Source organism: Rhizobium sp. Root1204, assembly GCF_001424965.1.
Taxonomy (GTDB): domain Bacteria; phylum Pseudomonadota; class Alphaproteobacteria; order Rhizobiales; family Rhizobiaceae; genus Pararhizobium.
On record NZ_LMCZ01000042.1, the window covers coordinates 1 to 56,049 of the forward strand.

A 56,049-nucleotide genomic window follows, 5' to 3' on the forward strand; every position below is an offset into this window, starting at 1 on the left:
AGCCCGAAGCGTTCCCGCCTGAAACCCCAAATCCGCACCAAACTTTCGTAAGAAACTTCAGAGCGAGTTCGTCGGTCGCCAGCAGCGCCGCCGCCCTCGTTGGTGAGCGGTTTATAGTCCCAGACATCCTTCACAGTCAACAGGGTTTTTGAAAAAAATGACAGTTTTTTGACAAAAGCCTGCGCCGTAAGGCTTTGCTGCGTTGCGGCAATCGGGATAACCCTTTGTATAGGCCGGAAAACACATTCTCGCCCTCACTTCTTCACAATTGGCGCTCTAATCAGCGCTTCGCAACTGCGTCTTGAGGCTTCTTCTCTATAGGGAAGCCTTGCACTCTATAGGCACCTTATGGAGTGATGGCCGTTCTGTTTGACTTGAAGGCGTGAAAGATGCACATCTTCGCACAACATACCCGGACCATAATAAGAAACGGCGCGTAACCAGGGACCCCGCTCGATTGGCATGATCACGGACAAGACCATGATACGGTCGCTCGGCAACGAGCCGCCGATCCTTGCAGATGGACGCAAGGCTCCCGACCGGCGCGAGATTTCCCTGCGCTGGCTTTCGGGCACGTTTCTCACCGGCATTACATCCAGCCTCTTGATGGGCGTCGCATTGTTCGCAGCCCTTGACGGGCGCCAGCAACTGGCCATCCCTGCCGAAGCCTATGCCGCCATGGATCCGTCCGTCCGTGGCTCGCAGCCGACCGCAGCCGCCAAGCGCGGCGACCGTATCTTGAGCCCCAGCATCGTTGCCAAGCCATCCGACCGCACCATCATGGAAGTCTCGACCATGACCCATGATGGCGAAAAGGAAGTGGTTCGCCGCCAGCCGTTCGCGCATGTGAAGATGACGCTTGCCGCCAACCACCAGCCGGCGGAAAAATATCCCTCCTTCGATCCGCTGGCCATTTTTTCCAGCGACGATGCGGATGCGCCACCACCGGTCAGCCGGACCGGCACGCTCTATGGCTCCGATGTCGAATCCGAAGTGGCGCTGAAGACGGTGGATTTTCCGCTGAAGGGCTCGACGCTGAAATTCGCGCCCTCGATGTCGATGGACGAGGTCGAGGAGAATGTCCGCACCAATGGTTCGGTGCTGACCGACGGCAATACCCAGCTGGCCTCGTTGTTCTACATCGATCCGCGCCGCTTTGCCTCTGACGCTTCCGATCTCGACCTGATCCAGGGCCTGTCGGCCAGGGTGGTCGAGGAAAACATGACCGTCTCCGCGTTTGAGACGATCACCGACCAGACGACCGAATATGCCGACGACGTCATTCCGGTGCGCCGGGCAACGCCGATCGCCACCGTTCTGATCAATGCCGGTTATGGCAAAGCCCAGGCCGAGGATCTCGCCGGCTATCTGCGGCCAGCCCTCGACGCAACCGATCTGCAGGAAGGCGACGTCCTGCGCATCGGCATCATCCAGAAAGGTGAGAACGACGAGGCCAAGGTCGTGCGTGCCACCGTTTACACACGCGGCGCCCATGTCTTTACCATGGCGCTCGACGACAAGGGCAATTTCGTCAAGGCTTACGAACCGCCGCAACTGGCAGCCGTTGCCAGCGCCTTTGACGATAATGGAACCCCGGTCATAACCTCCGGCCACGACCTGCCGCGCGTCTATGATGGTGTCTACCGCGCCGCCCTCTCCTACGGCATGAATTCGACGATGATCGCCCAGATCATCAAGCTTCTGGCCAGCAATGTCGATTTCCAGGCGCAGCTGAAGCCGACCGACCGTCTTGAAGCCTTCTTCTCCGTCGCCGACAGCAGCGGCAAGGCAACCGACGATTCAGAACTGCTCTACGTCAACGCCAAATTCGGCGACGCCGAGACGCGCTTCTACCGGTTCCAGGATCCGGACGACAATTCGATCGACTATTACAACGAACAGGGCAAGAGCATCCGCCAGTTCCTGCTGCGCAATCCCGTTCCGAACGGCACGTTCCGTTCCGGTTTCGGCATGCGCCGCCATCCGATCCTCGGCTTTTCGCGCATGCATACCGGTGTCGACTGGGCGGCTCCGCGCGGCACGCCGATCATCGCGGCCGGTAACGGTGTCGTTGAAAAGGCTGGCTGGGATTCCGGCGGTTATGGCAATCAGACGCTGATCCGCCACGCCAATGGTTATGTCTCGTCCTACAATCACCAGAGCGCAATCTCCAAGAATGTCACTGCCGGTTCGAAGGTCGTTCAGGGCCAGGTGATCGGCTGGGTCGGCACCACCGGCCTGTCGACCGGGCCGCACCTGCACTATGAGCTGATCGTCAACGGCAACCGCGTCGACCCTTTGCGCATCCGCCTGCCCGGCGGCAAGTCGCTCGACGGCAAGGCGCTCGCCCAGTTCGACAAGGAACGCGGACGCATCGACGAATTGCTGGCCAAGGACAATGGCAGCGCCGAAGTGGCAGCCGCACAGTAGCGCGGTTTTGCCCGCTGTGGCCCCGGGTGCCCTCATCTTCCGGTGGCCGCATTTCATGCTGTGCAGCCCTGGATACCGTTTTTATACAGAACACTGTTTGGTATGGAGTTCGCAGCCGGGAGATGATGCGGTGTCATCAAGCAAGGAGGCTGCGGGTCTCCCGGAAAAGACGTTGACGGCACAACAGACGCCGGCAATCTGCAACCCGGCTCCAAGCACTTCCCACCAAAGCGGCCAACGGCCTTCGAATGCAAAGCCGTAGGCAAGACCGAAGACCGTTTCGGCGGCAATGAGCTGGGCCGCAAGAGCAAGAGGCAGACGCCGGGAAGCGACGACCCAGCACCAGGTCGCAAGCCAGGACCCGGCCAACCCCATCACCAACGCCCACCCCATGAAGCGATACAGATCGTGTTCCTGGAATGCATCCATCTGCGTCAGCGACGACAGGGGGAGCAGGAAAAGACTTGCCGCAGCAGCGCCGATCCCCTGCAGCCCCGTCCATTTGAGGCCGTCAGGCGCGTCAGCGGAACGCATGACGGCCGCGTTCACCAATCCATAGACAACCCATATCACCAGCGCGGCGATACTCGCCAGGATACCGCGTTGAAGTGATTGCGTATCGGCAGCATCGATCCGCCCAAGTGCTGCGACATTCACAATCGCGACGCCGGCCCCGGTCAGCAGCAAAGGCAAGGCAAGAGCCGCCCACGGCGCGGTGCGATCACGCGCATTGCCGATAACAGCAAGAAGCACAGGCATGGCGCCGATGATAACGGGAGGGATGGCGGCGCCCGCCAACTGAACGGCAAACGCGGCACAAATGAAATAGCCGGTATAACCGGCGCCGCCGAGAAGCAGACCCGTGAGCAACCGCCGTGGTGCAATACCGGTCGGCCGGAACCGCCTGCCGATCATCAGCAGGGCGCAGGCCAGCCCGAAAATCCCGTAGCGGGCGACGGTCAAGTCCCATGCGGTGAACGGTTCGACAGCGCGGGGCGCAACAAATGTGAGGCCCCACAACGCGCATGTGGCAAGGCCGGCCAGGATTCCGAACAGCATTTTTCATCCCTTTTTCAAAGGATGATCATTCAACATCATTCGCTTGTTTTATATGGAAAAGACGCGGTAAATCTCCTATTCTGCCTTCCATGAAGAAAGCAAAATCAGACATCGGCGTTCAATTCGGAAAGTCCTCATTGGACGATACGGACGCGCGGATTTTGACGGAACTCGATTCCAACGCACGGCTCTCCATGAGTGAACTGGCCCGCGCCGTCGGCATGTCGCAACCGAGCGTATCGGAGCGGGTGCGCAAACTGCAGGCGGCCGGGACCATCCGCGGCTTTACGATCGACGTCGATACGCGGGCAATCGGCTACCCGATACGGGCCATGGTGAAAATCAGACCGCTTCCGGGCAAGCTGCACCTTGTCGAGCGGCTGATTCAGGAGCAGCCGGGATTTATCGAATGCGACAAGATCACCGGTGACGATCCTTTCCTCGCCCGTCTGGTCGTCAATTCGATCGAACAGATGGACGATGTTCTTGAAAGCCTGTCCGAACACGCCGTCACCAGCACAGCCGTCATCAAGGGAACGTCGGTCAAACGGCGCTTGCCACGGCTGTAGCAAGCACAAAGCAGGACCACCTGCTCCATTGATACCAGCGATAACCGTCCAACACGCGATTTCGCCTCAAACCTGGCCAGCAGGCCATGCCTCCTCCGTCACTTCCGGTACAAAATCATCCCGCCATGGTAAAGCACCCCGTCGATGAAATCACCGTCGGCAGTAAAGCCGGTATCGTCCCAATAGTCGATATGATCGCCTGTGACGCTATAGCGCCCCTGATAGGCGCTTTTCCGATGTCCCCGCGCCTCGTCATAGCGGCCGTTCGCCAGCAATTCGTGCCGGACATGGCCATCGCGGGTGACCCACAAGCCGACATAGGGGTGGGGCCTTTCCATTGTAGTCATCGTGTCCCCTGCGAAGGTTGCGCTTGCAAGCGCTGCGAAAAGAAAAATCGTCAGAACGGCGCGGTTCATCAGTGCGCCGCCCGTGTTGGCCTGACGACAATCTCGTTGACGTCGACATCATCAGGCTGCTCGATGGCGAAGCGCACGGCCCGGCCGATCGCATCCGGCTGCAGCGCGATGGCGCGGTACGTCTTCATGGCGTCGGCCGCCGCTGGGTCGGTGATCGTTCCGGCCAGTTCGCTTTCCACCACACCCGGATGGATGCAGGTAACGCGGATATCGTCCCGCTCCTGCCGCAACCCGTCGGAGATCGCCCGAACCGCAAATTTGGTGGCGCAATAGACTGCAGCTGTTGGAACCACGCTGAGCGCACCGATCGAAGCGATGTTGATCACATGGCCTGACCCGCGCTGGGTCATTTCGGGCAGCACCGCCGCGATCCCGTAAAGCACGCCCTTGATGTTGACATCGACCATCCGCTCCCATTCGTCCACCTTCATCGAGGCCATCAGGGATAGCGGCATGACACCCGCATTGTTGACGATGACGTCGACGCGGCCAAAGGCCTGCCGCGCTGCATCGGCAAAGGCCGCCACATCGGCGCGATCTGTCACATCGAGGCGGCGCGTTTCCACCTCCCCTCCTCCCGCACGGATTTCTTCGGCAAGTGCATTGAGACGATCCTCCCGGCGGGCGCCGAGCATCAATTTGAAACCGGCGCCGCCCAACGCGCGGGCGATGCCGGCACCGATGCCGCTGGAGGCGCCGGTAATCAGAACAACCTTGTCAGACATGTGATGATCCTTCCTGTTCTAGCCTGATTGCTTGCCAGAAAGGTAACGCTCCATCATTGTCGCGATAAGATATCGATACGTGACTTCACTGGACAGAAAATCTAACCAATGCAGCTGGACCTAAATGCACTCTCAGTCTTTGCCCTTGTTGCGCAGGAACGGAATTTCCGGGCGGCGGCAGACCGCATGGGGGTCACCCGCTCCGCCGTCAGCCAGACGATATCGCGGCTGGAGGAAACGCTCGGCATCCTGCTCGTACGCCGCACGACGCGCAGCGTCAGCCTGACGGAGGAAGGCCAGCGGCTCTATGACGATATCGCCCCCGCCATTGCCGATGTCGGCGCAGCCCTGTCGGCGGCTGCCGATATCCGGGGTCGCCCCCGGGGCCAGTTGCGGCTGGCCGTCTCCTCGATCGCCGAAAAATTCCTGTCCGGCGCGCTATTGACGGCGTTTGCCGATGCCAATCCCGATGTGCGGATCGATATCACTGTGACGGACGAAGAGTTCGATATCGTTGCCGAAGGCTATGACGCAGGCGTGCGTCTTGGCGAAGTGATTGCGCAGGACATGATCGCGGTTCCGGTGTCCGGTCCGCAGCGGCAGCTTGCAGTCTGCGCGCCCGCCTATCTGCAGCACTGCAACCCGCCGCATCATCCGCGCGATCTTGGCCATCACCGGTGCATCGGCTGGCGTCCGGCCCCGGCCGTCGCGCCCTACCGTTGGGAATTCACGGAGGATGGCCGGGATTTCAGCGTCGCGGTCGAGCCCGAGTTCACCACCAACGACATGGGGTTGATGATCCGGCTCGCCTGCGCCGGCGCCGGCATCACTTTCGGCATGGAGGACAGCTTTCGCCCGCTGATCGACCGCGGCCTGCTCGTGCCTTTGTTGGAAGACTACAGCCAGCCATTCGCGGGCTTCTATCTCTATTACCCCAATCGCCGCAACCTGACACCGAGGCTTCGAGCGCTGCTGGACATGGTCCATCGCATGAAATGACGATACAAAAAAACCTCCCCGGGCTTACCCAGGGAGGTTTTCACTATTGTCGGAAGGGCCTTACGCCGCAGCCTGTTCGCCGCCGCGCAGCTTGAAGTTCAGGCGATCCGAGCCGGCGAAGGCCTTGATCGTCGAACCGTCCGGGAAATTGCCCTGGAGGATCTGCTCGGCGAGCGGGTCCTGGACATATTTCTGCACGGCCCGCTTCAGCGGACGTGCGCCATAGGCCGGATCGTAGCCCTTGTCGGCGAGGAAGGCACGGGCCTCGTCGTCGAGTTCCAGCGTGATCTTGCGGTCGGCGAGCAACTGACGCAGGCGCGAAAGCTGGATATCGACGATCGCGCCCATTTCGCCGCGCTTCAGGCGGTGGAACAGGATGATCTCGTCGACGCGGTTGAGGAATTCGGGGCGGAAATGCCCGCGCACCACATCCATCACCTGATCGCGCACCGTGTCGCTGTCATCGTTCTCACCAAGCCCGACGAGATATTCCGCCCCGAGATTGGAGGTCATGATGATCATCGTGTTGCGGAAATCGACGGTGCGGCCCTGACCATCGGTCAGGCGGCCGTCATCGAGAACCTGTAACAGCACGTTGAAGACATCCGGATGTGCCTTTTCGATCTCGTCGAACAGCACCACCTGGTAGGGCTTGCGCCTTACCGCTTCGGTCAGCGCGCCGCCTTCCTCGTAACCGACATAGCCCGGAGGGGCACCGATCAGCCGCGACACGGAATGTTTCTCCATGTACTCGGACATATCCATGCGCACCAGCGCCGTTTCGTCGTCAAACAGGAAGCGCGCCAAAGCCTTGGTCAGTTCCGTCTTGCCGACGCCGGTAGGCCCCAGGAAAATGAACGAACCGATCGGACGGTTTGGATCCTGCAGACCTGCCCGCGAACGGCGAACCGCGCGCGAAACGGCCTGAACCGCATCACCCTGGCCAACCACCCATTGCGACAGCTCGTCTTCCATGCGCAACAGCTTGTCGCGCTGGCCTTCGAGCATCTTTTCCACTGGAATACCGGTCCAGCGGGAAACGACATGGGCGATATTGTCGGGCGTCACGACCTCCTGAACCATCGGATCAAGCGCCGACGAATCCTGGCTTTCGGAAACCTCCAGCTCCTTTTCGAGCTTCGGGATCACCCCATAGGCAAGCTCGCCAGCGCGCTGGAACTCACCCTTGCGCTGGGCTGCCGCCAGTTCGTTGCGGGCCTCTTCCAGCTGCTTCTTCAGATCGGCAGCCAGACCGAGCTTCGATTTTTCCGCCTGCCAGCGCGCCGTCAGCGCATCGGCCTGCTCCTCGAGCCCGGTAAGGTCCAGTTCCAGCTTTTCCAGCCGGTCCTTCGAGGCACGGTCGGTTTCCTTTTTCAAGGCCTCGCGCTCGATCTTCAGCTGCATGATGCGGCGGTCGAGTTCGTCCAGTTCTTCCGGCTTCGAATCCACCTGCATGCGCAGCCGCGATGCGGCTTCGTCCATCAGGTCGATCGCCTTGTCGGGTAAGAACCGGTCGGTGATGTAGCGGTTGGACAGTGTCGCAGCCGCAACCAGCGCCGAATCCGAGATCCGCACCTTGTGATGCTGTTCGTACTTTTCCTTCAATCCGCGCAGGATCGAGATCGTGTCCTCGACATTCGGCTCGTTGACCATGACCGGCTGGAACCGGCGGGCAAGAGCTGCGTCCTTTTCCACATGCTTGCGGTATTCATCAAGCGTGGTGGCGCCGACGCAATGCAGTTCGCCGCGCGCAAGCGCAGGCTTCAAGAGGTTGGACGCATCCATGGCTCCATCCGCCTTGCCGGCACCCACCAGCGTGTGCATCTCATCGATGAACAGGATGATCTCGCCGGCTTCCGCCTGGACTTCGGAGAGAATGGCCTTCAGCCGCTCTTCGAATTCGCCACGGAACTTCGCACCAGCGATCAAGGCGCCCATGTCGAGCGCCATCAGCTTCTTGTCCTTCAGGCTTTCCGGCACGTCGCCATTGACGATACGCGCAGCCAGGCCCTCGGCGATCGCCGTCTTGCCGACGCCGGGTTCACCGATCAGGACCGGGTTGTTCTTGGTGCGGCGCGACAGGACCTGGATGGTGCGGCGAATTTCATCGTCGCGGCCAATCACCGGGTCGAGCTTGCCGTCACGGGCATCGGCCGTCAGGTCGCGCGCATATTTCTTCAAGGCGTCGAAACCCGCTTCGGCATTGGCGCCATCAGCGGTGCGGCCCTTGCGGATTTCGTTGATCACCTGATTGAGCTTGGATGCCGTCAGCCCAGCCTTCGACAGGATGCCGGACGTGGCAGCCGAGGTCTCGATGATCAGCGCCTGCAGCAGCCGCTCGACGGTAACAAAGCTGTCGCCCGCCTTCTTGGCGGCCTCTTCGGCCGTGGTGAAAACCTTGGCAAGCGGCTGCGAAAGCGAGATCGAGCCGTTGCCGCCAGACACTTTCGGCAGCTTGGCAATCGCACTGTCATTGGCAAGTTTTGCGTCCTTGGCACTGCCGCCAGCCCGCTCGATCAACGATGCCGCCATGCCCTGGTCGTCATCGAGCAGGACCTTCAGCACGTGTTCGGGAACGAATTGCGGATGGCCCTGGGCCAGCGCATAGGTCTGAGCCGATTGCAGAAAACCGCGCACGCGCTCTGAGTATTTTTCAATATTCATATGTCTACCTCCGGTAATCGGTCAGCCCACATTTGGCACTGCCGACGGTTGGAATGAGGCTCCCTGAAAAGGCAAGCCCGTGCCGGCCGCACCCTGCATTGCACAGGACCGGCCGTCTGGAGTGAATATGGGGCCGGGATTTTCGAAATTAAAGAGCAGGAAACGTCATGGTTGCCGATTTCATCGCAGGCTTTGTAAATTCGCCGTTCGCGCCCAGTTTTCGACGCTGTCGATCATGATACGCACATGATCGGGGTTGTCGGCAAGCTCTGCCAGCTCGGACAGACGATGCGCCGCCGTCAAAATGTCCACCCGTCGCCGGTCGATCGCCCGGCCGGTCAGAACCTCGTACGATGCGATGATGCGTTCAGTCAGATCCGGCGAAACGAAGCGCGCATAGATGAATTCCTGATGCACCGGCGCAAAACCGGAATCGGCAAAGTCATACATGCCGGTCAATCGCTGGCTTGGGTGGTCGAAGGCCATGTTCCAGCCGTGGCCATCGGAAAAGCCATAGGTTCTGCCGTAAGGATCAGGCCGCAACTGTTCGAACGCATCAATCGCCGCTGCCGCCTTTTGGCGGATATCCCCAGCAAGCATCGGCAGCGCCCTCTCCCGCATCGCGCTCACCGGCTGCCATTGTGCAACAAGCCCTGCCCCGGCGGCCTGCATCGTCGCCTGATCCAGCCGGTGAAGCTCTGCATAAAACCGCCCGAGCCTCTCACCCAGCTCTTGCCGCGCCGCCTCCGGGAGCCGATCGTAATCGGCGGTAATGAGATGCACGCCCTTGAGTTTTTCATGCACGGAAAACAGCGGCGGCCCCTGCTCGATGCGCAGATCGGGCACCGGCATTGCGATCCGCGGCCGGATGACTGCCAGAAGCCGCGCCTCGCGCAGCAGCGCCGTTTCAGCAACCGCATGGCGGGGAAACTTGAAGATCAGCCGGTCATCCACATCGACCGCGATCGAATCCCACCCCGCAGTCGCCAGCTCGAACCGCGACGTGGCAAGCTCCGGAAATCTGGCGATGATAATGCTGCGAAAAGTGGTGGTATCAGATGCATCCATGGCTCATATATAGCGGTTGCAACGACCACAAAAAACCCTCCAGAAGACGAAACCCTCGCGGTGCTCACCGGCGAGGGTTTCCTGCTGACAAATGCTAGAACCGCTTACTGGAAGAAACGGACATTCACCCTCCCGTCATCCTCGCCCTTGTGGCGGGGATCCAGCGACCCGGCGTCCACCGGGTCAAAAGACCAGCCAGTCCAATGACTTGAGCTGACTGGATTCCTGTTATGAGGACGAGAATGGCTGAGGTTTGAGTTACCCCTTCATTAGACTGCAGCCCTTTTGTCCTCAAAAACCGCTCCAAACTCCTTCATCCGGTCAACGTAGTAGCCGGGCTCGATCAGCACTTCCGGCAGATAGAGACCAGCCTTCGGAGCATCCCCGCCCGAAAGGCCCAGAAGCCGTTCTACGCCGAGCGCAACTCCCAACGCCGTCAGCGGCGCCTGTCCCTGCGGATGGACGATTTCGTGCCGGTCCAGCCGCAGCTTGCCGTCCGTCCCCTGCCCCTCGATCTCAATGGTAATTTCCGTCGAAAACGCCTCGCCACGGCGGCGGCTGGCGGAAACGCTATAGGCAAGATCAAGCCGGATCGCCTTGGCATCGGTGCGGGCGGCAAGCGCCATGATGTCGAACGGCGAATAGGCCTGCGCGTCCAGCTCAACACCATCGACACTGACATAACGCGCCTTGGCTTCCTCACCACTCACCCAGTGCATCTTGCCATCCTTGACGGTCAGCGCCGCCGGGGCAGCGCCGGTGATGCGGTTATAGTCCGTCAGCGCCGCCGGTCCGCCCATGTCCTGCTCATCGAGCAGAACGCCGATGCGAACAGCGTCGATCCGTTGAAAATCCTTGGCAAAGGCGAGGACCGGGAAGATCGCCGCACCCGCCAGCCAATGGCTCGCGAGCAGGACCGGCGCCCGGTCCGGCGCATGAACATATTGCGCAACCTCTGGGCCGATTTCGAACGTGCCGCTGGAAATGCTGATATAGGGAATCTTGTGATGCTGCGCATAGCGCATGGAAGACAGCCTGTCGTCCTTGACGAACACCGCGACTGCGCTGAACGCCTCGCCGCCCGAAAGACCCAGATCGGCGCGGTCGAGATCGACCCTGATGCCCGTCGCACCGCCAATCTCGCGGGCAACGGCCTGTGCCTTGGCAAGGTCGCGCCCGCCGATGGCAAGCGGCAGGCTGGGATGCAGTTTGCGAATGGTCCTTGCCGTCCAGCTGCCGACGACGCCGGAGCCGCCGATGATCAGGACTGGGTTTAATGTGCTCGACATGATCTTATCTCCTGAAACATGGAGACATTGGCATATTGCCAATGTTACCAATAGTAAGTTACTACTGGTAGGTAATTTGAAATAGACCGTTTTCAAGAGGCAGACCGCCCGATTGCAACGAAATAAGGAAGGTGGCGATGGCAAAGCCCGAAATGCGCAAACTCCCCAAGCCGGAGCGGCGCACACAGCTCCTCGACACGGCAAGGAACATCCTGCGTGAATGCGGCGCCGATGCCCTGACGCTCGGGCATCTGGCGGAGCGCGCAGGCGTCAGCAAGCCGATCGCCTACGAACATTTCGGCACGCGCGAAGGCCTGCTGATCGCCCTCTCGGAAGAAGTCGAAGCGCGCCATATCGGAAAGCTGAAGGCAGGCCTCGAAAAGGCGGCCCCCGCCCTGCCGGCAATTGCCGGGATCATCAGCGCCGCCTATATCGGCTGCGCGGTGGAAAGCGGGCCGGAATGGCTGGCCATGTCCGGCGCGTTGCGCGGCAATGCGCAGATGGATGCTGTCCAGCAGGCACTGGCCGACGATTATGCCGTCCTCATCGCCGCTTCTCTTGCCCGTTTCTCATCGCTATCTGCAGAGGACCTGAGACTACGCTGCGCCGCCCTTGCCGGGGCTGCCGAAGTCATCGCCCGCGAACTCATCCGCGGCCGGCTCGATGAAACGGCGGCAACGGCCCATCTGGCCGCATTGATCGTCCACGGTATCACCGCCTGACCAGCGGCTGCACGGCCAAGCTTCCTAACCATTCGCCTCCTGCTTCAGCCCCATGGCCAGCACCGTTGCCGCCGGCACATTCACCCAGGTGGCGGCATCCACCGCCCCGGCTTTGTCCAGCCAGCGCCCGGCGATCTGGTATCCCAGCGTGTAGCCGAACCGGCAGGGCTGAGAAGCCGTACCAAAGAACCACACGGCATGGTCATAGTTCGTAGACGCAAGGTCTTCTGCGCTGGGAAGAGCCGCCTGCAGCACCTCTGGCGCGACGGCACATTCCCAAGGCTCCGGCGGCGTGCCCATGAGACGGCGGACAAACTGCCCGGCCAGCCCCTCGGTGACCAGCGCTTCGCCCAGCGTATGCCCATACCCTGGCCCCGCCATGCGCAGGCAATGATGCACCTCGTGAATGATCTGCCTGTTCAGCGCTCCATCCTTGAGGCTGTCTGCGAAATTCGGCTCGTCCGGATCGACCGTCATCGAAAACAGCGTGCTGCGCTGGGCATATCCGGCAATGCCGACGCCAGGGATTGTCGCACCGGCAAGCCGCTGAACGAGAATATCGAGCCGCGGCGGTGACAGCAGCGTTGAAACAGTCCGGTATGACTGTTCGAACGCCGCGGCTATCTCGGCGCGATACCCGGAGAGGTCGCCAGATGCCTCCAGCCAATGCAAAGTCCAGCTATCCATGCAATCGCCCCCGACGCAACCGGCACTGCCGCCAGTTCTTCCCGTCATTTCATACCAATGTCTATGACAGTTCACGGCAACAAAAAACCCGGCCGCAAAACGGCCGGGCTCTTCAAATCATCGGCAAGCGCCACCTTCCGGCAGCCTTTGCTGATTACTCCGTCGCAGCAGGTTCCAGCGCCGGCGCATCGCCAGCTGGCTCGCCACCGGTTTCCCCGGATGCGGATGCCTCGTCACCACCGGCTTCGCCGCGGCGCGGCTGGCGGCGCGGACGCGGAGCCGTGCGGCGGCGCGTCGGAGCGCGGCCCGTCGGCGCTTCTTCCTCCAGCGAAACCTCGGCTGGCGTGCCTTCGATCACCGGCTGCGGGCCGGAGCCGTCGATGACGGGCTGCGGTGCGAGGTCGGCACGCGGCTGGGCCTGCTCGGCGCGCGGCTGGCGCTGACGCTCTTGCCTTGGCTGGCGCTCCTGCCGTGGCTGGCGCTCCTCGCGCGGCTGACGCTCCTGCTCAGGCTGACGTTCCTGGTCGGCCTGGCTGTCCTGATCAGGCTGGCGATCCTGCTCGGGCTGACGCTGCTGGTCGGACTGGCGGGGCTGACGGTCCTGCTGGCGCTGCTGACGCTCGCCTTCCGGCTGGCGGCGCTGCTGGCGCTCACCCTGCTGGTGATGACGCCCCTGCTCGGCCGGCTGGTCCTGAACGCCTGCGGTCTCGTCGGTCTCGCTCTGGTCCATATCGTCGTCGCGCTCGTTGCCGTCGCGATCCTGGAATTCGTTGCGATCGTTATAGTCGCTGCGGTCGTCACGCTGGAAGCGTTCCTGCATCTGCGCCTGTGCGGCCGCAATGATGCGGTTGTAATGCTCGGCGTGCTGCAGATAATTTTCAGCCACAACACGGTCACCGGAGCTCTGCGCGTCACGGGCGAGCGTCGAGTATTTCTCGGCGATGTGCTGGGCGGTACCGCGAATCTTTACGTCCGGGCCGGAGCTGTCATAGGTCCGGGTCAGCGGGTTGGAACCCTTCCGGTTATGATTGTTGTTGTTACCGCCGCCGCCACTGTTATTGCTGCTGGTATTGTTGTTACGCCCACGGCCGCGCTTGTTCTGCTGTCCTGGCCTCATCGTTCACTCACCTGGATTCTCTTTATATTGATGATCTTGTGGCTTCGCGGCTTGCCAGGAATTCCGTCTCAACGGATTCCGCATCAAGCAGACACGCGCCGCGACCCAACCGCCTCTTGACGGTACCGTCGCTGGTTAAAGTCAAATTAACAGGTACCCGCACCAGGCACTGTCGAACCTTAGAAACTCTTTTTTGAGAGTAATCCCTGCGGCAAGGTCTGACCGGAACGAATCTCTGATCTTTGACCTTCTGCCCAGTGCGTGAGAGGAACCTAGCCCGCTTCCCGTGTGATTCCAAGCCTTTTCTTCACGGTTTCGAAAAAGAACGTTGCAACAAGGGCCGGTTTGCAGGGGTTAGCGGCCGAAGGCGAACAGGATGGCACGGTCATTTCCGCCCAGATCCTTCACCCGGTCGATCACCCGGAAGCCCTGATCTTCGAAAAGCTGGCCGACCACCTGCAACTGGTCGTAGCCGATCTCGACACCGACAATGCCACCCTCGACCAGATGGCGTGCGGCATGTTCAGCGATGGTGCGATAGGCATCGAGACCGTCCGCACCGCCATCAAGCGCCAACGCCGGATCATGATCGCGCACTTCAGGCGCCAGCGATGCAACGACGTCTGTGCGTATATAGGGAGGATTTGACACAATGATGTCGAACTTGCCGACAATCCCCGCAAACCAGTCGCTTTCCACCCCGGCGAAACGCGCACTCAGATCATTGCGCTGCGCATTGGCCTTGGCCATCTCGACAGCACCGGCCGACAGGTCGGATCCGACCCCGGTTGCCTGCGGAACGGCGCTCAGCAGCGCCAAGCAGATCGCCCCCGTCCCGGTGCCGAGATCGATCAGATGACAGGTTCCCTTCTCCGCCACGAATTTCTGCGCGAAAGGAATGAGCCCTTCGACGATCATCTCCGAATCCGGCCGCGGCTCAAGCGTGTCTGGCGACATGCCGAGCGTCAGGCCGTAGAATTCACGCTGCCCGAGAATACGGTGAACCGGCTCGTGTGCCGCCCGCCGCTCAATCGCATCGCGAATGCGCTGCGCATCCTTCTCCGAAACGATCTCGCCGCCACGCGTCATGAACGCCACCGCCGGCAGGTCGAGCAGACCGGAAATCAGCACGCGCGCATCAAGCGCCGCCTCGCCGATATGCGCTTTCAGGAACGCCGTCCGTGCCTCGGCAAACAGGCTGTCGAGTGTATCGGTCATCCCTTCTGCTCGCCCAGTTGCGCCAACTGATCGGCCTGGTAATCGGCGAGCAGCGCATCGACCACTTCGTCGATTTCCCCCATCATCATCCGGTCGATCTTGTAGAGCGTCAGATTGATACGATGGTCGGTAACGCGTCCCTGCGGAAAATTGTAGGTGCGGATACGTTCCGAACGGTCACCGGACCCGACCTGGCTTTTGCGGGAAGCCGACCGTTCATTGTCTGCCTTCTGCCGCTCCATGTCATAGAGCCGCGAGCGCAAAACCTGCATGGCCTTGGCGCGGTTCTGGTGCTGTGATTTTTCAGACGACGTGACGACGATGCCGGAGGGCAGATGGGTGATGCGAACGGCCGAGTCCGTCGTGTTGACGTGCTGTCCACCGGCACCCGACGAGCGCATCGTGTCGATGCGGATGTCTTCGTTGCGGATTTCGATATCGATATCCTCGGCCTCCGGCAAAACGGCGACGGTCGCCGCCGAGGTGTGGATACGCCCCTGCGTTTCGGTATCGGGAACGCGCTGAACCCGGTGCACGCCGGATTCGAACTTCAGCTTGGAAAACACCCCGCGCCCGGTCACGGTCGCGATGATTTCCTTGTAGCCGCCCGCATCGCCCTCGCTGGCCGAAAGCACCTCGACCTTCCAGCCCTTGCCAGCCGCATAACGCTCGTACATGCGGAACAGGTCACCGGCGAAAAGGGCCGCTTCGGAGCCGCCGGTGCCGGCGCGGATTTCAAGGATGGCACTCTTCTCGTCGGCCGCGTCCTTGGGCAGGAGAAGGATCTGCATGTCCTTTTCCAACGCCTCGATCCGCTCTTCGATATCAGGCTTTTCCATCTCCGCCAGCTCGCGCATCTCGCGGTCGGTATCCTTGGCGGATAGCAGCGCGTTGACGTCGGCAAGCTCACTCTGCGCCTTCTCATACAGCCGGATCTTCGTCACAACAGGCTGCAGCTCGGAATATTCCGATGCCAATTTCACATAGACATCCGCCGCCGGCCCCTCGGCCATGCGCGCCTCGATCTCGGAAAACCGGCGCTCCAGCTCGCGCATCTTTTCAACAGGTAAGGTAGCCAATGTGTACTCCACAGGCGCTGTTCAAGAACAGCAATGTTTATGACAACGGCAGCTTTTCAGCCGCCATAATCTGATCTCTTAGCCGGAACGAAAGTGAGATCGAACGATCTCACTTCGAGCACCAGCCGATTCTCGACAATTGCGACGATGGTCTCCAATACGCGGTCACGGTCCTGAAGAACACACCCATTCCAAAAACGAACAACACTCCAACCGTTCATTGTCATGTAGTCGTCCCGCCTTGCATCATGGCGGCTGTTCGCATGCTGACTGCCGTCAACTTCGACAACGAGCCCGGCCTGTCTACATGCGAAATCTGCAAAATACGGACCAACCGGTAATTACCGGACAAATTTAAAGCCGTTGAGGCGTCGCCCACGGAGCTCGAACCAGAGAGCCTCTTCCGCATTGTTTTCGACTTTGCGCAGACTGCGAGCGCGCTCCGTCTTGTGTTTATCCGGACCTCTCATCCTCTCCATCCGTCAAGGATTGCCCCTCACCCTAACCCTCTCCCCGCATGCGGGGAGAGGGAACGACCGAATTTGCCGCCCCTCAATCACCATCAACATCGTCTCCAGTTGGAGAGGAAAAGAGAGTTCGCCGCATATCCCTTCTCCCCGCTTGCGGGGAGAAGGTGCCCGACAGGGCGGATGAGGGGCCGCTTACCTACAACGGCACCCCGGTCTCCGCCGCAAAGGCCACCAGCATCTCGCGCACCGATGTCTGGCTGCGCGTGTCGTCCAGTGCCGCATGAAGCATGGCCGAGAGTTTTTCGATATCGAGCGCCAGGAGCATGGCCTTGACCGGGCCGACCGCCGTCGGCGACATCGAGACGGAGCGGTAGCCGATGCCGAGCAGCGCCATCGCAGAGAGTGGCTTGCTCGCCATCTCTCCGCACAACGTCACGGACGTCTCGTTGCGGTCGCCCGCCCGGACGATGTCGCGCAGGATGCGCAGGAACGGCCGGCCGAGCACGTCGAAACGGTCCGACACCCGCGCATTGCCGCGATCGACCGCCATCGAGAACTGGAACAGGTCATTGGAGCCGACCGAAACGAAATCGACCTCGTCCATCAGCTCGTCCAGCTGCCAGAGCAGCGCCGGAACTTCCAGCATGGCGCCGAACTGCAGCTTGCGCGGCAATTGTTCGCCGATCTTCGATTGCCGCTGGATTTCCTTCTGCAGCAGCTCGCGCACCGTGCGCAGCTCAGACACTTCCGTCACCATCGGCAGCATGATGCGCAGCTCCTGGCTTGCCGAAGCGCGCAGCATGGCGCGCAGCTGTGTGCGCAACAGGCCGGGCCTGTCGAGCGACAGGCGGATTGCCCGCCAGCCAAGCGCCGGGTTTTCCTCTTCCGCCGCGCGGAAATAGGGCACCACCTTGTCGCCACCGATGTCGAGTGTGCGGAAGGTGACCGGCTTGCCGGCCGCCTGCTTCATGACGTTGCGGTAGAACAGTTCCTGCTCTTCCATCTTCGGCATGGTCGAGGCAATCATGAACTGCAGTTCGGTGCGGAACAGGCCGATACCCTCGGCGCCGGATTCCGACAGCTGCGGCAGGTCGACCAGAAGGCCTGCATTCATCTGCAGCTTGATGCGCTTACCGTCCCGGGTCACCGGCTCGACGTCACGCAGGGCGCGGTACTGTTCCTGCCGGCGGGCGCGCAGCCGGACTTTTTCTTCATAGGCCCGCTGCAGGTCGGCCATCGGCCGCAAATGCAGCTGGGCATCATCGCCATCGACGATGATCGCATCGCCATTTTCCGCCAGCGCCACGACGCCCGCTGCCTGGCCGACAACCGGAATGCCCATGGCGCGTGCAACGATCACCACATGGCTAGTCACCGCACCGTCTTCGAGCACGAGGCCCCGCACATTCTCACGCGGATAATCAAGCAGCTCGGCCGCCCCCATGGCACGCGCCACGACGATCGCATCATTCGGAAAATCCGTCGCCGACATCTTGGCGCCGTAGCCGGTCAGCTGCCTGAGTAACCGGTTGGCCAGATCGTCGAAATCATGCATGCGCTCGCGCAGATAGGGGTCCGTCAGCCGGATCATCCGCGCCTTGGTCTCGCTCTGCACCCGCTCGACAGCCGCCTCCGCCGTCAGGCCGTTGCGGATCGCCTCTTCGAGCTTCCTGACCCAGCCGCGGTCATGCGCGAACATCCGGTAGGCTTCCAGCACGGCGCGGTGTTCGCCTTCCATGGAAACATCGCGCCGTGACAGCATGTCGTCGATCGAAATGCGCAGCGAACCCAGCGCTTCCGCCAGCCGTCCCAGCTCATGATCGGTATCGTCGTTCAGAAGGTTGGTCACGACGATGCGCGGCTCGTGCAGCACGACATAGCCAAGCCCGATACCATCGTTGAAGCTCGAGCCCTCGATCGTCACAGGCCGCGACAGGTCGAGTTCAAGTCCCGGGCGGGTAAGCTTCTTCAATTCCCCGGTCGCCACCATTTCAGCCAGCACCATTGCCGTCGTTTCCATCGCCTCGACCTCGTCGTCGCGATAGGTGCGGCTGGCCTTGTTCTGCACGACGAGAACGCCGAGCGAACGGCCGGTGCGCAGGATCGGCACCCCAAGGAAGGAATGATAGATTTCTTCGCCGGTTTCCGGCAGGTAGGTAAAGGCCGGATGCGCCTGCGCGTCGGAGAGGTTGAGCGGACGCGCCGAGGCCGCGATGGTGCCGACGAGGCCCTGCCCCATCTGCAATTGCGCCAGGTGCACGGCGCCCTTGTTCAGGCCTTCGGTAGCATAAAGTTCAAGAACGCCATCGGAGCGAAGCACATAGACCGAACACACTTCTGCGACCATGTTCTGCGCAATCTGGCGAACAATCTGGTCAAGGCGATCCTGCGGCTCGAGCGGTTCCGCCATCAGTTCGCGCAACCGCTTGAGGAGGACGCGTGGACCCGCAGAGAGGTCTCTCATCGCACAACGTCTCCCGAATAAAAGTCAACAACTGGAAGCGGTAATTTGTTCCCGCTTATATAAGCGAAAACGCAGTCACCACCACCCGCTTTAACTCTTATCCAGACCGTAGACGGAATGCAAAGTGCGAACGGCCAATTCGGCATAAGCACCATCGATCAGGATCGAAATCTTGATTTCCGAGGTAGTGATTGCCTTGATGTTGATGCCTTTTTCGGCAAGTGCGCGGAAAGCGGACGCCGCAACGCCCGCATGGCTGCGCATGCCGATGCCGATGACCGAGACTTTGACGAGGCCTGATTCGTTCTGGATGACGTCAAAGCCGATCTGCGCCTTGGCTTCGCTGAGAACCTTCAGCGCCTTGTCGACGTCGGTCGACGGCACCGTGAACGTCATGTCGGTCTTGGAACCGTCTTCGGAAATGTTCTGGACGATCATGTCGACATTGATATGGGCTTCGGCCAGAGGCCCGAAGATCGCCGCCGAAACGCCGGGCCGGTCGGCCACGCGCCGCAGCGAAATCTGCGCTTCATCCTTGGCATAAGCGATGCCGGTGACGACTTCCTGTTCCAAAATCTCATCCTCATCACAAATCAGCGTACCGGGCGGGTTCAGAAAATCGCCCATGCCCGGCGCGTCGGGGTCTACGAAACTGGAACGCACGAAGGTGCGAACCTTGAATACCATGGCAAGCTCGACCGAGCGAACCTGCAGGACCTTGGCGCCGAGCGACGCCATTTCCAGCATTTCCTCGAACGCGATCTTCTTCAGGCGCTTGGCCTTCGGCTCGATGCGCGGGTCGGTGGTGTAGACGCCGTCGACATCCGTATAGATATCGCAACGGTCGGCCTTGACCGCAGCAGCGATTGCAACCGCCGATGTATCGGACCCGCCGCGGCCGAGCGTGGCAATCCTATTGTCAGGCCCGAGCCCCTGGAAGCCGGCAATGACGGCCACCTGGCCCTCGCCGAAGCGGCGGATCAGTTCAGAGCCGTCGATTTCAAGAATACGTGCCGCGCCATGCGCATTGTCGGTGCGGATCGGGATCTGCCAGCCCTGCCAGGAACGGGCGTTGATGCCGATGTTCTGCAGCGCCAGCGCCAGGAGGCCCGAGGTCACCTGTTCGCCGGAAGCAACAACCGCATCATACTCGCGCGCGTCGTGCATCGGCGAGGCATCGCGCGTCCAGGCAACCAGTTCGTTGGTCTTGCCGGACATCGCCGAAACCACCACCGCAACTTCGTGGCCGGCATCGACCTCGCGTTTCACATGGCGGGCCACATTCCTGATGCGATCCATATCCGCGACGGACGTGCCGCCGAATTTCATCACGATGCGTGCCATGTGCCTCTACCGGTCGAAAATGCTGCGCGCAAACCCGCGCCCGTGTCGTCTCAAGTCGCCGGTCTCTTAGCGAAATTGCAGCCCGCGTGCAATGGCCGCGCTGCCGCATTTGCGACATCCGGCCTCGATGTTTGGCACACTGCCGCCTTCTGCAGCAAACACCCCGATTTTCACAAGCGCTTGCTTTTCTAGACCGATCGGTCTACACGATTCCGATCGTTTCAGAAGGAGCCCGCAATGACCGCCTTGCTACCCCCTTTCACCCATGAAACCGCCGTCGCCAAGGTCCGCATGGCCGAGGATGGCTGGAACAGCCGCGATCCCGTCCGCGTCTCGAAAGTCTATACCGAGGATTGCCGCTGGCGGAACCGCGCCGAATTTCCCGTCGGCCGCCCGCAGATCGTCGAATTCCTGACGCGGAAATGGCAGCGCGAACTGGATTATCGGCTGATCAAGGAAATCTGGGCCTTCGAAGGCAATCGCATCGCCGTCCGCTTCGCCTATGAGTGGCACGACGACAGCGGCCAGTGGTATCGCAGTTATGGCAATGAAAACTGGGATTTTGCCGCCGACGGCCTGATGCAGCGCCGCTTCGCCTCGATCAACGATCTGCCGATTGCCGAAAGCGAGCGCAAATTCCACTGGCCGCTTGGCCGGCGTCCGGACGATCATCCCGGCCTGTCCGATCTCGGCCTCTGACCGCCGCATGCGCACCGTTTTCGAAAAAAGCGATGCCATCGCGCTGGTTGCCGAAGTGTTTCGCGAGTGCGGCTATGAAGGCGCCTCGATGAGCACGATCACCGCGCGCACGAGGCTGTCCAAGGGCAGCCTCTACCATTTCTTTCCGGGCGGAAAGGAACAGATGGCGGCGGAAGTGCTCGCGCACGTCGATGCCTGGTTTGCCCGGGAAATCTTCGAGCCACTGGAAACAGCCGAGCCGCGTGCGGCAATCGCGCAGATGTGGACGGCGGTGGACGAGTACTTCCGCTCCGGCAAACGCATCTGCCTGATCGGCGCCTTCGCACTGGATGAAACCCGCGACCGGTTCGCACGGCCGATCCGGGCCTATTTCGCGCGCTGGACAAATGCGCTCGAAACCGCGCTGATCCACGACGGCGCCCCGGCCGATGACGCCAGGCAACTGGCGGAAGACGCCGTCTCCGGCATTCAGGGCGCGCTGGTGCTGGCACGCGCCATGGCCGACGACACCGTCTTTGAACGCTGCCTCGGGCGCATGCGCCTCCGGCTTGCTTCAACCTGAAGGACACAATACCCCGCCGCATTCTCGCCCATTCCGTTGGCAAACTCTGACATCAGGGCGATTCGGAGGAAGTGATGAGGATGCGAAAATATTGGCGCTCGGCCGGCGCGACGCTTGGTCTGCTGGCTGCCTTTGTCTCTCTCAACAATACCAGCCTGTTCAATCCACGCCCGCCCGCGGCACCGGTCTTGCTTGCCCATCGCGGCATCGCCCAGCAATTCGACCCAACGGGTGTTGGCAACGACACATGCACCGCCTCCCGCATGCTGCCGCCGGCCCATGATTATCTCGAAAACACCATCGCTTCGATGCGCGCCGGTTTCGCCGCCGGTGCCGATATTGTCGAAGCCGATATCCATCCGACCACCGACGGCCAGTTTGCCGTCTTTCATGATTGGACGCTGGATTGCCGGACGCAAGGCAAGGGCGTCACCCGTGATCATTCGATGGCCGAGCTGAAAGCGCTCGATATCGGCTATGGCTATACCGCCGATGGCGGCAAGACTTTCCCGCTCCGCGGCAAAGGCATCGGCCTGATGCCATCGCTGGACGAGGTTCTCTCCAGCTTTCCGGACAAACAGTTCCTCATCAACATCAAGAGCAACGATCCGGAGGAAGGCAAAAAGCTCGCCGCCGTTCTGTCAGCCCTTCCCGCAGACCGGCGGCAGACACTGATGGTCTATGGCGGCGACAGGCCGGTTGCCGCCTTGCGCGCAGCACTTGCCGATATCCGCGCCATGTCACGCAGTTCGCTGAAAACCTGCCTCTTGCGCTACTTCGCCACCGGCTGGACCGGCATCGTGCCGGATGCCTGCCGCAATTCGATTGTGCTTGTCCCGATCAACATCGCCCCCTGGCTCTGGGGCTGGCCGGATCGTTTCCTCGATCGCATGGAGGGCGCCGGCAGCCGGGTCTTTGCCCTTGGCCCCTATTCCGGCGGCGATTTCTCGACAGGGCTGGACACGCCGGAACTCATCTCGCGCCTGCCGCAAAACTATTCCGGCGGCATCTGGACCAATGAGGTGGAGACGGTCGCGAGCGAACTTCGCCGCGGTGGCCGATAGCACTGTCACATACCTGTCATCAAACCCTGCTCCTGTGCCTGCGACCAACGGGGATTTGACCAAATGATCGACCAACTCGACCGCATCAAGGCGGAAATTGCCGACAGTTTTGACGAAGAACTGGAAATGCAGATGGAGGAAGACCGGCTGGATGAGCTGGTCGCCGAAGGCATGTCGCAAGAGGCCGAACCGACACTCGACCGCAAGATCTATTTCCGCGAGCTGTTCCGCCTGCAGCACGAACTGGTGCGCCTGCAGGATTGGGTGCAGTACAAGAAGCTCAAGGTCGTCGTGCTGTTTGAAGGCCGCGACAGTGCCGGCAAGGGCGGCGCCATCAAGCGCGTCACCCAGCGGCTCAATCCACGCGTCTGCCGCGTCGTCGCCCTGCCCGCGCCGACCGAGCGCGAAAAGAACCAATGGTATTTCCAGCGCTATGTGCCGCATCTGCCGACGGCCGGTGAAATGGTGCTGTTCGACCGCTCCTGGTACAACCGCGCCGGCGTCGAGCGGGTCATGGGCTTCTGCTCGCCGGAAGAGCTCGACGAATTCTTCCGCACCGTTCCGGAATTCGAGCGCATGCTGGTGCGCTCCGGCATCATCCTGATCAAATACTGGTTCTCGATCACCAACGAGGAACAGGAATTCCGCTTCCAGATGCGCATCCACGATCCACTGAAACAGTGGAAGCTGTCGCCGATGGACATGGAAAGCCGCATCCATTGGGAGGATTACACCAAGGCCAAGGAAGAGATGCTGGCAAAGACCCATATCGAGGAAGCCCCTTGGTGGGTCGTCCAGGCGGTCGACAAGAAGAAGGCCCGCCTCAACTGCATCGCCCATCTTCTGGCCCAGATCCCCTATGAGGACGTGCCGAAACCCGATCTCGTCCTTCCCGAACGCATCCGTCACGACGACTACACCCGCCACCCGGTGCCGTCAGAAATGTATGTGCCGGAAGTGTATTGATTGGGCGGGTTTCCGGGAAACTGCTTCCCCCAGTTTAAAAGGCCCCTCATCCGCCCTGTCGGGCACCTTCTCCCCGCTTTGGCGGGGCGAAGGACCAGCGGCAAGCTCTATCGTCCCCTCTCCCCGCTTGCGGGGAGAGGGTTAGGGTGAGGGGCGACCAGGACCGTTCGCCTCTCGCCACCATATCATCTAGGCTCCGCATTCTTCGCCACCACCGCCAGATACGCCGCCTGCAATTCCGCAAACACCGATCGCTCCGGCACCGGGGCGCCCAGATGCAGCGCCCGCAGCTCGTCCATGAACGCCGCCCACATGTCCGGTCCGCCGTCCTCAAGCAGCTCGGCGCGGATCGACAATTCTTCCGATACCCGCGTGTGCCGCCTGCCCCAGGCACCCATCTGCGCCAGCAGCGGCACCAGCTGGATCGATGGTTCGGTCAGGCTGTAGATGCCTTTCTGCTTGTGACTGGGGTCGTCCCGGCGTGACAGAAGTCCGTTCTCGGTCAGCCGCCGCAGCCGGTCGGCCAGGATATTCGAGGCGATCCCTTCTTCCGATTGGGACAGAAGCTCACGAAAATGCCGCCGGTTGCCGAACATCAGATCGCGGATGACAATCAGGCTCCAGCGATCGCCAAGCATTTCCAGGGTAAGATTGATCGGACATCCCGATCGCTGCACAATATCCACGGCCCGCCTCTCATTAATACCGCTTGCAATATAGGATCAGTTATTTTACGAAACAACCAGTTGCAGATTGAAATCAGTTTGGAGGATATGATGAAACCGCAGCTCTTTGCACACCCCTTCTCTTCCTACTGTCAGAAGGTGCTCGTGGCGATCTATGAAAACGGCACCGCATTCGACTACCGTATGCTCAGTCCAGAAGAGACAGGCACCGTCGAGGAATGGGAGGCGATCTGGCCGATCAAGCGTTTTCCGGTGCTGAAGGACGGTGAAAACGCGGTGATGGAAGCGACCATCATCATCGAATACCTGATGCTCAACTATCCCGGCAGCGTCCGCCTGATCCCGGATGATCCGAAGGCTGCCCTGCGCACCCGGATGATGGACCGCTTCTTCGACAATTACGTCATGACGCCGATGCAAAAGGTGGTGTTCAACCAGATCCGCCCGGAAGCCGACCGTGATCCCTATGGCGTCACAGAAGCCAAGACAATGCTGGATGATGCCTATCGCTGGCTCGACGGCGTCGTCGCCAAGACCGAATGGGCGGCCGGGGATACGTTCAGCCTTGCCGATTGCGCCGCCTGCCCGTCGCTGTTCTATGCCGACTGGGTGCACCCGATCCCCGAGACATTTGCAAACGTCCGCGCCTATCGCGCCCGCCTTCTCGCCCGCCCGTCCTTCGCCCGCGCCGTCGATGAAGGCCGCCCCTACCGTTCGTTCTTTCCGCTCGGCGCGCCGGACCGGGATTGAGGGTGGCGGTTGCAAAGCTGCTTGCCGAGAGGCTGAGCCCAGCCCCTGACCCTAACCCTCTCCCGCCTGCGGGGAGAGGGGACGATGGAGCCCGCCGCAAGTTCCTTCTCCCCGCAGGTGGGGAGAAGGTGCCCGACAGGGCGGATGAGGGGCCGACCGCACTCTCCCCAATCAGCCGGCAGCATCCCCGGCGCCAAACCGCAGCACCACTTCGAACCCATTGGCCCGGCCCTGGGCTGGCGAGTAAACCTCGAAACCCACATTCATCTGGGCGAGTAGCCGCTCGGCAATCGACAGGCCGAGACCCGAGCCAGGTGACGCGGTATTGCCGCGTCCAAAACGCTTGCGAACCGCCGCCAGTTCGTCCGGAGAAAGGGCTGCGGCTCCATTGACGATACGGACGATACCACCCGTCTCCAGCCGGATGTCCACCGGCTCATCCCTATCACCGTGCAGAAGGGCATTCTCGATCAGGTTGCGCAACACGATCGCAAAGGCGTCCTCGCTGTAATTGCCGGTCAACACCGCCCCCGGCTGGCGATGAAGGCGCAACCGCTTGGCGCCGGGATCGCTGCGCTCGAAATCGGTCACCACCAGTTCCAGCACGCGCGCCAGATCGACGATGCCTGCACCCGCGCCGATACCCGCTTCGGCGCGTGCCAGCTGCAGCAGCTTCTCGGTCGTATGGCCAAGATTGGCGAGCGATATCTCGATCTGCTGGGCGCGCCGCTTGCGCGGTCCGTCCAGCTCGGCAATCAGCATCTGTGTCTGCGCCAAAGCACCCGCAATTGGCGTTCTGAGCTCATGCGCGCTGTTGGCGGTAAATTCGCGTTCCGCATCAAAGGCCGCCTGCAGGCGGCCAAGCAGCCGGTTGACCGAGCTGGCAATCGGCCGCAGTTCGCGCGGCAGCATGTTGGATGGCACCGGCGCGAGATTGCCACCGTCCTTTTCCTCGATGGCCTCGCGCAGGTCATCGACCGGCGCCAGCGCCCGGCGCACGATCAGCCAGATCAGCAGGATGCTGACCGGGATCAGCACCAGCACCGGCAGGAACAGCGCCATGCTGCCCTCCATCACCGCCTCGGTGCGATTGTCCATGGCGTCGGCAACCTGCACGAAGGTAGTGCCGTCGGCAGCGCTCGCTGTGTAGAAATGATAGGTATCGTTTTCCGAAAAACCGCGCTTCAACGGTACATCGAAAGGCTCCATCGGCGCATCATGCGAGCGGATGAGGATTTTGCCGCTTGCGTCGCGGACTTGATAGACCAGATACTCCTCGTCCAGGTCCTCGGCCTCGCTTTGAAAATGCCGTGGCGATTGCGGCCCCTCGCGCCGCGCAAGATCGTCGAGCACCAGCGGCATCAGCCGTTCGGCCGTTTCCTGCAGCGAACCGTTGAAAAACTCGTCGAATTCGTCCTTCATGACAGCAACGCCGAGGATAGCGGCGATCAGCCAGAAAGCCGTGGTGACACCGGTCAGCCACAGGATCAACCGGCCCATCATGCTGCGGGTACGGATGTCGCGCGTCACGCCGGCGCCCCGATCTTGTAGCCGACGCCGCGCACGGTCACGACGTGATCCCGCCCGAGCTTTTTGCGCAAGCGGCTGACATAGACCTCGACGGTATTGCTTTCGATCTCGGAACCGAAGGCGTACAACGCCTCTTCGATCTGCGCCTTGGAAATGATCGCGCCCGGCCGCGACAACAGCGTGTCGAGCACTGCCCATTCACGCCCGGAAAGGCCGACTTCCGCCTCGCCGGCAAACACCCGCCGGTCGACCGGGCTGATCTTCAGCTCGCCGAAACGGATCACCGGGGAGATATTGCCGCCATAGCGGCGGATGACGGCCAGCATCCGGGCGGAGAGTTCGCCAAGGTCGAACGGCTTGACGAGATAGTCGTCGGCACCGCTGTTCAAGCCCTCGATCCGGTCGGAAATCTGGTCATGGGCCGTCAAGATGATCACCGGCGTAGCGTTAGCTCCCGCCCGCAACTCCTTCAGGAGCGCAATGCCGCTGCCATCCGGCAGGCGTAGATCGAGCAGGATCAGGCCGTAGGCGACGGTGCGCAGCGACATGCGCGCATCATCCAGCGTCTTCATCCAGTCGACGGCATGATCGGCGGCGGCGATATGATCGCGCACGGCCTCCCCCAGTATCTCATTGTCCTCGACGAGCAGAACACGCAAGCCGCTGGTCCCTTTATCGGTCAGCTCCACCGGCATTCTTATTCCTTCTTTGGACTGCGCCGTCAAACGGCTTTGATGACACGGCAAAACACCCGTCCCCGAATACCGGAGACGGGCGGCCAGAACGAAGCGTCCGTTTCGCCGCTTACGACGCGGCGTTGGTCCTGCATGCGGCCAGGGCGTCGAGTGCCGGGTCGTAAATCCCGGTGGCGACGTTCATCAGACCCAGCACCGTGTGGAACAGGTTGTCATGCGACCGCGGCTCACTGGCCGTTGCCTTGAGACAAGGCTGGTCGATACCGGCCCTTGTCTCCTTGCCAGTCCACAGCACAAAAGGAATATGGGTCTGCTGCGACGGCGCAATGAAATAGGGCGCGCCATGCAGATACAGCCCGTTCTCACCCAGCGATTCGCCGTGGTCGGAGATGTAGATCATCGATCCCGCCATCGTCTCCTCACGGGCCTTCAGCATGTCGATCACGGTCGAGACGATGTAATCGGTATAGAGGATCGAATTGTCATAGGCGTTGACGATCTCCTCGGGCGAACAGTTGCCAAGCTCGGCTGTGCGGCAATCCGGCGTGAAGCGGCGGAATTTTTCCGGATAGCGCAGATAATAGGCCGGCCCATGACTGCCGAGCTGATGGATCACCAGCACGCTGTCACCCTTGATGCCGTCCAACCAGGCACCAAGCCGGTCGAGAGCCACGTCGTCCAGGCATTCGTTGTTCTTGCAGAACCGCGGATCGTTGATATCGGAAAACGACGTATAGGCGATGCGATCGGCAACGCCCTTGCTGCCGGTATTGTTCTCCCACCATTCCGCCTTGACACCCGCACGGGTCAACACATCGAGCAGGTTTTCGGTCTCAAGCCCCTTGCGGTGGGTGTAGCTCGCGCGCGTATAAACCGAGAACATGCAGGGCAGAGACACCGCCGTCGCCGTGCCGCAGCTCGACGTGTCGGTGAAATATTGAATATCCTGGCGGGCGAGCAGCGGGTTGGTGTCGCGGCTATAACCGCCCAGCGAAAAGTTCTCCGCCCGCGCCGTTTCGCCGGCAACGATGATGGTAACGCGCGGCTTTCCCGACTGCATTGGGGCGGCCACCCGCGCATCGGTGCCGAGCGGCTGGACGGCAACGTTCTTGTCGGCGCCGGTCGCCACGGCATAGCGCACGGCACTGACGATCGGCGCGACCGGGTTGACGGTTGCGGCAAGATCGCGGTGTTGGCGGATCGCGGCCGTAAACGTCCGGACATTGGCAATGCTGACGGAGGTGAAAACGGCAAGAAGACACAGGACCAGCACGAGATTGTGCTTGAACTTCTCGAAGAACGGCCGGTGTTTGATCCGCACGAACACGATCAGCAAGGACGGCACGATCCCGAAGATCAGCATGTGGGTGAGGAAACCCGCGGTCAACAGATGACCGGCTTCCGAACCGGTCGTCTCGGCCGCATTGCGGATCATGTCGGTGTCGATGATCGTGCCGAACGTATCCATGAAGCGTGCGCTTGCAGCGGCAATCATGATCAGCAGGATGAAAAACGGCTTCGTCAGGTACTTCACCGAAACCGTCACGCAAACCGCCGAAAACAGCGCAAAAAGCCCGATGGCAAGCAAAAACAGCGCAAAGCTGGGGGCGCCGAGATAGTCCACCGCCTTCAACCAGAAGGTCCGGTTGGTGGCGAAGACGAGATAAAACGCCACAAGCAGGCTCAGCGTCACACTGCCGATGACAGGACGCTGTACGCGCGCATTGGCGATTGGTAGGCTTTCCAGGGACACGAACACTCCTGCAGAACATCGGGCGGCTGGAAGACGGCTGCAACAATACCGGTCGTTGCCCCAACCGCCAGCCACGGTCCGTTTGCCGGGCTCCGTGCCGCAGCCGTCTCCAGGACGGGACATCTGGTCCGTTTTTCTGACAGGAACCTGAACGTGCAGAAGCGCGTGGCAATCTCTTGGAATCGCGTGGCAGCATGTGCCGGTCCGCCTTGCGCACGTTCAGGCTGCTGTCAGCATTGGCGCGCATGTTTCCAGCAACACTGGAGATTACCGTTTGAAAGCGCGCCGAATTCCTCTTGGATTGCTCTACATCGCCACCCTGATCCTGCTGATCATCCTGATCCCGCTGATTCAGTTTTCCGCGTCGCAATCCTCGTCGCTCGCACACCGGCTTTCCTCGGCAACCACGCTGCGCCTCGACAAGATGAAGCTCTGAAGCGTCCCTCCGTCACCGGCTACGGTCGTCCGTACCGCAAGCGGCTGGCCCCCATCCAACGACGAAATCCACCAAAACGGCAACGCAGAGCCCTTTTCAAAATGGAGCTGAGTCCTAGTCTTTCTGTTGAGATCCAACTTAAGCAACTCAAGGCCGGCGCGAACAAACAGCAGATCGGCCCGACATCGTTGCCCGGGAAGATGAACAGAAATGATGCTGGAAGACCTATACCGGTTACTCAAAAGCGGACACGTCCAGGCTCAGGGCGTCGTCGATACGATGACGCAGCCCATCGTGGTCCTTGATCAGAATTTCTGCGTCAGCACGGCAAACAACGCCTTCATCAGAACCTTCAAGGTCGAGCGGGACGATATTCTCGGCGAAAACTTTTTCAGTCTTGGAGACGGCCAGTGGGACATCACTGAGCTGAAGAATCTGATCGCGTCTGTAATCCCGAAGGCCGCCGCTGTCATTGGCTTCGAGGTGAAGCATGACTTTCCGATGATCGGGCCGCGCACGTTCCTTGTTGACGCGCGCCGCGTCATCCACCCGGATGACAACAGCACGAATATCCTCGTCCTCTTCGATGACATCACAGTCCGCCGGCGCCACGATGCCGAAATGGAGTTCATCCTCTCTGAAACACGGCATCGCATGAACAATCTGTTCGCGGTGGTGCGCTCGATCGCAATGCAGACCAGCATCGAAGACCGCACAGCACGTGATTATCGCGAAACGCTGCTTGGACGTTTGGAAACGACGTTCCGCGCCCAGGAAATAGCCGCGACCAATGACGCAGCGGACTTTGAGGACATCGTGCGGCTGGCGGTCGGCGAGTTGGGCGGCGACCGCCTCCTCTGCAACGGTCCGGCCGTTGAACTGGAAAGCGCGAAGGTGCTTTCGGTCAGCTTGATTTTCCATGAACTGACGACCAATGCCGCGAAATACGGTGCCTTTTCAGTGCCCGGAGGCGAAGTCCACGTCGAATGGAAACTGCAGGCAGAGCCGCAGGGACAGACCTACCTGAGCTGCGAATGGCGCGAGGTAAACGGACCGCCCGTCAAGCCGCCTGAGCGGAAAGGCTATGGCACGAAGCTAATCAAGGGAACCTCCGCTCAACTGCATGGCGAGGTGGAACTTATCTATGCTCCGGCTGGTTTAAGCGCTTTACTCAAGATACCGGTGTGATGGCAATGAGCGCGCTTATGGGAGATACCGAACATAGGGGGTGCGTTCTTGTCGTGGAAGACGAAGTGTTCCTGGCGATGGAACTGGAGGCCGCGTTGACCGATGGTGGCTTCCGGGTCCTGGGTCCCGCGGCCTCCGTCCGGGATGCCCTTGATTTGCTGACCAGCGAATGCCCCGATGCCGCCGTCCTCGATTTCAATCTTGGCAGAGACAAGGTCACACCTGTTGCCCTTCAATTAAAGACGCTGGGCGTACCCTTTGTCCTCGCCAGCGCCAGCAGCGCCGCCGAGTTGTCACGCTATGCCGTGCTTGCGGACATTACCAATCTCGGGAAACCAACCGATCTGAAGCGCCTCGTTGCCGCCGTCCGTGCTCTCCATGCATGAGTTTTGCCAACGCTCCATGCCTGCCCGCAGCGGTGTCTCGATCAAAGCTACGTAAAAACTCTTCCCCACTCTTCGCAAGCCGGACGCCAAAGGCAGGCAGGAATCGGGTGGCGACGGTCCGCCCATGCTGCGATTGAACCTCCCGCAACCCAAAGGAGTTTCAAACATGCCCATGCTTTCCAACAAGGTCGCCATCGTCACCGGCGCCAGCTCCGGCATCGGCCGGGCCACCGCAAAACTGTTCGCCCACCAAGGGGCAAGCCTCGTTCTCTCCGGCCGCCGTCGCGCCGCACTTGATGAGCTTGTTGCGGAGATCGCGGCCGAAGGCGGCAAGGCTGTCGCCATCGATGGCGACGTCCGCGACGAAGCCCACAATCGCGTTCTGGTCGAAACCGCAACGGCAACGTTCGGCGGCCTCGACATCGCCTTCAACAATGCCGGCACCACCGGCGAGATGGCCCCGATTGAAGACCTCTCAACCGCCGGATGGCTGGAAACCATCGAAACCAATCTGACCGCTGCCTTCTTCGGCGCCAGGTATCAGGTGCCTGCGATGAAGGCGCGCGGTTCCGGCTCGCTGATTTTCACCTCCAGCTTCGTCGGCCACACCGCAGGCATGCCGAACACCAGCGCCTATGCCGCTGCAAAAGCGGGGATGATCGGCCTGACAAAAAGTCTCGCAACGGAACTCGGACCACAGGGTATTCGCGTCAATGCCATCCTGCCCGGCGGCACCGATACGCCGATGAGCTTTACCAATGCGCCGGGTGCAGGACCGGAGGTCCTTGCCTTCGTCGAAGGCATCCATGCCTTGAAACGTATGGCAAAACCGGAAGAGATCGCACAGTCCGTCCTCTACCTCGCCTCGGATGCCTCAAGCTTCACCACCGGCACCGCGATGCTCGTTGATGGCGGCGTCTCGATCAACAAAACCTGAAAAAATCATCCCCGCAAATCCCCGCCCCTCAAAACCATGGCACACTCTTCCCGTCCTGCCATCGGATACACCGGAAAGCGTTGCCGGCGAGGTGGGGCCGGTGCCTTCGGCCTGTGTTTGCCCTCCCGTCTGCAAAATGGCGGGGCGTGCCTGTGAGGCACACATGAGGACCGGCGAGCGGTATTGCGACAGCAATATCTTTCCTGACGCGGCGGCAAAACCGCCAGCGTCACCCCGTATCAAAAGGGCGCCGTCATCCCCGCAGAGAAACCGGAGTTGCAGGTAAAAACCGCCGAGACGGGGCACATCGCGTGTCATTTACTACCAAACACTCGGCACACGATGTGCCCCGGCCGATCCTGCCGGCGCGAAAGCGCAAAAAGATCACCGCAGCGGCATGCCACGGGCGCAACAAGCCGCGTGAATGCGAACGCCTGTCTTGTCCGCCCTCGTCGCCAAAGGAGCATCCAATGCCAAAACAGGATTTTTCCGACTATGAAAAGCGCGTATCCGCCGATCACGAACGCCAATGCCGCACCATATTGACCATTCACAGCGCATGGCGCATCTGCCAGGCTCGTAAATGCCGCCGCGACAAGGCCTGCAGCGGAGAAATGCACGTCTCCGCCCATCAGGATCGTAAGGTCCGCGCCCAGCGGGAAATAGGCCTGTCCGGCAATGCCTGCGCAAAACTGCCGCGCTGCATGGCAACAGTGAGTGCTTCAGCCTACGAGACATTCGCGGAGCTGCTCGATGACCTTCAAAGAGACTTGATCGCCCATCCCGATGAAGACCTGCCGAAATTCGACCGCTGCCTGAAAGGCCGTCAATCGCGGCGCGGCACTGCCAACCCTTGACATTCACGGCCGATCATCCGACTTCACCAGAGGTATGATCCAAGGAGTTCCGACCATGACCGAACAGGCCCGCAGCACCATCGACCAGACCGAAGTCGACCGGTTTTCCGCCATGGCCGCCGAGTGGTGGGATCCGAAAGGGAAATTCCGGCCGTTGCACAAGTTCAATCCGGTCCGCCTCACCTATATCCGCGACCGCGTCTCGGACAATTTTGGCCGTGAGGCGAAGGCATTGCAGCCGCTGAAGGGCCTGCGTATCCTCGATATCGGCTGCGGCGGCGGTCTCCTGTCCGAGCCGATGGCCCGCATGGGTGCGGATGTCGTCGGCGCAGACGCCTCGGAAAAGAATATCATGATCGCAAAGACCCACGCGGCCGGCAGCGGCGTCAATGTGGATTACCGCGCCGTGACGGCGGAATCGCTTGCCGAAGCCGGCGAGACCTTCGATGTCGTGCTCAACATGGAAGTGGTCGAGCATGTCGCCGATGTCGAGTTTTTCATGAGCACCTGCGCATCGATGGTGCGGCCCGGCGGCCTGATGTTCGTCGCCACCATCAACCGCACGATGAAGGCGGCAGCGCTTGCCATCTTCGCCGCCGAAAACGTCCTGCGCTGGCTGCCGCGGGGCACCCACCAGTATGAAAAACTGGTCCGCCCGGAAGAACTGGAAAAGCCGATTACGGCGAACGGCATGGAGGTGACCGACCGCACCGGCGTCTTCTTCAATCCGCTGTCGAACCAGTGGAACCTGTCGAAGGACATGGACGTCAACTACATGATCGTCGCAAAACGCCCGGCATAACGCAACTGCCAGTCCTCCCGCGATCGGGTTCGCGGGAGAAACTGTCGTCAGCGGCTGCGGATCGTCAGACGCCCGTTTGCCGCGCCAGCCATTCGTCCCGGAGCAGCGCGTAGATAAACTCGTCGCCCCAGATGCCGTTGAACTGGTCGTTCTGGATCAGATGCGCCTCGCGCCGCATGCCCAGCCGCTCGACCACCCCGACCGATCCGGCATTGGCGGCATCGAGCCGGGCGAAAGCCCGGTGGAAGTTCAGCGTGGAAAACGCGAAATCCAGGATCGCCCGCATCGCTTCGGTGGCATAGCCCTTGCCCGCAAAGGCCGGATTGAAGATGTAGCCGACCTCCACCTGCCGGGCGATCGCGCTTTCAAGCTTCAGCACCACTTCGCCAACGACAGCTCCGTCCTCCCGGCGCTCCACTGCAAACACGGCACAATCGCCATTTTTGCGCAGCCGTGGCACGCTGGCCTTCCCGAATTTTTCGGCCGCCTCTGCGTCATTGAGCGGATCGGCGTAGAGATAACGGTAGACCTCCGGCAGGCTGTGATACGCTCGGAACGCCGCGAAATCGGCGGGTACGAATCGCCGGATTTCAAGGCGCTCGGTCGAAAAGCGAAGGTCGGAAAAATCCATCAGTCTTGAAACTCCATTCTGCATACGGCCCGCAGATGGGGATCAAGCCATTGAATTAAAAGAGCAGCGCAACCTTTCCTGTAACGCGGAAAAGCGGATGCCTGCCGGGCTGCTCAATAAACCTGCACGACATAGTCCCCGCCCCATCCCGCCATGCTAGACTGCAAAGGATCGAGCCAAGTGGAGAAAATCACATCCGGGGTCGTTCCGTTCTTTGACAGGTGACCTCTTGCAGCCACGTTCAATTTCACCTGCTATCACCAAAGCAGGTTTATGAAAAAAGGCTCTCCAAATCGCGCCGCCCATTGATGACACGCACGATTTCCACTATTTTCACGGGGCCTTCGTCGCTGTCGGGTATCGTCTCGTAGAGGATCACGAAAGGTGACTCCACAAGCATTCGAGCGGCCGGGCTGATCGCCGGATGACGCATACCGAGGCGTGGCTGATCGATCAGAAGGTTGGCTTTGTGCTGAAACCGCTCGTAGAAGCGTTCGGCGGCCAATGGCTGCTCGCGGCCAATATCGACATAGATGCGACGGATATCCGCTTGCGCCAGAGGCGACCAAACCAAATCAGCCGGCATGTTTCTGTACGGCACGAAGGTCTTGGCGCGCTTCCTCGCGCAACTTGTCAAAGTCTATGGCCGTGGGCCTGCCGCTGGCTTTGCCTTCGTTCCATAGCTCGCTCAACCTGCGTGTGTCGGCCTGGCGAGCTTCCCATTTGGCGGACCAATCACGGACGGCTTCGCGAACAATTTCACTGGTTGTGGCATAGGCCCCGGTTCCAACGGCATCGCGAAGCATTGCGGCTTGCTGCGTTGTCAGTGCAACGCTGATCTTTTCTACATTGGACATAAGACGTCTCCAGACTTGAATGGTAGGAAATATTACTACCAGCAATCATCGTTGCCAAGCACACCAGGAGCCAATCATCCTCACCCTCGCTGCTATGCTAAACTTTCAACGTCAGCACATGCGCCAGCAGATCGGCCTGCCCCTTACTGTTCTCCTCCACAATCCGCCGGACCTTTTCCCGGTCGATCGCATAGGTTTCGCCATCAGCGGTGAAGGGTTCTTTGAAGGTAAAAGCTCTGGCCGACGCCCCGTGATCGTGCAGATGTTCCAGCCGGCTGGCGCCATCGGACCAGTCGGGAAAACCATGCTCCCCCACCCACCACAGCACCAGCGGCGGCCAGCTGGGTTTGATGTTCCAGTTGCGCGCATGTTTCAACGCATCGGCATGAACACCATTGTACGAAAACGCCATCAAGGATTCGATGTCGGCCCAGAGCGACAGCGACGATGGTGCGCTGCCAAAACCGCTACCGTCGATGAAGCGGGGAAAGGCCTGTTTGCCCCAGCTACGCGGTCCTGGCACGCCGCGATAACCGGAGCGTCCGATAAAACCGGACGCCCGCGACGCCGCCTCGAAATTGGCCGGTTCGCGCGAGACGAAACCGTCGACACGGGGATCGCCTTCAGGCCCGACATGCAGGCCGAAATTGTAGATGGCCAGACGATATTGCCCGGCCACCATCTCAGTTCACATCGTCGGGCAGCACCGGCAGGGCGGCAATCTCGATGCCCTCGTCCAGCAAAGCCTTGGCCTCATCGACGGTCGCCTGGCCGATCAGGCCGCGCTGCTCGGCCTCGCCATAGTGAATCTTGCGGGCCTCCTCGGGAAACTTGGTCCCGACATCCTCGGCATTTTCGCGGATCGACGTGACCAGTTCACGGATCTTGGCGACCGCTTCCTTGCGGGCCTGATCCATCATCAGCACCTTGGTCTCGTCCTTCTTGCGGGCTGTCGAGACTGAAGGCGCCATCAGCTCCTTGCCCACCTTGGCCGAACCGCAGACGGGACAGGACACCAGCCCGCGCTCCGCCTGACCGTCGAAATCGGCGCTTGAGGAAAACCATCCCTCGAAGGAGTGGCCGCTGTCGCAAGCAAGCGTATATTTGATCAAGCGGCCACATCCCCGGAAGCGCTGAGCGGCACCTCCTCAAGCTGGAACGGCCTGCCGTTCTTGAGGTTGGGGATCTTGCCCCGCGCCGCTGCAACCGCATCGACGTCGATATCAGCAAGCACGATGCCCTCGCCGGTGCCACTGGCCGAGGCCAGTACACGGCCCCAGGGATCGATGACCATCGAGTGGCCAAAGGTTTCGCGGCCATCCTCATGGACGCCTGCCTGCGCTGCAGCGATGACGAACATGCCGTTTTCGATCGCCCGGGCGCGCAGCAGGATTTCCCAATGCGCCTCGCCGGTCTGGCGGGTAAAGGCGGCCGGCACCGACATGATCTGTGCACCTGCAGCCGCCTGCGCCCGGAAGAGTTCAGGGAAGCGAACGTCGTAGCAGATGGCGCAGCCGAGCTTGCCGAACGGCAGGTTCACCAGCCGCGCCGTGCCGCCTGGCGTATAGGCCGAGCTTTCGCGCCAGCTCTCGCCATTGTCGAGGTCGACGTCGAACATGTGGATCTTGTCGTAATGGGTGATCTTCTTGCCATCGGGGCCAAACAGAAAACCACGATTGGCCATCTTGCCATCAGCAAGGCCAATGGCCGTCGAACCGACATGCAGGTAAATACCAAGTTCGGCGGCGAGGCTGGAAGCGGCGGCAACGATGAGATCGTTCCCTTCGTCGCGCAGTGCCGCCTTCATCGCAGCCCGGTCGCGCTGAAGAGCCCCGGTCATCTCCGGAGTCTGGACGTAAATTGCGCCCTGTGCGGCTGCTTCCCGCACGAGCCGTCCCATGCTCTGCACATTCCGGGCCGGATCGACACCGGAACACATCTGGATCGCTGCGGCCTTGAACGTCATCACAGTCACTCCTTACGCAGCAAGCATCGCGTCCAGCTTGCCGGCGCGTTCCAGCGCATGCAGGTCGTCGCAGCCGCCGACATGGGCATTGTTGATGAAGATCTGCGGGAAGGTCGTGCCGCCATTCGACCGCTCGATCATCTGCTGGCGAACTTCCGGCGCATAGGTCGCATCATGTTCCTCGAACTGCACGCCCTTGGTTTCCAGAAGTTTCTTCGCCGCGGAACAATAACCGCAGAATTGACGGGTATAAATGACAACCGAAGCCATGAGTTGATCTGCTCCTTCGCCGGCCCTGCGCCAGCATTCCATACGGTCTCATATAGGACCGGACACGGCTCTTGCAAAGGTCAAAACGGTCACATCCGCCACCCCTGCCCTCTTCAGAACGCGGGTGGCGGCCGAGACGGTCGCCCCCGTCGTAAAGACATCATCAACGAGAACGATGCGCTTGCCAAACAAGGCCGTCCTGCCGGTTTCCGTTACCGAAAAGGCCCCACGCACGTTCTCTTCACGCTGACTGGCACCCAGCCCGATCTGTTGGGCGGTGCGCCGGTTGCGGATCAGCGCCGTCGCTAGAAAGGGCTTCCCCGACCTGCGGGCAATCACCCTGGCAAGCTCGGCCGACTGGTTGAACTTGCGGCCCCAAAGCCGGTAGGCGTGTAGCGGCACCGGAACGATCGCATCGCTTGCCGCGACAGTGCCATCGCTGGCCCGGATCATCCACTCCGCCATCATCACAGCCAGATCGGTCCGATCGCGGTATTTCAGGCCATGAATCAGCGACTTGGCAATGCCGTCATGGATGGCGACGGAGCGTAGCCGTTCGAACACCGGCGGATTGGCGATCGCATCGGCCGACAGGATGCCCGCGCCCAGATCGTGCGAAAACGGCAGACCGAGGACCTCGCAATAGGGCCGCTCGATCAGCCGCAGTGTCGCCCAGCAGGCGGGGCAAACACCGCGATGCTGGCCGGTCATCCGGCCGCAACCGGCACAGACCGGCGGATAAACCGCATCGACCGCGGCAGCTATCACGCTGCGCAGCCCCTTCCGCAGGCCACCGGCCAGCCGCCATCCTGGATTTTCCGCCTGTTCGTCCCCCATGAGGTTGACATTACGGCGGACCGGGTTTCATTGCGATCAGATTTTTGGGCGACCAGATTTTTGGAAAGCAAGGCCATGGATATCGTTTTCGACCAGACGCTCATCGAAGCCCGCCGCAAGCGTGCTTTCCGCAACGGCGATCCGAAGGCGCAGTTCCTGCTGGAGATCGCAGCACAGGAATTGTCCGAGCGCCTGAGCGTGGTAGAGCGCCATTTCGACAAGGCGGTCGAGTTGCACGGCTATACCGGCCTCACCGCCCGCTACATCGCCCAGACCGGCAAGGTGACGGATATCGAGCGGGTCGAGACAGATGCGGCCTTTGCCGCCCCGGATGAAACGGTCTCCCCGGCTTCGCTGGAGACGGTGCCGCTCGCCCCGGAATCAACCAATCTGATCGTTTCGCCGCTATCGCTGCACCTGACCAACGATACGCCCGGTGTCTTCATCCAGGTCCGCAGGGCACTCAAACCCGATGGCCTGTTCCTCGCAGCGATCCCGGGTTCCGGCACGTTGCAGGAATTGCGCGAAGTGCTGCTGGCGGCCGAAAGCGAGTTGACCGGCGGCGCCAGTCCGCGGGTCATCCCCTTTGCCGATGTTCGCGACATCGGCGCGCTCTTGCAGCGTGCCGGCTTCAGCCTGCCGGTCGCCGATACCGAGAGCTACACGGTGCGTTATGCGTCGCTGTTTTCACTGCTGAAAGATCTGCGCTCGATGGGGATGACCAATCCGCTCGCAGCCCGCAGCCGCAAGCCGCTGACACGGCGTTTCTTCGTTCGCGCCGCCGAAATCTACGCCGAGCGCTTTGCCGATCCGGATGGCCGCATCCGGGCGACGTTCTCGATCATCTATATTTCCGGCTGGGCACCGCACGAAAGCCAGCAAAAGCCGCTGAAACCCGGCTCAGCAAAACAACGGCTATCCGATGCGCTGAACACACGGGAATTGCCGTTGAAAGATAAACAATAGAAATGTCTGCCGGGCTTAAGCGGGACGCACGCCGACGACCGCATCCGTGATCGACTGAAAGACAGCCTGCAAGGAGTCCGAGAACGCCCCTAGCCCGGCGATCATGCCTAGCGAAATCAGGCTGGCGAGCAGGCCGTATTCAATGGCCGTGGCTGCGGATTTGTCCTTCAGTAAACGGATCAGTATCGTCATGTGCTCCCTGCCTGTCCTGCGCCTGCCTCTGGGTGACATCACCCGAAAAGCACGATGCGCACCATCGTTATCGGTCGGTCCCGACCCCGGCTGGCAACGAACAGGAAAGCCGGAACAGTTCCGGCCCCGGGACGTCAGCAGCCGCTCTTGCTTCCATTTCCGTCAATAATGCAGACGGCACCTGGCATTTCCTGCAGCACACTGCGGCGCACTGTGTAGCGTTTGGCCGGCGGGCTGCCCGGGATCGAGCCAGTTGAAATATTATCGTAGTCGATCGGCGCGTCGGCCAACACCTTGTTGTCCGTCTTCGAGGTCAGCATCGGCGTCAGGATGAGGGTCAGCGCGATAACGGCGGTGCCAAACAGCAGCGACAAATTGAGCGCACCGGTACGGCGGCTCTGGGTCGTCACCAGATCCTTGTCCTGAACCGTTCTCCAAAAATCGTCGTCGACCATCGTCTGCCTCTTCGAATACGTGCGTTTCCCTGAAGCGGTCTCACGCACCACTTCATCATGTCGACGCCTATAAAAAACCGGCATCGGTTACGGGAATCATCCCCAAACCAATAGACACCGGTACTTACTCGAAGCTGATTGTGCGGGAGGGTGATAAATGTTCGATTAATAAAATAGAAATTTCAGGGATTAGGTCAGAGCAAATCCATTAAGTAGGGGATAAGTGGCTCATCGGCGGGCGGCATGGGATAGTCGCGCAGCGCCTTCGGGCGAACCCATTTCACCGCCTGGCCTTCCCGCCCGTGAGCAACGCCTTCATAACGCCGGCAGACATAGAGCGGCATCAGCAGATGAAAGTCGTCATAGGTATGGCTGGCGAATGTGAGCGGGGCCAGGCAGGCAACCTTGGTCTGGATCCCCAATTCCTCGTCCAGTTCGCGGATCAGCGTTTCTTCCGGCGTTTCGCCGGGCTCGACCTTGCCGCCTGGAAACTCCCACAACCCGGCCAGGGACTTTCCTTCGGGCCGCTGGGCAAGCAGGATCCGGCCGTCGCTATCAACCAGCGCGCAGGCCGCAACCAGCAGAATCTTTCGGCCAGCAACGTCCATAATCACGCTCCCTCACGCCGGTAGGCATACCGGTAGACGTCCTTGAAGCCGAACTTGCGATAGAGCCGAATAGCGCCCTCGTTATCGGCTTCGACCGAAAGCCAGGCCGTGCGGGCGCCACGCAGGCGGGCCCAGCGCAGTGACGCATTGACGATGGCGCTGCCCACACCCTGCCGCCGGACATTCTCGGAGACCGCAACCTGCAAAATTCCGGCAAGATCGTTGTCATGAACGGCAAGCGAGACCGCGATCGGTCCTTCGTCCTGCGCCTCGAACAGAAACAGCCCGCATTCCGGCTTGATCGCGTTGATGACTTCCGTGAGACCCGCCTTGTCCTGGTTGCTTTCACCGCAAATTTGCAGCCGGGCATCGACGAAACGGCCAACATCACGCAACGGCAGATGTTCGATCGCTTCCGTTGTATCGTTCGGCGGAATATCAGCCATCATCACGATGGTCTCGGAAAACAGCGGCCAGCGATGCTCATCCATGTAGGCGATCAGGGGCAGCGGGGTGAGCGGCGTCTGGCGAACCGTCAGCGGCCGGCCATAGTCGGAAAAGCGCTTGGCAGCCTTCGCAAGCCGGGTCTCGATATCGCGGCTGTCGGAGGGATCGAGTGGATTGACCGAATTCAGCCGTTTGGAATCATGGCCAGCCGTCAGCCGGATCAGCCAGCTGCCGTCATACTGTACGGACGCCGCAGGCCAGGCGCGAAAACCGACGGCCTCCAGGCGGCGCACGTTCGGCAGATCGGCTTTCGAAATGGTATTCTGCACTGCTATCAGCTCCGGTAATCGCCGTTGATCTCGACATATTCCTTCGTCAGATCGCAGGTGTAGACGGTTGCCTTGCCGGTTCCGAGACCAATCTCAACACGGATGACGATGTCTTCTTCTTTCATCACAGCCGTTGCAGCAGCTTCCGAATAGGTTGGATCGCGCTCGCCATCGACGGCAACGCGAACGTCGCCGAACCAGATCGCCAGCCGGTCGCGATCGGCCAGTTCGCCGGACTTGCCGACGGCCATGACCACGCGGCCCCAATTGGCGTCCTCACCGGCGACCGCGGTTTTGACCAGCGGCGAATTGGCAATCGACAGACCGATGCGCTTGGCCGCCTGGTCGCTTTCGGCACCTTCGACGGTGACCGCAACCATCTTGCGCGCACCTTCGCCATCGCGCACCACCTGCAGCGCCAGATCCCGCAGGAGATCGTTCAACGCGGCGCGGAAACCATCAAGCGCCGGATCGGCCGGGCTGACGATATTCGTCTGCCCATCCTTGCCGGCAGCACCGGTGGCAAACAGCATCAGTGTGTCGGAGGTGGACGTATCGCTATCGACGGTGACGGAGTTGAAGGTCGGACCAGTGCCTTCCGACAAGAGAACCTGCAAGGCTTCCGGAGCAATATCCGCGTCGGTCACGACAAAGGACAGCATCGTCGCCATGTCGGGCGCGATCATTCCAGCGCCCTTGGCAATGCCGTTGATGGTGACGGTGACGCCGCCAATATCAGCGCTGCGGGTGGCAACCTTCGGATAGGTATCGGTGGTCATGATCGCCTTGGCGGCTTCAAACCAGAAGTCGCCGGTTGCCTGCGTGGTCATGTCGCTGAGAACACCGGCAAACTTTGTTGCATCCAGCGGCTCGCCGATGACGCCGGTCGAGGCAAGAAACACTTCCCCGGTCGAGCAGCCGACAGCTTCCGATGCCGACTGTGCCGTCAGTTCGGTCGCCGCCTTGCCCTTCTTGCCGGTAAAGGCGTTGGCATTGCCGGAATTGACGACGACGGCACGGGCGACACCGCCTGCCAGGTTCTGGCGGCAGAAATCAACCGGCGCCGACGGGCAGCGCGATTTGGTGAAGACGCCGGCAACGGCGGCCGGTTCATCGAAAACCATCAGGAGAACGTCGGTGCGGTTCTTGTACTTGATACCGGCAGCGGCGGTCGCCATGCGCACACCGCGCACTGGCGGCATATCAGCGAAGGATTTCGGAGCAAGTGGAGAAACGGAACCGGACATGATCAACCCTGTTTAGCGATGATGGCCCGGCCTTACGGGCCCACAAACGAAATCCCGAAGAGCCTAACGCCTCCGGGACTGTGTCGTTCACTGGATATCAGAACGGCGTGACCGGCCGAAGACGAACAGTCACGCCAGATCTCATCAGTTGGCAGTCGCAGCTTCCGCCTTGTTGGCCTCGTCATAGGCCTTCTTCAGGGCCGGGTCGGTGATATCGACGCCGGCTTCCTTCTTGGCCGCAGCGAGAAGCTCGATGTACTTGTCGCGCATGACCAGCTGCTTGACCTGCGGCTCAACCTGTTCGAACGGCGGCGGCGGCTGCATGCGCTTGTCTTCAAGCAGGATGACATGGAAGCCGAACTGCGTCTTGACTGGCGCTTCAGTATACTTGCCCTTTTCGAGCTTGAAGGCGGCTTCCGAGAATTCCGGAACCATGCGGTCCTTGGTGAAGTAACCAAGATCACCGCCATCGGCCTTGTTCGGATCAGTCGACTTTTCCTTGGCGATCGTCGCAAAGTCCTTGCCGGCGTCCAGATCCTTGATGATCGCCTTGGCTTCTTCCTCGGTCTTTACCAGGATGTGACGGGCCTTGGCTTCTTCCTGCGCGGGGATCTTGGCGATTTCCGCGTCGTAACGGGCCTTGACCTCTTCCGGCTTGACGGCATCGACGACGTGCTTCTTGAAGAAGGCGTTATGCAGTTCGCGATCGGTCAGATAGGCGAGACGCTTCTTGAAGTCCGCGTCGTTCTGCAGGCCTTCCGTGTCGGCATTCTTGGCCAGAAGCTTGACGTCGATCAGACCGGAAAGTGCTGCTGCGCGCTTCTGGTCTTCCGGCAGCTGTGCGAGCTGCGGATCAAGACCGGTCAGGGCATAGTCCAGCTCGGACTGGTGGATTTCCGCACCGCCAACCTTGGCGATAACCGGATCAGCGGCATCCTGTGCCGCTGCCGGGCCTTGTGCGGCCATGACAGCGATCAGGGCAACTGCCGCAAGCATTTTGTATTTCAACATCCTCATACCTTCCACGCTGGTATCCGAAACCGTGGTCACGGCCGGCCTGAAACGTTCCACATCATCAGATTGTGGCCGTTCTGTAGCCTTGGCGTGCCTCAACTCCGTTGACATAATTCGACCCCCCTCTTATCTGTCACGCAACCTCGCGTCCAGAACAGTTCCGGGCGTTTCATAGTATTTCGCGGAAATCGACCGCGTTGGCGACATAGAAGAAAGGACCATTCTTATGGTCAGTCTCGGCGGCCTCGCCCGCAAAATCTTCGGCTCATCGAATGACCGCCGTGTGCGGGGCTACAAGGCCAAGGTCGATGCCATCAATGCCCTGGAAGCGGAAACCAAAGCGCTTTCTGACGAGGCACTGGCCGCCAAGACGGTGGAATTCCGCAAGCAACTGGCTGACGGCAAGACACTGGACGACCTGCTCGTGCCGGCTTTTGCGGTTGCCCGCGAAGCTGCGCGCCGTGCCCTTGGCCTGCGGCCTTTTGACGTCCAGCTGATCGGCGGCATCATCCTGCATGAAAAATCGATCGCTGAAATGAAGACCGGTGAAGGCAAGACGCTGGTCGCGACCCTGCCGGTCTATCTCAATGCGCTCGCCGGCAAGGGCGTGCACGTCGTCACGGTCAACGATTACCTCGCCACCCGCGACTCGGCGACGATGAACCGGATCTATTCGTTTCTCGGCCTGACCACGGGCGTCATCGTCCACGGCCTGACCGATGACCAGCGCCGCGACGCCTATGCCTGCGACGTCACCTACGCGACCAACAACGAACTCGGCTTCGATTATCTGCGCGACAACATGAAGTACGAGCGCAGCCAGATGGTCCAGCGCGGCCACTTCTTTGCGATCGTCGACGAAGTCGACTCGATCCTCGTCGATGAAGCCCGCACGCCACTGATCATCTCCGGCCCGCTCGACGACCGTTCGGAACTCTACAACACCATCGACCGATTCATTCCGCTTTTGTCTGCGGAAGACTACGAGATCGACGAAAAGCAGCGTTCGGCCAACTTCTCCGAAGACGGCACCGAAAAGCTCGAAAACCTGCTGCGCGAAGCAAACCTCCTGAAGGGCGAAACGCTTTACGACGTCGAGAACGTCGCGATCGTCCATCACGTTAACAACGCGCTGAAGGCCCACAAGCTTTTCCAGAAGGACAAGGACTACATCGTCCGCAACGACGAGATCGTCATCATCGACGAATTCACCGGCCGCATGATGCCGGGCCGCCGTTATTCGGAAGGCCAGCACCAGGCGCTCGAAGCCAAGGAAAAGGTTACCATCCAGCCGGAAAACCAGACGCTGGCTTCAGTCACCTTCCAGAACTATTTCCGCATGTACAACAAGCTCGGCGGTATGACCGGCACGGCGTCGACGGAAGCCGAGGAATTCGGCAACATCTACGGTCTCGAAGTCGTGGAAGTACCGACCAACCTGCCGATCAAGCGTATCGACGAAGACGATGAAGTCTATCGGTCGGTGGAAGAAAAATACAAGGCGATCATCGCCGAGATCAAGGAATCGCAGGACCGCAAGCAGCCGGTTCTGGTCGGCACCACCTCGATCGAGAAATCCGAACTTCTGGCAGAGATGCTCAAGAAGGCCGGCTTTACCAATTTCCAGGTCTTGAACGCCCGCTACCACGAACAGGAAGCCTACATCGTTTCTCAGGCCGGTGTTCCGGGTGCCGTAACGATCGCCACCAACATGGCCGGCCGTGGTACCGACATCCAGCTCGGCGGCAACCTCGACATGCGCATCGAGCGTGAACTCGGCGAAATGGAGCATGGTCCGGAACGCACGGAGAAGGAAGCCGCGATCAAGGCCGAGGTCCAGCGCCTGAAGGAAGTCGCGCTGGCTGCCGGCGGTCTCTACGTTCTGGCCACCGAACGTCACGAAAGCCGCCGCATCGACAACCAGCTGCGCGGCCGCTCCGGCCGTCAGGGCGACCCCGGTCGCTCAAAGTTCTTCCTGTCGCTGCAGGACGACCTGATGCGCATCTTCGGCTCCGACCGGATGGATTCGATGCTGCAGAAGCTTGGCCTGAAGGAAGGCGAAGCGATCGTCCATCCCTGGATCAACAAGGCGCTGGAACGCGCCCAGAAGAAGGTCGAAGCCCGCAACTTCGACACCCGTAAAAATCTTCTGAAATACGACGACGTTCTCAACGATCAGCGCAAGGTGATCTTCGAGCAGCGCATCGAGATGATGGATGCGACGGACATTTCGGAAACCGTTTCCGACATGCGCCATGAGGTCATCGAAGACATCGTCGCCAAGCGCATTCCGGAAAAAGCCTATGCCGAACAGTGGGATGCCGCCGGTCTGAAGACCGACGTGCAGACCTCGCTCAACCTCGACCTTCCGATCATGGAATGGGCCGCCGAGGAAGGCATCGACGAGAACGATATTCGCGAGCGCATCACCGCTGAAGCCGACAAGGCCGCAGCCGACCGCGCCGAACGCTTCGGCCCGGAGATCATGCTCTATGTTGAGCGCTCCGTGGTTCTGCAGACGCTCGACCATCTCTGGCGCGAACATATCGTCAACCTCGATCACCTGCGCTCGGTCATCGGTTTCCGTGGCTATGCCCAGCGCGACCCGCTGCAGGAATACAAGTCGGAAGCCTTCGAGCTGTTCCAGGCACTCTTGGCCAACCTGCGCCAGGCCGTGACCGCACAGCTGATGCGCGTCGAACTGGTTCGTGAAGCAGCCGAAGCGCCGCAGCCCGTGCCGCCGGAAATGGTCGGCCATCACATCGACCCCGACACCGGGGTCGACGACTTCGCCGACAGCGTCAACCTGAACTTCGTCGAGCCGGAGAACCGCAATCCGCAGGATCCGTCGAGCTGGGGCAAGGTCTCCCGCAACGAGGCCTGCCCTTGCGGCTCGGGCAAGAAGTACAAGCATTGCCACGGTGCATTTGAAGCGTAACGATCAATGCCGCCTCCGGGCGGCATTTTTCATTCCGGAGCACGGCGGGCGTGCTGAATGAGGTTTTCCAGAGCCCGCACACCTTGCCCGTTGATGTGGCGCCGGCCGAGCATCACGTTGATCTGCAGCGCCAAATCACCCGCATCGGCATTCTCCAATTGCGAAAGGCTCTCGACGCCTATCAGCTCGAGATAATCGGTCATTGCAGGACCTATGGAATGTGCCACCTGCATTTTCCGCCGTTCGGTATCGCTCAAAGCCATGATCGAATCCTCAATTTTCCCGATACCTGCAAGGCTCCGCTGCACCCTTTGTTAACGCTGTTCTGTCAAGACTGGCATCCTGTTTTGCGTAGTTTTGGGTATTTCCGTGTTCATGGCAGCATGTCAAACGGCTGGACGAATTCTGCCGCCCGCGGTGAGGGACCGGCTGGCGCCTCTGCTTGAAAAGCTCGTGCCGGTGCTGACGAGCAACGATCCCAAACATCTTGCACAGCGCATGGCGCTGGTCTCCTTTGCCATCCGTATCGTCAGCGCGGCCATAGCCTTCATGTCGCAGATCATCCTCGCCCGTGTCATGGGCGAATTCGAATACGGCATCTTCGTTTTTGTCTGGGTGCTGGTCGTCCTGTTCGGCAACCTCTCTTGCCTCGGCTTTCATACCGCAATCATCCGCTTTCTGCCGCAGTATCGCGCCCGCGAGGCGCTGGCCGAAATCCGCGGGCTGACCACGACCGTGCGCATCTTCGCGCTCCTATCTGCAACCGTGCTTGCCGTCATCGGCATCGGTGGCCTCTGGCTGTTCGGAGACCGTATCGAAAGCTACTATCTCGTGCCGCTCTATCTCGGCGTCTTCTCGCTGCCGATGATCGCGCTTGGCGACGTGATGGACGGGACGTCGCGGGCACATAGCTGGGCTGTCTCGGCGCTGAGCCCCACCTATATCATCCGGCCGGTTCTGATCCTTGGATTGATGATGCTGGCAGTGGCGATCGGCGAGCCGCATACCGCCCGCACCGCGATGATGGCTGCGATGGCCGCGACCTATCTGACAAGCGTCAGCCAGTTCTTCATCCTGACCTGGCGCTTGCGCAGGCGCTATGTCAAAGGCCCGAGCCGCATCGAGTTCCGCACCTGGTTCCGTGTCGCGCTGCCGATCTTCCTGATCGAGGGGTTCGGCTTCATGCTGACGAATTCCGATGTTGTCATCGTCGGCCTCTATCTCGATCCGGCCAGTGTCGCGATCTACTTCGCCGCCGCCAAGACCATGGCGCTGGTCCATTTCGTAATGTTCTCGGTGAAGGCTGCCGCATCACCGCGCTTTTCCGCCGCCATGGCCAACCCGGACCGCCAGCAGCTGGCCGTCATTGCTGTTGAAAGCGCCAAATGGTCGTTCTGGCCGTCACTTGCGGTCGGCCTGATGGTGCTTGCCTGCGGCTCGTTCCTCCTGTCGCTGTTCGGCCCCGCCTTTGTCTCCGGCTATCCGCTGATGGCCATCCTGTATGCCGGCATCATGGCAAAGGCACTGGTCGGGCCTGCCGAGGCCTTTCTGACCATGGCCGGCCAGCAGAAGCTGTGCGTCGCGCTCTATGCGGTGGCCCTTGTCTTCAATCTGGCCCTCAACGTCACGATGATCCCGATGTTCGGGTTGACCGGTGCGGCAATCGCCACGGCCGGCGCCATGTTTGTCGAGGCGATCCTTCTTCACGTCGCTGTCCGCCATACCTTCGGCATCGCTCTCTTCGCCTTTGCCGACCCGTATGCCCAAACCATCAAAGCAGAGGCACCCCGCTCATGACCGGCAACCCGCATTTTCCAGACGACGCCAACAGCCGGTCGGCTCGCATCCTCGGCGGCCTCGCGCAGCCGGTGCCCGACCAGCCCGTAGCGGATAATACAATCGACATCGGCCGCCCGGGCCGCCAGCTGTGCTTCTATCCGGCCCGCCAGGGCTATGAATTGCAGACGGAACTGGACTTCCTCTCCAACCGGGCGATGGAGCCGAATGTCTTCTTTACCGGCCGCTTTCTGGCACCAGCCATGCCGCGCCTGGAAGACCGCGTCATCCGCCTGGCGCTGATCCGCGACACCGATGCGCGCCGCAGCCGCATCCGTTTCCTGATGCCGTTTTCAATCGAAAAGCCGGGATTTTCGATCGGCGCGCCGATCATCCGCGCCTGGTCCAACCCGTTCGGCCCGCTCGGCGTACCCTTGCTCGACGCGGAAGACGCGGCCGAAACCATCGATAATTTCTACGAAGCGCTGAGCGCCCCTGCGGCGAACCTGCCCGGTGTTCTCGTGCTGCCCGATATCCGCCTCAAGGGCAAGTTCGCCCAACTGGCACGCGCCGTCGCCATCGGCCGTAACCTACCGCTGACCGTCACCGACACCTTTTCCCGGCCGATGCTCGAAAGCCTGCAGGACGGCCAGACCTATCTGCGCCATGCCATCAGCCCCGGGCATCTGCGCGAACTGCGGCGGCAATGGAAGTTGCTGGAAAAGGCCGGCCGCGTCTCCTACAACGTCGCCCGTCAACCCGCCGATATCCGCGTTCGGATGGAGGAGTTTTTGGCTCTGGAGGCGAGCGGCTGGAAAGGCCGGGCCTCCAGCGCCATGGTACTCGACCGCTACCGCGCCGCCTTTGCACGAGAGGCGATTACCAACCTTGCCGAAGCCGACAGCGTGCGTATTCACACGCTCGATCTCGACGGCACCGCGATCGCCTCGATGATCGTCTTCATGATGGCGGGCGAGGCCTATACCTGGAAAACCGCCTATGACGAGCAATATGCCAGATATTCTCCGGGCAAGCTGCTACTGGCCGAATTGACGGAATGGCATCTCGACGACGCCAACATCATGCGTTCCGACAGTTGCGCCGTTCCAGACCACCCGGTGATGAGCCGCTTCTGGGAGGAGCGCGAGGAGATGGGAACGCTGGTGATCGGCCTCAAGCAGAACCGCGACCGCGACGTGCGGCAGGTGGCGGCTCAGCTTCACCTCTACCGCAATACCCGCAACATGGCGCGGCTTCTGCGCGAAAAGATCCGGTCGCTGGCACCACGCGTCATGCGATAGAGCTAAGCCGATACCGCCGGCAGGATCATCCCTGCGCGATAGCCCTGTCGCGCAGGATGCGGCGGATGACCTTGCCGGACGTGGTCAGCGGCAAACTGTCGAGAAATTCGATCTCGCGCGGATATTCGTGCATCGACAGCCGCGTCTTCACCCAATCGCGGATATCGGCGGCAAGCTCGTCACTTGGCGCGTACTCCGGCCGTAGCACGACATAGGCCTTGACGATCTCGGTGCGCACAGGATCCGGCTTGCCGATGGCGGCGGCAAGCTGAACGGCCGGATGTCCCGCCAAGCAATCCTCGATCTCCCCCGGGCCGATCCGGTAGCCCGACGAAGTAATGACATCGTCGTCCCGGCCAAAGAAGGTGATGTAACCCTCTTCGTCCTGAACGCCCTGATCACCTGTCGTCATCCAGTCGCCGATGAATTTTGCCACTGTTGCCGCATCATTGTTCCAATAGCCGAGGAACATCACCGGATCAGGCCTGCGGACAGCGACCTGCCCGACGTGCCCGGCGGGCAGTTCCCTGCCCTCCCCGTCAATGATCGCAACCTTATGGCCGGGCGCCGGTTTGCCCATAGAGCCCGGCTTCAGTACGCCGAGATTGGCTGCCGACGACAGCACGATGTTACACTCGGTCTGGCCATAGAACTCATTGACCGGAACCCCAAAGGCCGCACTTGCCTGTTCCCAGGTTTCGCGTCCGAGCGATTCGCCTGCCGAACCGATGGTGCGCAGGTTGAGCTTGTAGAGCGAGCGGGGATTATCGACTGATTTCATCAGCCGCAACGCCGTTGGCGGAATGAAAGCGTTGCGCACATCCATCTCTTCCAGAATCCAGAAAGCCATGTGCGGATCGAATTTCTGGCCGGGTGAGGACACTACGGGAACGCCGAGCAGCAACGAGGGCAGAAGCGCATTCAATAGTCCGCCGGCCCAAGCCCAGTCGGCCGGCGTCCACATCCGGTCGCCCGGTTGCGGCAGAAAGGCATGGTGAAACTGGAAGCCCGGGATATGGCCGAGCAGAACGCGATGCCCGTGCAGCGCACCCTTCGGCGGCCCGGTCGTGCCCGATGTGTAGATCATCATTGCCGGGTCATCCGGCGTCGTATCGGCAGCGGTGAAATCCGGAGCAGGCGTTTGCGCAAGTCCCGCAAAACCGATCGTATCCGGTTCATCTCCCTCAACAAGGACAATTAACTTCAAATCCGGCAAGCGCTGGCGGAGCGCGGCGACTTTCTCATAGCCGAAGCGGTTGGTGACGACAGCCACAGCACCCGCATCGCGCAGCCGGTATTCGAGCGCCTCGACCCCGAACAACAGCGCCAGCGGCAGGGCGATGGCTCCGAGCTTGTAAATACCGGCATGGGCTATTGCCGTCTCGAAACTTTGCGGCAGAAGGATCGCCACACGGTCTCCGGGCCTGACGCCGTGCTCGAGAAGCCCCTGTGCAAAGGATGAGGATTGCGCCGAAAAAGCGCCGTAGGTCAACGATCGGTGCGCGCCATCGGGGCTGAAATGTTGCAGACAGACCCGCTCGGGCTCGCACTGCGCCCAATCATCGCTGACGGCGGTGCCGATGTTGAATTTTGCCGGAACCTGCCAGCGGAAGTCGCGGCGGAGGTTCTCATAGGTATCGCTGATCGGAAGCATGTGCCCGCCGCAAGAAATTTCGCTGCAGCGCACCTAACACTTCCGGACCAGGAAATTCAACTGAGCCCGGCGCGGAGTATCGTCTCACTCAGAACTGAGCTTATGCCTGCGGTGTTGTGGCAAATCCTTGAGCAATTCGGCTGCAGGAGCAAAATCCGTCGCGACCGTTCCGGCGAATCGATATCCCGAAGCTTCGTAGAATGGCCTGGCCCGCTCGCCAGCGACCACATGTACCGATCGTGCCCCGAGCGCTGCGGCACGATGCTCCGCCTGCGCGAGCAGCTCTCTGCCGATCCCCATTCGCCATGCTTCGGGCGCGACAAACAGGTCCTCCAGTTCGGCCGGCATAGCGCCCTCGTTGGAAAAGACGGTTACGAAGCCCACGATCTCTCCGTCGAGTTCCGCGACGATGGCATGTGGTATGTGCTCGGCCCGCACTTCCTTCGCTTCTGGCAGCGCTTGCAGCTCTTCGATATGATCTCCCCAAGCCAGCGAAGACCGCAGCTTAAGTGCTCCGAGGGTGATCCTGTCCTCGTCATGTGCCGCTCGAATGAAAACTGCCATTGCAACTCCTATGCGCCGAGCAGTCATTACACCGAAGTCCGCCGTCCCCGATAGTGTTGGAAGGCTGCTCAGCGGCGTGCGGCGATAAGATGGCGGTAATGAAACCTGCGCAACAAGTCTTAAGACGACTGCCTTAACCAGCATGTTCCGCGTGCGGCTTTGCCCCGGGCTCGCATATCGGGCGGGAAACGGCCCCGTTGGAGCCGGCCGCGTCAGGACGCGAAGACGACTTCGCGGCTATGACGTTCATTCAAGGCACCGAGCAGTTCGTCCTGCGTTGTGTATCCCGCGAAGAACAGATCGATGACGGCACCAGCAGCACTGACACCCTCCTGGCTGCGCAGGCGGACACCGCGCTCCGCGCACCACGAAAACAGGGCACCGGACAGTGCATCGACATCATCGAAAATGGCGCAGGACGTAGCAGACTGGGACATGCTCGACTCCGTGATTGCAAGGCAAAGTGTGCCGATGGGGGATTGATTTGTTCCAGACTGGGCATCGTCAGAGAATTTTGCAATCGTGATGCAGCGGGGCGGTTAACCGACTTTTCGATCTGTCCTGATTTGAAGCAAACCGGCAGCAATATCCACGCCCCGCACGCCGGAAGGTTGTATTTCGGTTAAGCAAGTTGCGTGATGCGATCGCCGTGTTCAGCCAGACGATTCGCAATCTTGTGGGAAGGACTTGAAATCAAAGTGGTGCCCCGTGCCGGAACGCGGCAGTGTTTTCAAGAAACGAGGTTAACCAATTAACATCTTAAAATCAACAACTTGAGCTTCAGGCCTCTCCGGCCCTAGACGGAGCAGATGTACCAGATCAGCCGGTAAAGTGTACCACTTTCTTGAGCTTCGCTAGCTTTCCGTTGAGATGTGGTCCTAGCCCTTCACGACCTCCCACGCTTCCCCGGCATATTTGCTTGTGGTTCGCCCCGTCTTCCGGTCTATCCAGTCCGCTACGGGAATCCCTTGACCTGACCAATCACGGAAGGTCTGGTAGCGCCAGCGCTTCCCGAGGTTAATACCGAAGAACAGGCTGCTGCGGCTGATTTCGAGTTCGAAGCTGCGGATTTTGATGTGCACTGCGTAGTCTCCCTTTCGCAAATCACTTGGGGCTCATCCCCGGTGCCGCTTTAGGAAGCGATAGATGCACGGTCAATCCGCAAAATCGCAAATAAATCAATGAAATCATTGCCATAACGGAACAGTTGCACGAGTGGAACTAATCAATCCACTCGACAGAAACACAGGAACCCCATGAATTGAGGCTGTCGAGGGCGTCGGAAGCTCCTTTGGCAGGGAGATGGTTGCACCAACGCAAACAATTGTGGTCGTCAAAAAAAATTTGGATGATCGCCTCTTGCTTGGCATTCTCAGCCGAGAGCCGGTCGACCTTGCGCTTCATGACCTCCATGGCCTTGAACACCAGTTCATCCTCAGTCATCGCCCCGGAGACCACATGCTCCTCGCCATGGATGTAGCCGCCGTCCTTGCGGACCTGAGGCTTGTCGGAGCGCATGACGAACTTGTAGAGGCCGCTCTCGGATAGCAGCATCAAGCGGTAGGTGCTGGGTTTAAGGTCGCGAAAGAGGGCTTGAGTGATTGGATCACTTTTCAACGCAAGCCGCTTCTCTGACGCATCGAGATGATTGAACATCGGTCCTGATTGGGGAATGCCGAGGGCTTCGCGGACGTCCTGAGCCACGAACCATGGCTGACCGTCGATCTTTACCGTGCGGATGTCGCTGCCGTTGAAATTGAAAAGAGAAGTGTTCGTCATTGGTGTTCCTTTGGTTTCTCGTGACGCTCCCCGCCAATAGCCATGGCGAGGGTTCGGGCCGCGCTTTCAGCCCGTTGTGTGTTCAGCATGATTTCTAGGAGAAGCTGCTTGGTGTCGCGGTAGGACAGGCCAGCCCGGTTCGCGAGGATGTGGACCCCGGCGCGGTTCTCAGCCACTGCGTTCAGCCACCGGTCACCACCCCAGGTCCTGACTGGGGAGATACGCCTGTACCTGCTGCCGGATTTCGTTGAGCGGACCCTTGGTCAGCGTGTTGACCGAAGCGCGGAAGAAGAACCGCCAGCCGTCGCCCGTCGCCGGGATTGCACGGTGGTAGTCCCGAGGGCTGAACTTGAAGACGGAAAGAGATTGAGCCACTACTCCAGAACAACATTCGGAAGGAGCATAATTTGGCAGACAACTCTTTGCGGTTTGCCATCGGCGATGATGAACCGCTCTCGGAGATATGGACCGTGACGGTCAACCGATCGGACGTTTATCTGTCCAGCAGCGGCTTCAACAGCGTGATGAAGCTAAGTCTACATCAAAGCGGCGTGTGCCAGATGGCAACATCTCAACAGCTTTATGAGGAACGCCTGTCTGTATTGGAGGGTGGTCCCGATAGTAGGACGGTGCTTCGTTGGAAGAGGTGCATCACACCTGACACGGGCGGGGCTCTTGCTGCGCGAATTATATTTGCAGCCTGTGGGCGCTGGCCAAACCCCAGCACAGCAAAAGCAAGCAAGCCTCCACTTTTGCTACCATGCCCACCGGAAGGATATGGTGTCGAACTGACAATCTTTTACTCCAAGGAAGACCCGCGTCAGCACACACATGACATCCAACAGGAAATGAATTTTATTTCTGTGCTGAAGCTGGCCAACGATGACTGCGTAAGCTTTTTTGGTCGCTTCTTGGAATTGCCGGGCGACTTCTTCTCATTTCGGCGAGTGCCCAAGGGTCAAACGTTGGCAACCGTTGGCTTCGATCAAGGAGGCGGAGAGACGGAGTGGGGCGATCTCTCCTCATATGAAATTCTCCAAGACTTCGAGAACGCCGCAACAATCTATTCATTGCACAACATGCAACTTAAGCGGATGGCCCGTTAATCCCTGCCGACGACCCGGATGACAAAAGACACCGATAGGCCGACAAGCGAGCAAAACACACAGATGAGGTGGACCGTATAAGCTCGGGACTGCGAGGGTGTTCTTGGCGGGAAGCCAGCGACAGGATCGCCAGCTTCACCAAAGTCGCGCGTTTGTCATCCCCGGCTATCCAGAGCACTTGGCCAGTGACTATTCGGAGGGGCGGATCAGTACAGAATTAGCGCATGAAGGCCCATCCAAATTAAAATACAAAAGCATGTCTTTGTTTGTATCCTTTTTCGAACCATAAGCGTAAGCTTAATTGTCGCTGGCCTTTTCGGGCACCTGCGCTTGGAAGATCATTGTGCTTTCGCCCAAAACTGGAGGGCAAGCCAATGCGTGCCGCCCAAGAAAATCTCCCTCATGAATATATCGGCGACCAGTCTCTGTCGATGATGAGACGCGTCCTCGTGGAAGAATGCGCCCGGCGTGAGGTCGGTCCTGACCACAGCATGGGAAAGGACCTTGCCGCCGTGATCATGAACGCCTTTCAATCTGGAATGACAGAAGAAGCAGAATTGGTGGTACTGGTTCGCAACCTTTGCGATTGAATTGATGAGGGGAGAGAATGCATACTTTTGATGAAGCTCCGGTTTATTACTGGGTGCCTATGTACCTATCACCTAATGACGATTTTGTAGGCTACGACGGCCCTAGAATGATTGGCCGGGTGTCGCGCGACGGGCGCTCAAGGTTCGCCGAAACCTGGGTGTGGTCGAACGCCATAGGATCCGAGACAAGCCAGAATGACGTTCGCCAAGGCTACGCCTCGACTAAAGAGCTCGCCGTTCTTGCGACTGAAAATCACGACCGCGAAACGATCGGGTCATCCGGTCCTTAGGGTCTACCACATAGAGGGAGTTTCAGGCGATGCAAGCCTTTGAAAAGACCAAGGCGGAGCACCAACACGAACTCCGGTTGGCTGTCGTATTCGGATGCATACTTTTTCCGGTTGGGTACCTCACTGCGTCATTGATGACCTACGGGTGGGGCTGGACTGCAGGATTGGCGGAGCTGATTTCCGCAATTGGTTTTGGAACGTCGGGGATCATAGTCGGCAGCGCGATCGGCGGCAAAATGGACCGCGCTTCTGAGAAGCAGGCTTCAATGACCCAGTCCAAACCGTCCTCTACGGGACGCGAACATTCGAATTGGTAGAACGTACAACGGAATTGAAATAGACTGCAGCATCCGGCCAGCCTGAAAGCTTTCCTATGGTCGAACCGAGGTGAAGACGCAGCCATGACCCAAGAACGCTCTGGCAATGACCTCGTGTGTTGGAGACCACACGCCACAAATCGTCCGGGGTGATGACCATGGTTCCGCTGTGGTCTGCCTTGGGCTGTCTGTGTAAGAAAGGGGATCGCTGATCCTCCTCTTCCCGGTTCGGAGCCTTGGTCTGGATCATGGAAGGCTCTTGCGTGGGCTCCACGGTGATCACC

General features: G+C 60.4%; 58 protein-coding genes and 1 pseudogene. 22 read left to right on the plus strand and 37 right to left on the minus strand.

Features of this window, described 5'->3' with window-relative positions; genetic code table 11:
* The first annotated feature begins 462 nt into the window (after window positions 1-462).
* Window positions 463-2,430 (plus strand): M23 family metallopeptidase, encoded by a 1,968-nt coding sequence (locus tag ASC96_RS27875; RefSeq protein ID WP_060506336.1) that lies wholly within the window; start codon window positions 463-465, stop codon window positions 2,428-2,430.
* An 81-nt stretch (window positions 2,431-2,511) separates the two neighbouring features.
* On the opposite strand, the gene ASC96_RS27880 is transcribed toward ASC96_RS27875, so the two are convergent.
* The gene (locus ASC96_RS27880) at window positions 2,512-3,489 is read right to left on the minus strand and encodes a DMT family transporter (protein ID WP_060506337.1); all 978 of its coding nucleotides are present in this window, start codon (window positions 3,487-3,489) and stop codon (window positions 2,512-2,514) included.
* A gap of 89 nt (window positions 3,490-3,578) precedes the next feature.
* Between ASC96_RS27880 and ASC96_RS27885 the strand changes: the two genes are divergently transcribed.
* A complete protein-coding gene (locus tag ASC96_RS27885; RefSeq protein WP_060506338.1) occupies window positions 3,579-4,058 on the plus strand; it encodes an Lrp/AsnC family transcriptional regulator in 480 nt (159 codons plus the stop codon).
* Window positions 4,059-4,156: 98 nt separating this feature from the next.
* Here ASC96_RS27885 and ASC96_RS27890 read toward each other — a convergent pair whose 3' ends face one another.
* Both ASC96_RS27890 and ASC96_RS27895 read right to left on the minus strand, forming a co-directional pair.
* A complete protein-coding gene (locus tag ASC96_RS27890; RefSeq protein WP_112834733.1) occupies window positions 4,157-4,474 on the minus strand; it encodes an Atu4866 domain-containing protein in 318 nt (105 codons plus the stop codon).
* The gene (locus ASC96_RS27895; protein WP_060506339.1) at window positions 4,474-5,199 is read right to left on the minus strand and encodes an SDR family oxidoreductase; all 726 of its coding nucleotides are present in this window, start codon (window positions 5,197-5,199) and stop codon (window positions 4,474-4,476) included. Before ASC96_RS27895 ends, ASC96_RS27890 begins: the two co-directional genes overlap by 1 nt.
* Window positions 5,200-5,307: 108 nt before the next feature.
* On the opposite strand from ASC96_RS27895, the gene ASC96_RS27900 reads away from it, so the two are divergent.
* A complete protein-coding gene (locus tag ASC96_RS27900; protein WP_060506340.1) occupies window positions 5,308-6,198 on the plus strand; it encodes a LysR family transcriptional regulator in 891 nt (296 codons plus the stop codon).
* Window positions 6,199-6,258: 60 nt separating this feature from the next.
* Here ASC96_RS27900 and clpB read toward each other — a convergent pair whose 3' ends face one another.
* The 3 genes from clpB to ASC96_RS27915 form a co-directional block, all read right to left on the minus strand.
* On the minus strand, window positions 6,259-8,862 hold the full coding sequence (clpB, locus tag ASC96_RS27905) for an ATP-dependent chaperone ClpB (RefSeq protein WP_060506341.1): 2,604 nt from the start codon (window positions 8,860-8,862) through the stop codon (window positions 6,259-6,261).
* A gap of 180 nt (window positions 8,863-9,042) precedes the next feature.
* A complete protein-coding gene (locus tag ASC96_RS27910; RefSeq protein WP_060506342.1) occupies window positions 9,043-9,930 on the minus strand; it encodes an aminoglycoside phosphotransferase family protein in 888 nt (295 codons plus the stop codon).
* 269 nt (window positions 9,931-10,199) lie between these two features.
* Complete coding sequence (locus ASC96_RS27915; RefSeq protein ID WP_060506343.1) at window positions 10,200-11,219, minus strand: hypothetical protein; 1,020 nt, start codon at window positions 11,217-11,219, stop codon at window positions 10,200-10,202.
* A gap of 137 nt (window positions 11,220-11,356) precedes the next feature.
* Between ASC96_RS27915 and ASC96_RS27920 the strand changes: the two genes are divergently transcribed.
* Window positions 11,357-11,941 carry a TetR/AcrR family transcriptional regulator gene (locus ASC96_RS27920; protein WP_060506344.1) on the plus strand — a complete coding sequence of 195 codons (585 nt, stop codon included), beginning with the start codon at window positions 11,357-11,359 and terminating at the stop codon, window positions 11,939-11,941.
* A gap of 24 nt (window positions 11,942-11,965) precedes the next feature.
* Here the strand turns inward: ASC96_RS27920 and ASC96_RS27925 are convergent, their stop codons facing one another.
* The 7 genes and pseudogenes from ASC96_RS27925 to ASC96_RS27955 all read right to left on the minus strand — a co-directional run bounded on the left by ASC96_RS27925 (window position 11,966) and on the right by ASC96_RS27955 (window position 20,320).
* Window positions 11,966-12,628 (minus strand): DUF2268 domain-containing putative Zn-dependent protease, encoded by a 663-nt coding sequence (locus tag ASC96_RS27925; RefSeq protein WP_060506345.1) that lies wholly within the window; start codon window positions 12,626-12,628, stop codon window positions 11,966-11,968.
* Window positions 12,629-12,782: 154 nt separating this feature from the next.
* The gene (locus ASC96_RS27930; RefSeq protein WP_060506346.1) at window positions 12,783-13,745 is read right to left on the minus strand and encodes a DUF4167 domain-containing protein; all 963 of its coding nucleotides are present in this window, start codon (window positions 13,743-13,745) and stop codon (window positions 12,783-12,785) included.
* A gap of 354 nt (window positions 13,746-14,099) precedes the next feature.
* The gene (prmC, locus tag ASC96_RS27935; protein WP_060506347.1) at window positions 14,100-14,963 is read right to left on the minus strand and encodes a peptide chain release factor N(5)-glutamine methyltransferase; all 864 of its coding nucleotides are present in this window, start codon (window positions 14,961-14,963) and stop codon (window positions 14,100-14,102) included.
* A complete protein-coding gene (gene prfA, locus ASC96_RS27940; protein WP_060506348.1) occupies window positions 14,960-16,042 on the minus strand; it encodes a peptide chain release factor 1 in 1,083 nt (360 codons plus the stop codon). The genes prmC and prfA overlap by 4 nt, the downstream gene beginning before the upstream one ends.
* A 56-nt stretch (window positions 16,043-16,098) precedes the next feature.
* Window positions 16,099-16,512 (minus strand): annotated as a pseudogene (locus tag ASC96_RS27945) (DUF559 domain-containing protein).
* 196 nt (window positions 16,513-16,708) lie between these two features.
* A complete protein-coding gene (ptsP, locus tag ASC96_RS27950; RefSeq protein WP_060506349.1) occupies window positions 16,709-18,976 on the minus strand; it encodes a phosphoenolpyruvate--protein phosphotransferase in 2,268 nt (755 codons plus the stop codon).
* Between the two features lie 90 nt (window positions 18,977-19,066).
* Window positions 19,067-20,320 (minus strand): aspartate kinase, encoded by a 1,254-nt coding sequence (locus tag ASC96_RS27955; RefSeq protein ID WP_060506350.1) that lies wholly within the window; start codon window positions 20,318-20,320, stop codon window positions 19,067-19,069.
* Window positions 20,321-20,557: 237 nt separating this feature from the next.
* Between ASC96_RS27955 and ASC96_RS27960 the strand changes: the two genes are divergently transcribed.
* From ASC96_RS27960 to ppk2, 4 genes are all read left to right on the plus strand, one after another.
* Complete coding sequence (locus tag ASC96_RS27960) at window positions 20,558-21,019, plus strand: nuclear transport factor 2 family protein (RefSeq protein WP_060506351.1); 462 nt, start codon at window positions 20,558-20,560, stop codon at window positions 21,017-21,019.
* 7 nt (window positions 21,020-21,026) lie between these two features.
* Entirely contained in the window at window positions 21,027-21,581 is a 555-nt protein-coding gene (locus tag ASC96_RS27965) for a TetR/AcrR family transcriptional regulator (RefSeq protein ID WP_060506578.1), read from the plus strand.
* An 80-nt stretch (window positions 21,582-21,661) separates the two neighbouring features.
* On the plus strand, window positions 21,662-22,645 hold the full coding sequence (locus ASC96_RS27970; protein ID WP_060506579.1) for a glycerophosphodiester phosphodiesterase family protein: 984 nt from the start codon (window positions 21,662-21,664) through the stop codon (window positions 22,643-22,645).
* Window positions 22,646-22,708: 63 nt separating this feature from the next.
* A complete protein-coding gene (ppk2, locus tag ASC96_RS27975; RefSeq protein ID WP_060506352.1) occupies window positions 22,709-23,611 on the plus strand; it encodes a polyphosphate kinase 2 in 903 nt (300 codons plus the stop codon).
* A gap of 185 nt (window positions 23,612-23,796) precedes the next feature.
* Here the strand turns inward: ppk2 and ASC96_RS27980 are convergent, their stop codons facing one another.
* Window positions 23,797-24,297, minus strand: coding sequence for a helix-turn-helix domain-containing protein (locus ASC96_RS27980; RefSeq protein ID WP_200954918.1), 501 nt, complete (start codon window positions 24,295-24,297; stop codon window positions 23,797-23,799).
* 90 nt (window positions 24,298-24,387) lie between these two features.
* On the opposite strand from ASC96_RS27980, the gene ASC96_RS27985 reads away from it, so the two are divergent.
* Complete coding sequence (locus ASC96_RS27985; RefSeq protein ID WP_060506353.1) at window positions 24,388-25,047, plus strand: glutathione S-transferase family protein; 660 nt, start codon at window positions 24,388-24,390, stop codon at window positions 25,045-25,047.
* Between the two features lie 171 nt (window positions 25,048-25,218).
* Here the strand turns inward: ASC96_RS27985 and ASC96_RS27990 are convergent, their stop codons facing one another.
* From ASC96_RS27990 to ASC96_RS28000, 3 genes are all read right to left on the minus strand, one after another.
* Window positions 25,219-26,577, minus strand: a complete 1,359-nt coding sequence (locus ASC96_RS27990; protein WP_347360139.1) for a histidine kinase dimerization/phospho-acceptor domain-containing protein — start codon at window positions 26,575-26,577, stop codon at window positions 25,219-25,221.
* Window positions 26,574-27,236 carry a response regulator transcription factor gene (locus ASC96_RS27995; RefSeq protein WP_060506582.1) on the minus strand — a complete coding sequence of 221 codons (663 nt, stop codon included), beginning with the start codon at window positions 27,234-27,236 and terminating at the stop codon, window positions 26,574-26,576. The genes ASC96_RS27990 and ASC96_RS27995 overlap by 4 nt, the downstream gene beginning before the upstream one ends.
* Before the next feature lie 145 nt (window positions 27,237-27,381).
* Window positions 27,382-29,025, minus strand: coding sequence for a phosphoethanolamine--lipid A transferase (locus tag ASC96_RS28000; RefSeq protein WP_244482358.1), 1,644 nt, complete (start codon window positions 29,023-29,025; stop codon window positions 27,382-27,384).
* A 274-nt stretch (window positions 29,026-29,299) separates the two neighbouring features.
* On the opposite strand from ASC96_RS28000, the gene ASC96_RS28005 reads away from it, so the two are divergent.
* The 6 genes from ASC96_RS28005 to ubiG all read left to right on the plus strand — a co-directional run bounded on the left by ASC96_RS28005 (window position 29,300) and on the right by ubiG (window position 33,631).
* Window positions 29,300-29,461 carry a hypothetical protein gene (locus tag ASC96_RS28005; RefSeq protein ID WP_156393904.1) on the plus strand — a complete coding sequence of 54 codons (162 nt, stop codon included), beginning with the start codon at window positions 29,300-29,302 and terminating at the stop codon, window positions 29,459-29,461.
* 210 nt (window positions 29,462-29,671) lie between these two features.
* Complete coding sequence (locus ASC96_RS28010; protein ID WP_060506355.1) at window positions 29,672-30,649, plus strand: HWE histidine kinase domain-containing protein; 978 nt, start codon at window positions 29,672-29,674, stop codon at window positions 30,647-30,649.
* A 5-nt stretch (window positions 30,650-30,654) separates the two neighbouring features.
* Complete coding sequence (locus ASC96_RS28015) at window positions 30,655-31,035, plus strand: response regulator (protein WP_164491971.1); 381 nt, start codon at window positions 30,655-30,657, stop codon at window positions 31,033-31,035.
* A 166-nt stretch (window positions 31,036-31,201) separates the two neighbouring features.
* Complete coding sequence (locus ASC96_RS28020) at window positions 31,202-31,972, plus strand: SDR family oxidoreductase (RefSeq protein ID WP_060506356.1); 771 nt, start codon at window positions 31,202-31,204, stop codon at window positions 31,970-31,972.
* A gap of 470 nt (window positions 31,973-32,442) precedes the next feature.
* Window positions 32,443-32,829 (plus strand): hypothetical protein, encoded by a 387-nt coding sequence (locus tag ASC96_RS28025; protein WP_060506357.1) that lies wholly within the window; start codon window positions 32,443-32,445, stop codon window positions 32,827-32,829.
* Between the two features lie 55 nt (window positions 32,830-32,884).
* Window positions 32,885-33,631: a bifunctional 2-polyprenyl-6-hydroxyphenol methylase/3-demethylubiquinol 3-O-methyltransferase UbiG gene (ubiG, locus tag ASC96_RS28030; protein ID WP_060506358.1), complete on the plus strand. Its 747-nt coding sequence runs from the start codon at window positions 32,885-32,887 to the stop codon at window positions 33,629-33,631.
* 64 nt (window positions 33,632-33,695) lie between these two features.
* Here the strand turns inward: ubiG and ASC96_RS28035 are convergent, their stop codons facing one another.
* From ASC96_RS28035 to ASC96_RS28070, 8 genes are all read right to left on the minus strand, one after another.
* Window positions 33,696-34,262: a GNAT family N-acetyltransferase gene (locus ASC96_RS28035; protein WP_060506359.1), complete on the minus strand. Its 567-nt coding sequence runs from the start codon at window positions 34,260-34,262 to the stop codon at window positions 33,696-33,698.
* Window positions 34,263-34,533: 271 nt separating this feature from the next.
* Window positions 34,534-34,848: a type II toxin-antitoxin system RelE/ParE family toxin gene (locus ASC96_RS28040; protein WP_060506360.1), complete on the minus strand. Its 315-nt coding sequence runs from the start codon at window positions 34,846-34,848 to the stop codon at window positions 34,534-34,536.
* Window positions 34,838-35,119, minus strand: coding sequence for a type II toxin-antitoxin system ParD family antitoxin (locus tag ASC96_RS28045; RefSeq protein ID WP_060506361.1), 282 nt, complete (start codon window positions 35,117-35,119; stop codon window positions 34,838-34,840). Before ASC96_RS28045 ends, ASC96_RS28040 begins: the two co-directional genes overlap by 11 nt.
* A 97-nt stretch (window positions 35,120-35,216) precedes the next feature.
* Window positions 35,217-35,801, minus strand: a complete 585-nt coding sequence (locus ASC96_RS28050) for a DUF3291 domain-containing protein (protein ID WP_060506362.1) — start codon at window positions 35,799-35,801, stop codon at window positions 35,217-35,219.
* Between the two features lies 1 nt (window position 35,802).
* Window positions 35,803-36,231: a DUF1178 family protein gene (locus ASC96_RS28055; protein WP_060506363.1), complete on the minus strand. Its 429-nt coding sequence runs from the start codon at window positions 36,229-36,231 to the stop codon at window positions 35,803-35,805.
* Window positions 36,228-37,085 (minus strand): carbon-nitrogen hydrolase family protein, encoded by an 858-nt coding sequence (locus tag ASC96_RS28060; RefSeq protein ID WP_060506364.1) that lies wholly within the window; start codon window positions 37,083-37,085, stop codon window positions 36,228-36,230. Before ASC96_RS28060 ends, ASC96_RS28055 begins: the two co-directional genes overlap by 4 nt.
* A gap of 12 nt (window positions 37,086-37,097) precedes the next feature.
* Window positions 37,098-37,355, minus strand: a complete 258-nt coding sequence (grxC, locus tag ASC96_RS28065; protein WP_060506585.1) for a glutaredoxin 3 — start codon at window positions 37,353-37,355, stop codon at window positions 37,098-37,100.
* A 48-nt stretch (window positions 37,356-37,403) separates the two neighbouring features.
* On the minus strand, window positions 37,404-38,192 hold the full coding sequence (locus ASC96_RS28070; RefSeq protein ID WP_082512294.1) for a ComF family protein: 789 nt from the start codon (window positions 38,190-38,192) through the stop codon (window positions 37,404-37,406).
* Between the two features lie 75 nt (window positions 38,193-38,267).
* Here ASC96_RS28070 and ASC96_RS28075 point away from each other — a divergent pair, with 75 nt between their 5' ends.
* The gene (locus tag ASC96_RS28075; RefSeq protein ID WP_060506365.1) at window positions 38,268-39,158 is read left to right on the plus strand and encodes a methyltransferase domain-containing protein; all 891 of its coding nucleotides are present in this window, start codon (window positions 38,268-38,270) and stop codon (window positions 39,156-39,158) included.
* A gap of 15 nt (window positions 39,159-39,173) precedes the next feature.
* Here the strand turns inward: ASC96_RS28075 and ASC96_RS32310 are convergent, their stop codons facing one another.
* From ASC96_RS32310 to ASC96_RS28100, 6 genes are all read right to left on the minus strand, one after another.
* Window positions 39,174-39,350, minus strand: coding sequence for a Flp family type IVb pilin (locus tag ASC96_RS32310; protein WP_082512295.1), 177 nt, complete (start codon window positions 39,348-39,350; stop codon window positions 39,174-39,176).
* Between the two features lie 134 nt (window positions 39,351-39,484).
* Window positions 39,485-39,805: a hypothetical protein gene (locus ASC96_RS28080; protein ID WP_060506366.1), complete on the minus strand. Its 321-nt coding sequence runs from the start codon at window positions 39,803-39,805 to the stop codon at window positions 39,485-39,487.
* 194 nt (window positions 39,806-39,999) lie between these two features.
* Window positions 40,000-40,413 (minus strand): 8-oxo-dGTP diphosphatase MutT, encoded by a 414-nt coding sequence (gene mutT / locus ASC96_RS28085; protein ID WP_060506367.1) that lies wholly within the window; start codon window positions 40,411-40,413, stop codon window positions 40,000-40,002.
* Window positions 40,414-40,415: 2 nt separating this feature from the next.
* Window positions 40,416-41,189, minus strand: coding sequence for a GNAT family N-acetyltransferase (locus ASC96_RS28090; protein WP_244482360.1), 774 nt, complete (start codon window positions 41,187-41,189; stop codon window positions 40,416-40,418).
* 5 nt (window positions 41,190-41,194) lie between these two features.
* Window positions 41,195-42,436 (minus strand): bifunctional glutamate N-acetyltransferase/amino-acid acetyltransferase ArgJ, encoded by a 1,242-nt coding sequence (argJ, locus tag ASC96_RS28095; RefSeq protein ID WP_060506368.1) that lies wholly within the window; start codon window positions 42,434-42,436, stop codon window positions 41,195-41,197.
* 144 nt (window positions 42,437-42,580) lie between these two features.
* Window positions 42,581-43,447, minus strand: a complete 867-nt coding sequence (locus tag ASC96_RS28100; protein ID WP_060506369.1) for a peptidylprolyl isomerase — start codon at window positions 43,445-43,447, stop codon at window positions 42,581-42,583.
* A 229-nt stretch (window positions 43,448-43,676) separates the two neighbouring features.
* Between ASC96_RS28100 and secA the strand changes: the two genes are divergently transcribed.
* Complete coding sequence (gene secA, locus ASC96_RS28105; RefSeq protein ID WP_060506370.1) at window positions 43,677-46,388, plus strand: preprotein translocase subunit SecA; 2,712 nt, start codon at window positions 43,677-43,679, stop codon at window positions 46,386-46,388.
* A 29-nt stretch (window positions 46,389-46,417) separates the two neighbouring features.
* Here secA and ASC96_RS28110 read toward each other — a convergent pair whose 3' ends face one another.
* A complete protein-coding gene (locus ASC96_RS28110; RefSeq protein ID WP_060506371.1) occupies window positions 46,418-46,651 on the minus strand; it encodes a hypothetical protein in 234 nt (77 codons plus the stop codon).
* Between the two features lie 112 nt (window positions 46,652-46,763).
* On the opposite strand from ASC96_RS28110, the gene ASC96_RS28115 reads away from it, so the two are divergent.
* A complete protein-coding gene (locus ASC96_RS28115) occupies window positions 46,764-48,185 on the plus strand; it encodes a lipopolysaccharide biosynthesis protein (protein ID WP_060506588.1) in 1,422 nt (473 codons plus the stop codon).
* Window positions 48,182-49,465, plus strand: a complete 1,284-nt coding sequence (locus ASC96_RS28120) for a GNAT family N-acetyltransferase (RefSeq protein ID WP_060506372.1) — start codon at window positions 48,182-48,184, stop codon at window positions 49,463-49,465. Before ASC96_RS28115 ends, ASC96_RS28120 begins: the two co-directional genes overlap by 4 nt.
* Window positions 49,466-49,490: 25 nt before the next feature.
* On the opposite strand, the gene ASC96_RS28125 is transcribed toward ASC96_RS28120, so the two are convergent.
* The 5 genes from ASC96_RS28125 to ASC96_RS28145 all read right to left on the minus strand — a co-directional run bounded on the left by ASC96_RS28125 (window position 49,491) and on the right by ASC96_RS28145 (window position 53,462).
* Entirely contained in the window at window positions 49,491-51,119 is a 1,629-nt protein-coding gene (locus ASC96_RS28125; RefSeq protein ID WP_060506373.1) for an AMP-binding protein, read from the minus strand.
* A gap of 84 nt (window positions 51,120-51,203) precedes the next feature.
* The gene (locus tag ASC96_RS28130) at window positions 51,204-51,683 is read right to left on the minus strand and encodes a GNAT family N-acetyltransferase (protein ID WP_060511831.1); all 480 of its coding nucleotides are present in this window, start codon (window positions 51,681-51,683) and stop codon (window positions 51,204-51,206) included.
* 212 nt (window positions 51,684-51,895) lie between these two features.
* Window positions 51,896-52,120 carry a hypothetical protein gene (locus tag ASC96_RS28135; protein ID WP_060506375.1) on the minus strand — a complete coding sequence of 75 codons (225 nt, stop codon included), beginning with the start codon at window positions 52,118-52,120 and terminating at the stop codon, window positions 51,896-51,898.
* 441 nt (window positions 52,121-52,561) lie between these two features.
* Window positions 52,562-52,765: a hypothetical protein gene (locus tag ASC96_RS28140; protein ID WP_060506376.1), complete on the minus strand. Its 204-nt coding sequence runs from the start codon at window positions 52,763-52,765 to the stop codon at window positions 52,562-52,564.
* Window positions 52,766-52,904: 139 nt separating this feature from the next.
* Window positions 52,905-53,462, minus strand: coding sequence for a BRO family protein (locus ASC96_RS28145; RefSeq protein ID WP_060506377.1), 558 nt, complete (start codon window positions 53,460-53,462; stop codon window positions 52,905-52,907).
* Between the two features lie 407 nt (window positions 53,463-53,869).
* Between ASC96_RS28145 and ASC96_RS28160 the strand changes: the two genes are divergently transcribed.
* The 3 genes from ASC96_RS28160 to ASC96_RS28170 all read left to right on the plus strand — a co-directional run bounded on the left by ASC96_RS28160 (window position 53,870) and on the right by ASC96_RS28170 (window position 55,765).
* Window positions 53,870-54,568 carry a hypothetical protein gene (locus tag ASC96_RS28160; RefSeq protein WP_060506380.1) on the plus strand — a complete coding sequence of 233 codons (699 nt, stop codon included), beginning with the start codon at window positions 53,870-53,872 and terminating at the stop codon, window positions 54,566-54,568.
* Between the two features lie 374 nt (window positions 54,569-54,942).
* A complete protein-coding gene (locus ASC96_RS28165) occupies window positions 54,943-55,158 on the plus strand; it encodes a hypothetical protein (protein WP_060506381.1) in 216 nt (71 codons plus the stop codon).
* A gap of 319 nt (window positions 55,159-55,477) precedes the next feature.
* The gene (locus tag ASC96_RS28170; RefSeq protein WP_060506382.1) at window positions 55,478-55,765 is read left to right on the plus strand and encodes a hypothetical protein; all 288 of its coding nucleotides are present in this window, start codon (window positions 55,478-55,480) and stop codon (window positions 55,763-55,765) included.
* The last annotated feature ends 284 nt before the right edge of the window (window positions 55,766-56,049 follow it).

Bases quoted from the DNA above. Each gene is read 5' to 3' on its own strand.
- ASC96_RS27875 (WP_060506336.1), top strand. From the start codon at position 463: ATGATCACGGACAAGACCATGATACGGTCGCTCGGCAACGAGCCGCCG.
- ASC96_RS27880 (WP_060506337.1), bottom strand. From the start codon at position 3,489: ATGCTGTTCGGAATCCTGGCCGGCCTTGCCACATGCGCGTTGTGGGGC.
- ASC96_RS27885 (WP_060506338.1), top strand. From the start codon at position 3,579: ATGAAGAAAGCAAAATCAGACATCGGCGTTCAATTCGGAAAGTCCTCA.
- ASC96_RS27890 (WP_112834733.1), bottom strand. From the start codon at position 4,474: ATGAACCGCGCCGTTCTGACGATTTTTCTTTTCGCAGCGCTTGCAAGC.
- ASC96_RS27895 (WP_060506339.1), bottom strand. From the start codon at position 5,199: ATGTCTGACAAGGTTGTTCTGATTACCGGCGCCTCCAGCGGCATCGGT.
- ASC96_RS27900 (WP_060506340.1), top strand. From the start codon at position 5,308: ATGCAGCTGGACCTAAATGCACTCTCAGTCTTTGCCCTTGTTGCGCAG.
- clpB (WP_060506341.1), bottom strand. From the start codon at position 8,862: ATGAATATTGAAAAATACTCAGAGCGCGTGCGCGGTTTTCTGCAATCG.
- ASC96_RS27910 (WP_060506342.1), bottom strand. From the start codon at position 9,930: ATGGATGCATCTGATACCACCACTTTTCGCAGCATTATCATCGCCAGA.
- ASC96_RS27915 (WP_060506343.1), bottom strand. From the start codon at position 11,219: ATGTCGAGCACATTAAACCCAGTCCTGATCATCGGCGGCTCCGGCGTC.
- ASC96_RS27920 (WP_060506344.1), top strand. From the start codon at position 11,357: ATGGCAAAGCCCGAAATGCGCAAACTCCCCAAGCCGGAGCGGCGCACA.
- ASC96_RS27925 (WP_060506345.1), bottom strand. From the start codon at position 12,628: ATGGATAGCTGGACTTTGCATTGGCTGGAGGCATCTGGCGACCTCTCC.
- ASC96_RS27930 (WP_060506346.1), bottom strand. From the start codon at position 13,745: ATGAGGCCAGGACAGCAGAACAAGCGCGGCCGTGGGCGTAACAACAAT.
- prmC (WP_060506347.1), bottom strand. From the start codon at position 14,963: ATGACCGATACACTCGACAGCCTGTTTGCCGAGGCACGGACGGCGTTC.
- ptsP (WP_060506349.1), bottom strand. From the start codon at position 18,976: ATGAGAGACCTCTCTGCGGGTCCACGCGTCCTCCTCAAGCGGTTGCGC.
- ASC96_RS27955 (WP_060506350.1), bottom strand. From the start codon at position 20,320: ATGGCACGCATCGTGATGAAATTCGGCGGCACGTCCGTCGCGGATATG.
- ASC96_RS27960 (WP_060506351.1), top strand. From the start codon at position 20,558: ATGACCGCCTTGCTACCCCCTTTCACCCATGAAACCGCCGTCGCCAAG.
- ASC96_RS27965 (WP_060506578.1), top strand. From the start codon at position 21,027: ATGCGCACCGTTTTCGAAAAAAGCGATGCCATCGCGCTGGTTGCCGAA.
- ASC96_RS27970 (WP_060506579.1), top strand. From the start codon at position 21,662: ATGCGAAAATATTGGCGCTCGGCCGGCGCGACGCTTGGTCTGCTGGCT.
- ppk2 (WP_060506352.1), top strand. From the start codon at position 22,709: ATGATCGACCAACTCGACCGCATCAAGGCGGAAATTGCCGACAGTTTT.
- ASC96_RS27985 (WP_060506353.1), top strand. From the start codon at position 24,388: ATGAAACCGCAGCTCTTTGCACACCCCTTCTCTTCCTACTGTCAGAAG.
- ASC96_RS28010 (WP_060506355.1), top strand. From the start codon at position 29,672: ATGATGCTGGAAGACCTATACCGGTTACTCAAAAGCGGACACGTCCAG.
- ASC96_RS28015 (WP_164491971.1), top strand. From the start codon at position 30,655: ATGAGCGCGCTTATGGGAGATACCGAACATAGGGGGTGCGTTCTTGTC.
- ASC96_RS28020 (WP_060506356.1), top strand. From the start codon at position 31,202: ATGCCCATGCTTTCCAACAAGGTCGCCATCGTCACCGGCGCCAGCTCC.
- ASC96_RS28025 (WP_060506357.1), top strand. From the start codon at position 32,443: ATGCCAAAACAGGATTTTTCCGACTATGAAAAGCGCGTATCCGCCGAT.
- ubiG (WP_060506358.1), top strand. From the start codon at position 32,885: ATGACCGAACAGGCCCGCAGCACCATCGACCAGACCGAAGTCGACCGG.
- ASC96_RS28035 (WP_060506359.1), bottom strand. From the start codon at position 34,262: ATGGATTTTTCCGACCTTCGCTTTTCGACCGAGCGCCTTGAAATCCGG.
- ASC96_RS28040 (WP_060506360.1), bottom strand. From the start codon at position 34,848: ATGCCGGCTGATTTGGTTTGGTCGCCTCTGGCGCAAGCGGATATCCGT.
- ASC96_RS28045 (WP_060506361.1), bottom strand. From the start codon at position 35,119: ATGTCCAATGTAGAAAAGATCAGCGTTGCACTGACAACGCAGCAAGCC.
- ASC96_RS28050 (WP_060506362.1), bottom strand. From the start codon at position 35,801: ATGGTGGCCGGGCAATATCGTCTGGCCATCTACAATTTCGGCCTGCAT.
- ASC96_RS28060 (WP_060506364.1), bottom strand. From the start codon at position 37,085: ATGACGTTCAAGGCCGCAGCGATCCAGATGTGTTCCGGTGTCGATCCG.
- grxC (WP_060506585.1), bottom strand. From the start codon at position 37,355: ATGGCTTCGGTTGTCATTTATACCCGTCAATTCTGCGGTTATTGTTCC.
- ASC96_RS28070 (WP_082512294.1), bottom strand. From the start codon at position 38,192: ATGGGGGACGAACAGGCGGAAAATCCAGGATGGCGGCTGGCCGGTGGC.
- ASC96_RS28075 (WP_060506365.1), top strand. From the start codon at position 38,268: ATGGATATCGTTTTCGACCAGACGCTCATCGAAGCCCGCCGCAAGCGT.
- ASC96_RS32310 (WP_082512295.1), bottom strand. From the start codon at position 39,350: ATGACGATACTGATCCGTTTACTGAAGGACAAATCCGCAGCCACGGCC.
- ASC96_RS28080 (WP_060506366.1), bottom strand. From the start codon at position 39,805: ATGGTCGACGACGATTTTTGGAGAACGGTTCAGGACAAGGATCTGGTG.
- mutT (WP_060506367.1), bottom strand. From the start codon at position 40,413: ATGGACGTTGCTGGCCGAAAGATTCTGCTGGTTGCGGCCTGCGCGCTG.
- argJ (WP_060506368.1), bottom strand. From the start codon at position 42,436: ATGTCCGGTTCCGTTTCTCCACTTGCTCCGAAATCCTTCGCTGATATG.
- ASC96_RS28100 (WP_060506369.1), bottom strand. From the start codon at position 43,447: ATGTTGAAATACAAAATGCTTGCGGCAGTTGCCCTGATCGCTGTCATG.
- secA (WP_060506370.1), top strand. From the start codon at position 43,677: ATGGTCAGTCTCGGCGGCCTCGCCCGCAAAATCTTCGGCTCATCGAAT.
- ASC96_RS28110 (WP_060506371.1), bottom strand. From the start codon at position 46,651: ATGGCTTTGAGCGATACCGAACGGCGGAAAATGCAGGTGGCACATTCC.
- ASC96_RS28115 (WP_060506588.1), top strand. From the start codon at position 46,764: ATGGCAGCATGTCAAACGGCTGGACGAATTCTGCCGCCCGCGGTGAGG.
- ASC96_RS28120 (WP_060506372.1), top strand. From the start codon at position 48,182: ATGACCGGCAACCCGCATTTTCCAGACGACGCCAACAGCCGGTCGGCT.
- ASC96_RS28125 (WP_060506373.1), bottom strand. From the start codon at position 51,119: ATGCTTCCGATCAGCGATACCTATGAGAACCTCCGCCGCGACTTCCGC.
- ASC96_RS28130 (WP_060511831.1), bottom strand. From the start codon at position 51,683: ATGGCAGTTTTCATTCGAGCGGCACATGACGAGGACAGGATCACCCTC.
- ASC96_RS28135 (WP_060506375.1), bottom strand. From the start codon at position 52,120: ATGTCCCAGTCTGCTACGTCCTGCGCCATTTTCGATGATGTCGATGCA.
- ASC96_RS28145 (WP_060506377.1), bottom strand. From the start codon at position 53,462: ATGACGAACACTTCTCTTTTCAATTTCAACGGCAGCGACATCCGCACG.
- ASC96_RS28165 (WP_060506381.1), top strand. From the start codon at position 54,943: ATGCGTGCCGCCCAAGAAAATCTCCCTCATGAATATATCGGCGACCAG.
- ASC96_RS28170 (WP_060506382.1), top strand. From the start codon at position 55,478: ATGCAAGCCTTTGAAAAGACCAAGGCGGAGCACCAACACGAACTCCGG.